The sequence below is a fragment of the Cupriavidus sp. GW823-FHT07B10 genome, from assembly GCF_058794355.1.
Map to the genome: position 1 here is coordinate 112,362 of NZ_JBXAGS010000011.1, position 55,772 is coordinate 168,133.

At 68.0% G+C, this 55,772-nt stretch carries 48 protein-coding genes and 1 pseudogene (2 of these 49 cut by a window edge); 25 read left to right on the forward strand and 24 right to left on the reverse strand.

Going from position 1 to position 55,772, the window contains the following annotated elements:
• From AC1Q6V_RS22255 to AC1Q6V_RS22265, 3 genes are all read right to left on the reverse strand, one after another.
• On the reverse strand, positions 1-96 hold the start of the coding sequence (locus AC1Q6V_RS22255) for a nuclear transport factor 2 family protein (protein ID WP_454749688.1). 309 nt of this gene lie to the left of the window's left edge; only the first 96 of its 405 coding nucleotides appear in the window; it begins with the start codon at positions 94-96; its stop codon lies beyond the left edge, outside the window.
• A gap of 140 nt (positions 97-236) precedes the next feature.
• Positions 237-1,799 carry a MocR-like pyridoxine biosynthesis transcription factor PdxR gene (pdxR, locus tag AC1Q6V_RS22260; RefSeq protein WP_011617530.1) on the reverse strand — a complete coding sequence of 521 codons (1,563 nt, stop codon included), beginning with the start codon at positions 1,797-1,799 and terminating at the stop codon, positions 237-239.
• 76 nt (positions 1,800-1,875) lie between these two features.
• Positions 1,876-3,312 carry an amino acid permease gene (locus AC1Q6V_RS22265; RefSeq protein ID WP_454749687.1) on the reverse strand — a complete coding sequence of 479 codons (1,437 nt, stop codon included), beginning with the start codon at positions 3,310-3,312 and terminating at the stop codon, positions 1,876-1,878.
• 334 nt (positions 3,313-3,646) lie between these two features.
• On the opposite strand from AC1Q6V_RS22265, the gene AC1Q6V_RS22270 reads away from it, so the two are divergent.
• From AC1Q6V_RS22270 to AC1Q6V_RS22280, 3 genes are read left to right on the forward strand one after another with little or no spacing between them, the layout of a single operon-like run.
• Positions 3,647-4,477 carry an IclR family transcriptional regulator gene (locus AC1Q6V_RS22270; RefSeq protein WP_011617529.1) on the forward strand — a complete coding sequence of 277 codons (831 nt, stop codon included), beginning with the start codon at positions 3,647-3,649 and terminating at the stop codon, positions 4,475-4,477.
• 48 nt (positions 4,478-4,525) lie between these two features.
• Positions 4,526-5,542 (forward strand): AAA family ATPase, encoded by a 1,017-nt coding sequence (locus AC1Q6V_RS22275; RefSeq protein WP_010812870.1) that lies wholly within the window; start codon positions 4,526-4,528, stop codon positions 5,540-5,542.
• The gene (locus AC1Q6V_RS22280; RefSeq protein ID WP_454749686.1) at positions 5,539-7,260 is read left to right on the forward strand and encodes a cobaltochelatase CobT-related protein; all 1,722 of its coding nucleotides are present in this window, start codon (positions 5,539-5,541) and stop codon (positions 7,258-7,260) included. The genes AC1Q6V_RS22275 and AC1Q6V_RS22280 overlap by 4 nt, the downstream gene beginning before the upstream one ends.
• An 87-nt stretch (positions 7,261-7,347) precedes the next feature.
• Here AC1Q6V_RS22280 and AC1Q6V_RS22285 read toward each other — a convergent pair whose 3' ends face one another.
• The 4 genes from AC1Q6V_RS22285 to AC1Q6V_RS22300 all read right to left on the reverse strand — a co-directional run bounded on the left by AC1Q6V_RS22285 (position 7,348) and on the right by AC1Q6V_RS22300 (position 9,964).
• Entirely contained in the window at positions 7,348-7,650 is a 303-nt protein-coding gene (locus AC1Q6V_RS22285) for a 2Fe-2S iron-sulfur cluster-binding protein (RefSeq protein WP_010810366.1), read from the reverse strand.
• Between the two features lie 26 nt (positions 7,651-7,676).
• Positions 7,677-8,000, reverse strand: coding sequence for a hypothetical protein (locus tag AC1Q6V_RS22290; RefSeq protein WP_011617526.1), 324 nt, complete (start codon positions 7,998-8,000; stop codon positions 7,677-7,679).
• A 1-nt stretch (position 8,001) separates the two neighbouring features.
• A complete protein-coding gene (locus tag AC1Q6V_RS22295) occupies positions 8,002-8,343 on the reverse strand; it encodes a 2Fe-2S iron-sulfur cluster-binding protein (protein WP_010810364.1) in 342 nt (113 codons plus the stop codon).
• Positions 8,344-8,425: 82 nt separating this feature from the next.
• Positions 8,426-9,964, reverse strand: coding sequence for a hypothetical protein (locus AC1Q6V_RS22300; protein WP_010810363.1), 1,539 nt, complete (start codon positions 9,962-9,964; stop codon positions 8,426-8,428).
• Positions 9,965-10,410: 446 nt separating this feature from the next.
• On the opposite strand from AC1Q6V_RS22300, the gene AC1Q6V_RS22305 reads away from it, so the two are divergent.
• The 10 genes from AC1Q6V_RS22305 (at position 10,411) to AC1Q6V_RS22350 (ending at position 20,179) form a co-directional block, all read left to right on the forward strand.
• A complete protein-coding gene (locus tag AC1Q6V_RS22305; protein WP_010810362.1) occupies positions 10,411-11,106 on the forward strand; it encodes a sulfite exporter TauE/SafE family protein in 696 nt (231 codons plus the stop codon).
• Between the two features lie 59 nt (positions 11,107-11,165).
• Positions 11,166-12,098 carry an ornithine cyclodeaminase family protein gene (locus tag AC1Q6V_RS22310; protein WP_010810361.1) on the forward strand — a complete coding sequence of 311 codons (933 nt, stop codon included), beginning with the start codon at positions 11,166-11,168 and terminating at the stop codon, positions 12,096-12,098.
• A gap of 176 nt (positions 12,099-12,274) precedes the next feature.
• Positions 12,275-13,006, forward strand: a complete 732-nt coding sequence (locus AC1Q6V_RS22315) for an iron-containing redox enzyme family protein (RefSeq protein ID WP_010810360.1) — start codon at positions 12,275-12,277, stop codon at positions 13,004-13,006.
• A gap of 36 nt (positions 13,007-13,042) precedes the next feature.
• On the forward strand, positions 13,043-14,488 hold the full coding sequence (locus tag AC1Q6V_RS22320) for an aldehyde dehydrogenase family protein (RefSeq protein ID WP_454749685.1): 1,446 nt from the start codon (positions 13,043-13,045) through the stop codon (positions 14,486-14,488).
• Between the two features lie 29 nt (positions 14,489-14,517).
• Positions 14,518-14,997, forward strand: coding sequence for a GlcG/HbpS family heme-binding protein (locus AC1Q6V_RS22325; protein ID WP_010810358.1), 480 nt, complete (start codon positions 14,518-14,520; stop codon positions 14,995-14,997).
• An 8-nt stretch (positions 14,998-15,005) separates the two neighbouring features.
• Positions 15,006-16,004 carry a 2Fe-2S iron-sulfur cluster-binding protein gene (locus AC1Q6V_RS22330; protein WP_454749684.1) on the forward strand — a complete coding sequence of 333 codons (999 nt, stop codon included), beginning with the start codon at positions 15,006-15,008 and terminating at the stop codon, positions 16,002-16,004.
• A gap of 66 nt (positions 16,005-16,070) precedes the next feature.
• Positions 16,071-16,778: a GntR family transcriptional regulator gene (locus AC1Q6V_RS22335; RefSeq protein WP_010810356.1), complete on the forward strand. Its 708-nt coding sequence runs from the start codon at positions 16,071-16,073 to the stop codon at positions 16,776-16,778.
• Between the two features lie 139 nt (positions 16,779-16,917).
• Positions 16,918-17,094 (forward strand): hypothetical protein, encoded by a 177-nt coding sequence (locus tag AC1Q6V_RS22340; RefSeq protein ID WP_010810355.1) that lies wholly within the window; start codon positions 16,918-16,920, stop codon positions 17,092-17,094.
• Positions 17,095-17,344: 250 nt separating this feature from the next.
• A complete protein-coding gene (locus AC1Q6V_RS22345) occupies positions 17,345-18,841 on the forward strand; it encodes an amidase (RefSeq protein WP_011617521.1) in 1,497 nt (498 codons plus the stop codon).
• A gap of 33 nt (positions 18,842-18,874) precedes the next feature.
• On the forward strand, positions 18,875-20,179 hold the full coding sequence (locus tag AC1Q6V_RS22350) for an MFS transporter (protein ID WP_454749683.1): 1,305 nt from the start codon (positions 18,875-18,877) through the stop codon (positions 20,177-20,179).
• A 32-nt stretch (positions 20,180-20,211) separates the two neighbouring features.
• Here AC1Q6V_RS22350 and AC1Q6V_RS22355 read toward each other — a convergent pair whose 3' ends face one another.
• From AC1Q6V_RS22355 to AC1Q6V_RS22390, 8 genes are all read right to left on the reverse strand, one after another.
• Positions 20,212-20,982 (reverse strand): sulfite exporter TauE/SafE family protein, encoded by a 771-nt coding sequence (locus tag AC1Q6V_RS22355; RefSeq protein WP_011617520.1) that lies wholly within the window; start codon positions 20,980-20,982, stop codon positions 20,212-20,214.
• Positions 20,979-22,013, reverse strand: coding sequence for a phosphate acetyltransferase (gene pta / locus AC1Q6V_RS22360; protein WP_011617519.1), 1,035 nt, complete (start codon positions 22,011-22,013; stop codon positions 20,979-20,981). Before pta ends, AC1Q6V_RS22355 begins: the two co-directional genes overlap by 4 nt.
• Before the next feature lie 122 nt (positions 22,014-22,135).
• Complete coding sequence (gene xsc, locus AC1Q6V_RS22365; RefSeq protein ID WP_454749713.1) at positions 22,136-23,902, reverse strand: sulfoacetaldehyde acetyltransferase; 1,767 nt, start codon at positions 23,900-23,902, stop codon at positions 22,136-22,138.
• 402 nt (positions 23,903-24,304) lie between these two features.
• The gene (locus AC1Q6V_RS22370) at positions 24,305-25,480 is read right to left on the reverse strand and encodes a c-type cytochrome (RefSeq protein ID WP_454749682.1); all 1,176 of its coding nucleotides are present in this window, start codon (positions 25,478-25,480) and stop codon (positions 24,305-24,307) included.
• A gap of 31 nt (positions 25,481-25,511) precedes the next feature.
• Positions 25,512-26,390, reverse strand: coding sequence for an ABC transporter ATP-binding protein (locus AC1Q6V_RS22375; protein WP_454749681.1), 879 nt, complete (start codon positions 26,388-26,390; stop codon positions 25,512-25,514).
• Positions 26,384-27,442: an ABC transporter permease gene (locus AC1Q6V_RS22380; protein ID WP_454749680.1), complete on the reverse strand. Its 1,059-nt coding sequence runs from the start codon at positions 27,440-27,442 to the stop codon at positions 26,384-26,386. The genes AC1Q6V_RS22375 and AC1Q6V_RS22380 overlap by 7 nt, the downstream gene beginning before the upstream one ends.
• 4 nt (positions 27,443-27,446) lie before the next feature.
• Complete coding sequence (locus tag AC1Q6V_RS22385) at positions 27,447-28,463, reverse strand: ABC transporter substrate-binding protein (RefSeq protein ID WP_153953390.1); 1,017 nt, start codon at positions 28,461-28,463, stop codon at positions 27,447-27,449.
• A 41-nt stretch (positions 28,464-28,504) separates the two neighbouring features.
• Positions 28,505-29,602 (reverse strand): LLM class flavin-dependent oxidoreductase, encoded by a 1,098-nt coding sequence (locus AC1Q6V_RS22390; RefSeq protein ID WP_010810345.1) that lies wholly within the window; start codon positions 29,600-29,602, stop codon positions 28,505-28,507.
• A gap of 228 nt (positions 29,603-29,830) precedes the next feature.
• Between AC1Q6V_RS22390 and AC1Q6V_RS22395 the strand changes: the two genes are divergently transcribed.
• The 3 genes from AC1Q6V_RS22395 (at position 29,831) to AC1Q6V_RS22405 (ending at position 33,392) form a co-directional block, all read left to right on the forward strand.
• On the forward strand, positions 29,831-31,042 hold the full coding sequence (locus AC1Q6V_RS22395) for an acyl-CoA dehydrogenase family protein (RefSeq protein ID WP_058696512.1): 1,212 nt from the start codon (positions 29,831-29,833) through the stop codon (positions 31,040-31,042).
• Between the two features lie 113 nt (positions 31,043-31,155).
• On the forward strand, positions 31,156-31,773 hold the full coding sequence (locus AC1Q6V_RS22400; protein WP_454749679.1) for a cysteine dioxygenase family protein: 618 nt from the start codon (positions 31,156-31,158) through the stop codon (positions 31,771-31,773).
• A complete protein-coding gene (locus tag AC1Q6V_RS22405; protein WP_454749678.1) occupies positions 31,770-33,392 on the forward strand; it encodes a rhodanese-related sulfurtransferase in 1,623 nt (540 codons plus the stop codon). Before AC1Q6V_RS22400 ends, AC1Q6V_RS22405 begins: the two co-directional genes overlap by 4 nt.
• Before the next feature lie 139 nt (positions 33,393-33,531).
• Here AC1Q6V_RS22405 and AC1Q6V_RS22410 read toward each other — a convergent pair.
• Positions 33,532-33,887: pseudogene (locus tag AC1Q6V_RS22410) on the reverse strand (type II toxin-antitoxin system PemK/MazF family toxin).
• Positions 33,888-34,265: 378 nt separating this feature from the next.
• Between AC1Q6V_RS22410 and AC1Q6V_RS22415 the strand changes: the two are divergent.
• The 4 genes from AC1Q6V_RS22415 to AC1Q6V_RS22430 all read left to right on the forward strand — a co-directional run bounded on the left by AC1Q6V_RS22415 (position 34,266) and on the right by AC1Q6V_RS22430 (position 40,626).
• Complete coding sequence (locus tag AC1Q6V_RS22415; protein ID WP_010810337.1) at positions 34,266-34,670, forward strand: hypothetical protein; 405 nt, start codon at positions 34,266-34,268, stop codon at positions 34,668-34,670.
• A 215-nt stretch (positions 34,671-34,885) separates the two neighbouring features.
• On the forward strand, positions 34,886-36,340 hold the full coding sequence (locus tag AC1Q6V_RS22420; protein ID WP_454749677.1) for a TolC family protein: 1,455 nt from the start codon (positions 34,886-34,888) through the stop codon (positions 36,338-36,340).
• 2 nt (positions 36,341-36,342) lie between these two features.
• Positions 36,343-37,503 carry an efflux RND transporter periplasmic adaptor subunit gene (locus tag AC1Q6V_RS22425; protein WP_058696508.1) on the forward strand — a complete coding sequence of 387 codons (1,161 nt, stop codon included), beginning with the start codon at positions 36,343-36,345 and terminating at the stop codon, positions 37,501-37,503.
• A gap of 6 nt (positions 37,504-37,509) precedes the next feature.
• On the forward strand, positions 37,510-40,626 hold the full coding sequence (locus tag AC1Q6V_RS22430) for an efflux RND transporter permease subunit (protein WP_454749676.1): 3,117 nt from the start codon (positions 37,510-37,512) through the stop codon (positions 40,624-40,626).
• A 161-nt stretch (positions 40,627-40,787) separates the two neighbouring features.
• Here AC1Q6V_RS22430 and AC1Q6V_RS22435 read toward each other — a convergent pair whose 3' ends face one another.
• Both AC1Q6V_RS22435 and AC1Q6V_RS22440 read right to left on the reverse strand, forming a co-directional pair.
• Positions 40,788-41,159, reverse strand: coding sequence for a mechanosensitive ion channel protein MscS (locus tag AC1Q6V_RS22435; protein WP_454749675.1), 372 nt, complete (start codon positions 41,157-41,159; stop codon positions 40,788-40,790).
• A 115-nt stretch (positions 41,160-41,274) separates the two neighbouring features.
• A complete protein-coding gene (locus AC1Q6V_RS22440; protein WP_011617509.1) occupies positions 41,275-43,728 on the reverse strand; it encodes a DUF3772 domain-containing protein in 2,454 nt (817 codons plus the stop codon).
• A gap of 446 nt (positions 43,729-44,174) precedes the next feature.
• Between AC1Q6V_RS22440 and AC1Q6V_RS22445 the strand changes: the two genes are divergently transcribed.
• Complete coding sequence (locus AC1Q6V_RS22445) at positions 44,175-44,843, forward strand: alpha/beta hydrolase (protein WP_011617508.1); 669 nt, start codon at positions 44,175-44,177, stop codon at positions 44,841-44,843.
• 20 nt (positions 44,844-44,863) lie between these two features.
• Here the strand turns inward: AC1Q6V_RS22445 and AC1Q6V_RS22450 are convergent, their stop codons facing one another.
• From AC1Q6V_RS22450 to AC1Q6V_RS22460, 3 genes are all read right to left on the reverse strand, one after another.
• Entirely contained in the window at positions 44,864-45,589 is a 726-nt protein-coding gene (locus AC1Q6V_RS22450; protein ID WP_454749674.1) for a GntR family transcriptional regulator, read from the reverse strand.
• A 68-nt stretch (positions 45,590-45,657) separates the two neighbouring features.
• Positions 45,658-46,986 (reverse strand): MFS transporter, encoded by a 1,329-nt coding sequence (locus AC1Q6V_RS22455; RefSeq protein WP_011617506.1) that lies wholly within the window; start codon positions 46,984-46,986, stop codon positions 45,658-45,660.
• A gap of 129 nt (positions 46,987-47,115) precedes the next feature.
• Positions 47,116-48,771, reverse strand: a complete 1,656-nt coding sequence (locus AC1Q6V_RS22460) for a GMC family oxidoreductase (protein WP_454749673.1) — start codon at positions 48,769-48,771, stop codon at positions 47,116-47,118.
• 130 nt (positions 48,772-48,901) lie between these two features.
• Here AC1Q6V_RS22460 and AC1Q6V_RS22465 point away from each other — a divergent pair, with 130 nt between their 5' ends.
• On the forward strand, positions 48,902-49,726 hold the full coding sequence (locus AC1Q6V_RS22465; RefSeq protein WP_439669236.1) for an IclR family transcriptional regulator: 825 nt from the start codon (positions 48,902-48,904) through the stop codon (positions 49,724-49,726).
• An 18-nt stretch (positions 49,727-49,744) separates the two neighbouring features.
• On the opposite strand, the gene AC1Q6V_RS22470 is transcribed toward AC1Q6V_RS22465, so the two are convergent.
• Positions 49,745-50,788: a LysR family transcriptional regulator gene (locus tag AC1Q6V_RS22470; RefSeq protein WP_234788061.1), complete on the reverse strand. Its 1,044-nt coding sequence runs from the start codon at positions 50,786-50,788 to the stop codon at positions 49,745-49,747.
• A gap of 135 nt (positions 50,789-50,923) precedes the next feature.
• Here AC1Q6V_RS22470 and AC1Q6V_RS22475 point away from each other — a divergent pair, with 135 nt between their 5' ends.
• Genes AC1Q6V_RS22475 through AC1Q6V_RS22485 form a run of 3 tightly spaced genes read left to right on the forward strand, consistent with a single transcriptional unit; the run spans position 50,924 to position 54,464 of the window.
• The gene (locus tag AC1Q6V_RS22475; protein ID WP_010810325.1) at positions 50,924-51,913 is read left to right on the forward strand and encodes a Bug family tripartite tricarboxylate transporter substrate binding protein; all 990 of its coding nucleotides are present in this window, start codon (positions 50,924-50,926) and stop codon (positions 51,911-51,913) included.
• Between the two features lie 26 nt (positions 51,914-51,939).
• A complete protein-coding gene (locus AC1Q6V_RS22480; RefSeq protein ID WP_454749672.1) occupies positions 51,940-53,439 on the forward strand; it encodes a M81 family metallopeptidase in 1,500 nt (499 codons plus the stop codon).
• A 32-nt stretch (positions 53,440-53,471) separates the two neighbouring features.
• Positions 53,472-54,464: a tripartite tricarboxylate transporter substrate-binding protein gene (locus tag AC1Q6V_RS22485; protein WP_454749671.1), complete on the forward strand. Its 993-nt coding sequence runs from the start codon at positions 53,472-53,474 to the stop codon at positions 54,462-54,464.
• Positions 54,465-54,507: 43 nt separating this feature from the next.
• Here AC1Q6V_RS22485 and AC1Q6V_RS22490 read toward each other — a convergent pair whose 3' ends face one another.
• Positions 54,508-55,125 carry a uracil-DNA glycosylase family protein gene (locus AC1Q6V_RS22490; RefSeq protein WP_439671994.1) on the reverse strand — a complete coding sequence of 206 codons (618 nt, stop codon included), beginning with the start codon at positions 55,123-55,125 and terminating at the stop codon, positions 54,508-54,510.
• Positions 55,126-55,138: 13 nt separating this feature from the next.
• A protein-coding gene (locus AC1Q6V_RS22495) for an IclR family transcriptional regulator (protein ID WP_010810321.1) crosses the window boundary here: on the reverse strand, positions 55,139-55,772 show its 3' portion. The gene runs 125 nt beyond the window's last position; only the last 634 of its 759 coding nucleotides appear in the window; the start codon falls outside the window, past its right edge — the gene reads right to left on this strand; the stop codon is at positions 55,139-55,141.

A 55,772-nucleotide genomic window follows, 5' to 3' on the forward strand; every position in this document is an offset into this window, starting at 1 on the left:
CATGAAGCCCATCAGGGCCTCGATGTCGTGGCGGTTCCAGGCGTCGTTGAAGGCCTGCAGCAGTTCGATGCCGGCGGCGGTGTTGTCCTTGGACATGGGTTGGTCTCCTGAGTGTTGTCTGCCGGTCCGTGGGGAACCGGCCATGACTCGAGGATAGGGAAGCCGCGCGCGGCGCTGTAGCGCCAGTTCGGGACAATCGCTTGGGCCAGCGGCGGCAGACACCGCCGCGGGCCGGCTCAGGCCGCGGGACGGACCCGGGAAGTGACGGCGGCGATGGTTGTGGCGCCGCTGGCGGTGGCCTGCAGCTCACGCGCCACGCCCGCCAGCACGCGGATGCCGGGCTCGATGCGGTCCAGCGAGATCGACGAGTATCCCAGCCGGAAGCCATTGCGCGGCGCGGGCTCGGCCATGAAGAAGACGCTGCCGGGCTCTATCAGCACGCCCTGCAGCTCGGCCAGCCGCGCCAGCGCATCGGCATCGAGCCAGGACGGCCCCTCGATCCAGCATGAGGCGCCGCCGGCGATCGGCACCGCGCGGAAGTCAGGCATATGCGTGGCCAGCGCCGCCAGCACGGCTTCGGCGCGCTCGCGGTGCGCGGCCGCCAGCCGGCGCAGGTGCGCGTCATAGTGGCCCAGCGACAGGAACAGCGAGAACGCGCGCTGGATATACGCCGACGGATGCCGCAGCATCAGCCGCCGCGCGCCGCGCAGCTCGGCGATCAGTGCCGCCGGCCCGACGATATAGCCGATGCGCAGCCCCGGCGCCAGGCTCTTGGACAGGCTGCCGACATAGATCACGCGGTTGCTGCGGTCCAGGCTCTTGAGCGTGGGGGTGGGGTCGCCTTCGAAGCGGCTTTCGCTTTCGTAGTCATCCTCGATCAGCACGAAGTCAGCTTCCTCGGCCTGGCGCAGCAGGGCCTGGCGGCGCGCCAGCGGCATGGTGACGGTGGTGGGGCACTGGTGGCCCGGGGTCACGTAGACGTAGTCGCAGGCGCGTTGCGCGTCAGACAGGGTCAGGCCGTCGCCGTCGACCGGCAGCGGCACCAGGTGGGAGGTGTGCGAGCCAAAGATATTGCGTGCGTCCGGATAGCCGGGGTCCTCGATCCCCACCGGCGTGTCGGGGCTGACCAGCAGGTCGGCCAGCAGGTACAGCGCCTGCTGCGCGCCCACGGTCACCACGATCTCGTCGGCGCCGGCCCACACGCCGCGGCGCGGCAGCACGCGGGTGCGGATCTGCTGCACCAGCGATTCGTCGTCGCGCAGGATCATGTCCTGGGCCCAGTCGTGGATGTCGAGCACGCTGAGCGCCTTCAGGCAGCATTCTCGCCAGTCCGCCGTGGGGAACAGCACCGGGTCGTACTGGCCGTAGATGAAGGGATAGGGGTAGTCGCGCCAGTTGGCGCGCTTGACGATATTGCGCTGCTGCGTGGGGCGGAACACAAAGCGCCGCTCCCAGTCCGGCTCGCCTGAGCGGGCGGGCACCGCCTCGCCGCGCAGCGAGGCCACGCCGCTCACGCGCGTGCCCAGGATCTCCGGGTTGACGAAGTAGCCGCTGCGCTCGCGCGCCACCAGGTAGCCTTCATCGACCAGCTGCTGGTAGGCCAGTACCACCGTGTTGCGCGCCACGCGCAGTTGCGCCGACAGCTCGCGGCTGCTGGGCAGCGGCTCGCCCTGCGGCAGCTGCTCGTCAAGGATGGCCGAGACCAGCATCTGGCGGATCTTGCCCTGCAGGCTCAGGCCCGAGTGGGCATGCTGCTGGAACAGCTGGGACCAGAGGGTGGTGGGAGACTTCAGGCTCATGGGGCAGGGGCGTTGCCTAGACGGCGAAGCGCGCCAGCATACCGCACCGGCGCGCCACGTCAGTCATGGTCAGTCATCAATACTCATGCAGGTCCGGGCGCGGCATCTCCGCCAGCGGCACTACCGGATCCACGCTACCGCGAAACAGTTGCCGCGCGGCGTAGGCCACCAGCAGGATGCCCAGGCTCACCACACCCAGCGCAAGCGGCGTGCGCTGGTCGGGGATGAAGGCCATCGCCACCACGATGCCGATCATGCCGACGATCGCCAGGTAGGTGAGGTACGGGTAGCACCACATGCGCACGCGCAGCTGGCCCGGCGCTTCGCGCTCCAGGCGGGAACGCAGGCGCAGCTGCGAGATCGCGATCAGGATGTAGACGAAGATCGCCACCGTGCCGTACGAGTTCACCAGGAAGGCAAACACCGTATCAGGCGAGACATAGGACATCACCACCGCACCGTAGCCGAACAGGGTCGCCACCAGGATGGCGCGCACCGGCACGCCGTTGCGGCTCACGCGGGCCAGCGACTTGGGGGCGTCGCCACGGCGGGTCAGCGCGAACAGCATGCGCGACGAGGCATAGAGGCCCGAGTTAAGCGCCGACAGCACCGCGGTCAGCACGATCGCGTTCATGATCTGCGCGGCCGCCGGCACGCCCATCACGTTCAGCGCGCTGACGTACGGCGTGGCGATGCTGTTGGAGTTCCACGGTACCAGGCAGACCACCAGCAGGATCGAACCCACATAGAACACCAGCACGCGCGTGATCACCGAGCTGGTGGCCTTGGCCACTGCCTTCTGCGGCTCGGCGGTCTCGGCGGCGGCGATGGTGACGATCTCGGCCCCGAAGTAGAAGCCCGTGGCGGCTACCGCTCCGGTCAGCACCGGTACGATGCCGTGCGGCATGAAGCCGCCGTTGGCGGTCAGGTTGGCCACCTGCATGCCATGGGCACCGGGCGCCAGGCCCAGCACATAGACGCCGGCGACGAACAGGAACACGATGATCGCGGCCACCTTGATCGACGCGAACCAGAACTCGAACTCGCCGAAGGACTTGACCGACACCAGGTTGGTCAGCGTCAGCATCACCAGCAGCACCAGGCTGATGATCCAGTTGGGCACGTCGGGCAGCCAGTAGCGCACCAGGTCGGCACCGGCCACGGCTTCCAGCGCCACCACGATGACCCAGAAGTACCAGTACATCCAGCCGGTCAGGAAGCCGGCCAGGTTGCCCACCGCCGGGCGGTCGCGCCAGGCTTCGCGCGCATACTCATAGAAACCGCCGGTGCCGGGCATGGCGCAGGCCATCTCGCCCAGCATGCGCATCACCAGCACCACCAGCAGGCCGGTGATCAGGAAGGAAAGGACCGCGGCCGGGCCGGCGGACTTGATGACGACGCCGCTGCCGACAAAGAGGCCTGCGCCGATCACGCCACCCAGCGCGATCATGGTCATGTGGCGTTGCTTCAGGCCGTGGGATAGCCCGTTGCCGGACTCTGGTTGTTGGATCATGTTGTGTCTCCTGTGCTGCGCTAGCTGTCGGTACTGCGTTGCAGCCAGTACAGCGTTTAAGGCAGGCGCCACGGCTTCTCTTCGGTATAGATGGCAGGGCAGTAATTGCCAGCCTGGGGCCGTGGTCGTTCAGTATTTGCAATCCCGGGGAGGGATGGCCTATCCGTACATGTCGACTTGTCTCCGGTGATCGCTTAAAAACTGGAACCAGAAGTTCCGAAAAATTGTTCTTTCACTGGAATGTAGGCCGTTCGCAGGGGAAGGTCAACCAGAAGTTTCGATAATTGATATGATTTGACTCTGAAAATGAAACTTACCTATGATGGAGCCAGGCATGAACGATATGCGCCTCGCCAAAAGTGACGCCAAGCCGGATGGAGACACGCCGGCACTGCGTTTGTTCGGCCTGCTCGAAGTCATCGCGGAGAAGGACCAGTCCTTCAACCTGCAGGCGCTGGTGGAAGAAACCGGACTGCCCAAGCCCACGCTGCACCGCATGCTGCAGCAGCTGGAGGCGGCGGGCCTGATCCAGCGCAACGGCGACGGGCGGCAATACGGCACCGGCCTGCGGCTGCGCCGGCTGGCGGAGAACCTGTTGCTCAACAGCACCTCGCACGGTGCGCGCCACATGGTGCTGCGCCGGCTGGTGGAAGAGGTGGGCGAGAGCTGCAACCTGACCGCGTTCTCCGGCGGCGAGGTGCTGTACCTGGACCGCGTGGAAACGGCGGCGCCGCTGCGCTTCTACCTGCATCCGGGCTCGCGCGTGCCCGCGCACTGCTCAGCCACGGGCAAGCTGTTCCTGGCGCAGCTGGCGCCGGCGCAGCGCCAGCGGCTGCTGGCCAACGTTGAGCTGGAACGCTACACGCAGAACACGCTGACCGACCACGCGCAGCTGGAAGCCGAACTGGAGCGCGTGAAGCGCGACGGCTACGCGATGGACGATGAAGAGTTCCTGCCGGGGCTGGTCTGCATCGGCGTGCTGGTGCCGGCCGTGGACGGCGGCAAGTCCAACCTTGGGCTGGCGCTGCAGGCCCCGGTGATGCGCGTGACGCGCGACAAGGTGCTGCAATTGCTGCCCGCGCTGCAGCGTGCGGCGGGCGCGCTGGCGGCGATCGAGGCCGACAGCGCCGGCAGCTGGCAGGGCGGCGCGGAAGAGGACGAATAGCGCGCACGGCGTCACGCGGATTGCTCCGCTTGCCGCAGTGCCGATGGCATGGCAGCAAGCAACAAGGAGCATGAGGTGACGCAAGACCAGTTTGGCAAGCCGGACCGGATGATTCCGGTGCGCAGCGCGTTCGGCATCGATTCCGGCCTGATGGTGCCGGCCTTCAGCCAGCGCGACGACCACGTGCCGGAGATCGATCCGGCCTACCGCTTCCAGCCCGAGGTGACGCTGGCAATCCTGTCCGGCTTCATGCGCGACCGGCGCGTGATGGTGCAGGGCCTGCACGGCAGCGGCAAGTCGACCCATATCGAGCAAGTCGCCGCGCGGCTGAACTGGCCTTGCGTGCGCGTCAACCTGGACGGGCATATCAGCCGGCTGGACCTGGTCGGCAAGGACGCCATCGTTATCCGCGACGGGCGCCAGGTCACCGAATTCCAGGAAGGCATCGTGCCGTGGGCGCTGCAGCGCCCGGTGGCGCTGATCTTCGACGAATACGACGCAGGCCGGCCTGATGTGATGTTCGTGATCCAGCGCATCCTGGAGCGCGACGGCAAGTTCACGCTGCTGGACCAGAACCGCGTGATCCGCCCGCATCCGTCTTTCCGTTTGTTTGCGACCTCCAATACCGTCGGCCTGGGCAACGTCAACGGCCTCTACCACGGCACCCAGCTGCTCAACCACGCGCAGATCGACCGCTGGAACGTGGTCGCCACGCTGGACTACCTGCCGCATGAAGAGGAGGCCGGCATCGTGCTGGCGCGCGTGCCGGAGCTGGACCACGACGCCGGGCGCGCGCTGGTCGATGCGATGGTGGCGCTGGCCGGGCTCACGCGCCGCGGGTTTGCCGCCGGCGATGTGTCGGCGCTGATGTCGCCGCGCACGGTGATCAGCTGGGCCGAGAACTGCCAGATCTTCCGCGACCCCGCGCTCGCCTTCCGGCTGACCTTCCTGAACAAGTGCGACGAAGCCGAGCGGCCGGTGGTGGCCGAGTACTACCAGCGTTGCTTTGGCCACCTGCCGGGCGAAGCCGCCGGCGTCAGCTCCGAGTCGGAGCCCGCGCGATGAGTGCGGCCACGGTCGCGCAGCAGTTGCGCCGGCGCCAGCGGCAGGATGAGCTGTCCGGTGCCGCGGTGCGCGCGATCACTGGCGATGCGGCGCTGCATTTCCGCGACGGCCAGCTCTGGCGCGCGATGCGCCCGGTGCCGCAGCATGCGCCGCACTTGCGCACGGACCTGGAAACTGACACGGCCACCTGCCTGCGCGGCGCGGCCGATGGTGCCGCCCTGCGCCAGGCGCATTCCGACGCCGCGCTGCATCGGCAGCTGTGCCCGGCAGATGCGGTCGAGCGCCTGGTCTTCGAACTGCTTGAGCAGCTGCGTTGCGAGACCCGCCTGCCGCGCGGCATGGCCGGCGTGGCGGCCAACCTGCGCCACCGCTTCATGGCGTGGTCGCGGGCCTTCCATCGCTCCGGGCTGACCGAGGGGCATCTCGGCATCCTGCTCTATACCGTGGCGCAGGTGTCGTGGTCGCGCCTGACGGGTGAGCCGGTGCTGGAAGAGACCGAAGACCTGATCGAAGCCACGCGCGCCGCCATCGTGCCGGTGCTCGGCACCGCGCTGGCCGGCCTGCGCGCGCAACGCCACGACCAGGCCGCCTACGCCGCGCACGCACTGGCGCTGGCGCGCGCGGTGGCGCAGATGATCCGTACCGAAGCCCCGCTTGCCGGCGAAGACGACGACAACGCAGCCTCGGCTGCGCGCGCCGGGTTTGCGCTGTGGCTGGATTTCGACGAACCGCCTGCGGAAGACTTTGCACTGGCCGACAGCGGCCACAGCCGCGTGCTGGCCGACGCCACCGACGGCTACCGCGTCTTCACCACCTGCTACGACCGCGAAGTGCGCGCCGCCACGCTGGTGCGCCGCGCCTTGCTGGACGAGTACCGCACGCGGCTTGACGCACGCATCGCGCGCGCTGGCGTGAACATCGCCCGGCTGGCGCGCCGGCTGCGCGCCGCGCTGTCGCAGCCGCGCGTGGACGGCTGGTCCTTCGGCGAGGAAAGCGGCCGTATCGACGGCCGCCGCCTGGCGCAGCTGGTCTGCTCCCCCTCCGAGCGCCGGCTCTTCCGCCTGGAAGCGCACAAGGCTCATGCCGACTGCGTGGTCGGCTTCCTGATCGACTGCTCCGGCTCGATGAAGGCGCAGGCCGAGCCGCTCACGCTGCTGATCGACATGCTCACGCGCGCACTCGACCAGGCCGGCGTGGCCACCGAGGTGCTCGGCTTCACCACCAACGCCTGGAACGGCGGCCGCGCCCGCGCCGACTGGCTCGCGCGCGGCCGCCCGCAGCACCCTGGCCGGCTCAACGAGACCTGCCATATGGTGTTCAAGGACGCGCAGCGAAGCTGGCGGCGCGCGCGCACCGACATCGCCGCACTGCTCAAGGCCGACCTGTTCCGCGAAGGCGTGGACGGCGAGGCGGTGGAGTGGGCCTGCGCGCGGCTGCACGCCAGCGGCAAGGCGCGCCGCATCCTGGTGGTGGTGTCCGACGGCAGTCCCATGGATACCGCGACCGGGCAGGCCAACGACGCCTGCTACCTCGACAACCACCTGAAGGCCGTGGTGGCGCGGCATGAGGCGCTGCGGGATGTGGAAGTGCTGGGGCTGGGGGTAGGGCTGGACTTGAGCCCCTACTACCGGCACACGCTGGCGCTGGACCTGTCGCAGCCGGTGGACATGGCGATGCTGGATGAGGTGGCGGGTCTGGTGGGGGCGAGGCGGCGGTAGCGGCAAGACTAGCGTTCGGAAACGCTGGCGCGAAGGCGCACCCGCCTGCCCCGCGCGGTATTCTTTCAGCCGCTCCTCAGCGCCCGCTCACCCGCGCATCGTCTCCCTGGGCTGCCATGACACCGCGATATCCCCATCGATAAAAGTCTGGCAGGCCAGCCGGAACCCCGTCGCCAGCTCCTCCTCGGTCAGCAGTTTCTTTTCCTTCGGCTTGACCGCGTCTGTATGCTCGTGGCCCTTTTCGATGCGGCATTTGCAGGTGCCGCACAGGCCGCCCCCGCACTTGAAAGGGATGCCGCCCTGCTCGCGCAGCGACACGCGCAGCAGATTGCTGTTGACGGGCGCGCTGACCGTCTTGCCGTGGTTGGTGAGGAAGGTGATCTGGATCATGGCGAAGATTGACTGAAGGTCAGGCGTTAGTAGTCAGGAGCGCCTGCCATGGCGACCGGGGCGGGCACCAGGGCGATGTCCATGCTGCCGAAGCTGGCCAGCTCGCGCAGCGCGACGCGGGCGGCTTCCAGCGTGGCGTACTTGTCGAGGAACTTGGTCGACACCAGGTTGACGATGCCGGGCGGCGTTTCTTCCATCACCCGCACCTTGGTGTCGGCGGCCAGTTCCGCGATGACAAAGCGCGCCGTGCGCTTGCCATAGAAGACGTAGTCGTATGCCTCGACCGCGGTCATGCCCGCGGTGGGCTCGGTGCGGAACTGACCGGGGCGGCTGGTGAGAAGGACGAACATGTCAGACATCCGCGCCGGCCGTGGCCACGATGGCAGGCGCCTGGGCGGGCAGGTCGTCCTGGGCCAGTTCGATGTCATGCTCGATCCAGAGCTGGCAGGCCAGCCGGTAGCCCTGTTCGAGCCGCTCGCCGAGTTGCTTTTTCTCTTTCCAGTTGGGCGGCGGCAGGTGTTCGGCGCCGGCGATCACGCGGCAGGCGCATTTGGAGCACTTGCCCATGCCGCACTCGTAGCGCAGGTTGGGGTAGGGGAACTGGCGGATCCCGGCGCGGACGACCAGGTTGGTCTGGGGTTTGACCTCGTCGACGAAGGTCTGGCCCTGCTTGTGGAAAGTGACTGTCGGCATGGCGCGGTTCCTGCCGGGCTGGCCGCCCGGCCTCATGAATTGTCGAAAAAATCGGAGGGGCCTGGCTGTTGCTTGCGGCCGCCTACGACCACAACACCATCGCGGCGACGGTGGAGCATGCCAGCCCGATCAGCACCGGGATCAGCAGCGCGCGCACCGCGTCCAGCACCGGCACGCGGGCGAAGCCCGCCACCGCGATCAGCGACGACCACGCCACCAGCGTGCCGCCGCCGGTCCAGACCGCGCCCATCTGGCCCACCGCGGCCAGCGTCGCGGGGTCGAAGCCGACCACCGGGCCGAGCGCGCCGGCCAGCGTGCCGGTCAGCGGCAGCCCTGCGAAACCGGAGCCGTCGATGCCGGTGATCATGCCGACCAGCAGCACCCCGAAGGCGACCAGCACGTGGTTGTCCGGGATCATGTGCTGGTAGGCCTGGATCAGCTCGAACAGCAGGCTCGGCGCCTTGCCCGGCGGCAGGCCCAGGATCTGCGCGGCGGTTTCGCCGGCGCCGACGAAGAAAAAGCCCGCGATCGGCAACACCGAGCCCATCGCCTTGAAGGCAAAGACAAAGCCGTCGGTGATGTGCTCCGGGCACACGTCGAGCATGCGGCGCGGGCCTTCCGCGGCCAGCGTCGCCAGCATCATCAGCACCGCCGCGACGCCGCCGACCAGCGCAGCCGCATCGCCGCCCTTGAGGTCCTGCACGCCGGTACCCAGCTTGGGCAGCACCATGACGGCGACCACTGCGAGGAAAGCAATCGGCGTTACGATCGCGAAGCATTTCGACCACTTCACCCGGCGCCGGGCCACCATCGCCAGGCTTGCCTCGATATTGCTGTCGCTGGCCAGCGGCTCGGCGTGGGCGGTGCCCCTGGCGATCTCGGCCTTGTCGAAGGTACCGCCGCCTTCCAGCGCCTCGGCGCTGCCGCTGGCGCGCGCCTGCCAGCGGTCGAGCAGGGTGCCGCAGGCGGGGACGATATGCTTGCGCATCGACAGATAGGCCAGGCACAGCGCAATCGTGCCGGTGATGATCGACAGCGCCAGCGCGCGATCGGCCACCACCGCGGCGCTCACCGCCGCGCCGGCCGCCTTGGCGCTGATGCCGGGCGCGACGCCGATCACATAGTCCGATGACAGCGCCATGCCCTGGCCGGCGATGGCGATGGCCATCGCGCCCGCCAGCGGCGGCAGCCCCGCCGCGATAGCGGCCGGCAGCAGGATCGCGGAGACCAGCGGCACGGCCGGGGTTGGCCAGAAGAACAGCGAGATGACGTAAGTGATGCCCGCCAGGATAAAGAACGCCGAATGCCCGTTCTTCATCACCACGCGGAAGGGCTCGACCATGCGGATGTCGGAGCGCAGCGTTTTGAGCGCATTGAGCAGCGCCGTCATGAACGCGATCACAAGGAAGATATTGAACAGCTCCTTGGCGGCAACCAGGCTCGCGGAAAACACCCCGCCCAGCGCCGAAACCGGGCTGCCGGTAAGCGCAAACACGACCAGGGCGGTGCCAACGATCGACGGCACGACAACATTGGCGCGCAGGATCATCGTCAGCACGATGACTGCTACCCCTGACAGATAGATCCAGTGCGCGGCACCGATCACGACTTGTTGTGACATGAAGACTCCCTTGGGGCGGAGGGGTTGTGGGGCCCGGATTCCCTCTCAGCTTCGGAATCCGGTGTTGGTATACTATATTCCGATGCAATCTCGCGACAACAGGTTTTTCATCCGGAATTACGCCTAGCCCAGACTGGTGCAAGTTGCCCGAACGTCGCACATTTATTGGGCCTGCGGCGGTATGTGGCGTCCTCCAAGTGGTGCGCGGACAGGTGAGTGATTTGCAAGGTCGCCGCCGCGACATGTAGACTGTATACCGTTAAGCGCAGCTTCCTCGCGAAGTGCGAGCAATATGAGCAGGAGGCATGCCCGCATAAGGCCGTCCCTCCAACCCGCTTCGTATGCCCTCCAAGCTGCTGTCCCGACTTGCTGCCATGACCTCTGCCTTGCCCGCCACGTTGTACTCCCTGCTCCCCACAGGCCTCTCCGTCTCCACTTATCTATGGATGGGTGCGCTCATCCTGGTGGGCGCTTGCCTGCAAGGCGTGGGCGGGATCGGCTTCGCGATGCTTTCGGCGCCGCTGGGCGCAATCTTCTTCCCGGACCTCGTGCCGGGACCGCTGCTGGCGATGGGCTGCTGTCTCTCTTTGATGGGCGCGCTGCGTGAGCGGGAGGCGATCGCGTGGCGCATCGCAGGCTTCGCCCTGATCGGGCGCGCGCTTGGCGGGGCGGCAGCGGTGCTGACCATGGCGTGGCTGGCGCCGGGGCCGCTGGGGGTGCTGTTCTCAGTGTCGATACTCGCCGCCGTGGCGCTGAGCCTGCTGGGCTGGCGCCTGCTGCCGACCTCGCCCAATGTGGTCATCGCCGGCACCGTGTCGGGCTTCATGGGAACGATCACCTCGGCCGGTGCGCCGCCGTTCGCGCTGGTCATGCAGCACATGGCGCCGGCGCCGATGCGCGCGACGATGGGTTGCATCCTGTCCGGCGGCGCGGTGCTGTCGCTCTCCATGCTGGCGCTGGCGGGGCGCTTCGGTTTGCCGCAGCTGGTGCTGGCGGCGGCCCTTGCGCCATTCCTGTTTGCGGGTTTCGCGCTCTCGAACCGGTTGCGCGGGTACGTCTCGCCCGGGGCGGTGCGCCGGCTGCTGCTGGGTCTTTGCGCTGCCGGGGCACTCGGTGTCCTCGGCCGCACTGCCTTTTCGTGACGCTCTGGCCCGCAGAGATCACTGTCTTTCCTGTCTCCATCCCAACCAGCGGAGTTCCCATGCAGCACATTACAGACGCGATGATCGATGCCCACGTCAGCCCGGACGATGCCCGGCAAGTCATGGAAGCCGCTTTTTCCAGCTTCGGTCGCGGCGACGCCGCGATGCAGGAGCGCATTCGCACCGAGGCGGGCGGCGTCAAGCTGTCCACGCTGGGTGCGGTGATCCCGCAGCAGGGCGTGGCGGGCGCGAAGGTCTACACCACCATCAACGGCCAGTTCTCCTTTGTCATCCTGATCTTCTCGACTGACGACGGCCGGCCGCTCGCGTCGTTCGACGCCGGCGCCATCACGCGCCTGCGCACGGCCGCCTGCACCACGCTCGCGGCGCAGCGGCTGGCCCGGCCCGGCGCGCGCACGCTGGCGCTGTTCGGCGCCGGCACGCAGGGTGTGCAGCACGCGCGCCAGCTCAGCGAGACGCTCGGGCTGGCGCGCATCCTGGTGTCCGATCCGCACGCCGATGCCGGCATGCCGGCGCGGCTGTCGGCGCTGTGCGGCATCCCGGTCACGCTGGCGGAGCCCGATGCTGCCGTGGCCGAGGCCGATATCGTCGTCACGGCGTCGCGCGCGACCACGCCGCTGTTCGCGGGCGTGTCGCTCCGGCCTGGCGCTTTCGTCGCCGCCATCGGCTCCAGCCTGCCGCATACGCGTGAGCTGGACGATACCGCGCTGCGCCGCGCCGCCGCCGTGGTGGTCGAGTGGCGCCCGCAGTCCGTGCGCGAGGCGGGCGACATCGTGCTGGCCGATTCGCAGGCTCTTCCGCGCGAGAAGATTGTCGAGCTGGGCGAGGTGGTCCTTGGCAAGGTGTCGCCGCGCCAGCGGGACGACGACATCGTGATCTACAAGTCAGTCGGCGTAGGGCTGGAGGACGTGGCGCTGGCGGGCTTCGCCTGGTCCCGCATCGCCGGCGCGGCGGAGCGTCGCGCGGCCTGAGCGCCATTGCCCGCGACACCGACGGGTAAACACTTACATGATTAGTCAACGAAGCCCTTGTCGTCGCTGCCTGGCTGTATATAGTATACAACCATGCAAGGGCTGATCGATTTGCGAAGCGACCCCGGCATCCAACCCACTTAATCGCCCCACCTCGCCAACCAGGAGCCTCCGCCATGGCCGAACTGATGAACCGCGAAGCATTCCGTGCCGCCCTCGAAGAAGCCATCAAAGGCAAGAGCGCCAACAAGGCGCCGTTCAGCGTGGCCTGGGCCAGCGGCAAGCTGACCCGCGCCCATCTCGCACGCTGGGCCGAGAACCACTATCACTACGTAGGCCCGTTCGCGGATTACCTGGGCTACATCTACGCCCGCACCCCGGACCGCTATACCGAAGCCAAGGATTTCCTGCTCGCCAATATGTATGAGGAAGAGATCGGCGGCGACCGCCATACCGACCTGCTGATCCGCTTCGCCGAAGCCTGCGGCACCACCCGCGAGCGCGTGATCGACCCGGACAATATGTCGCCCACCACCCGTGGCCTGCAGAGCTGGTGCTACGCCGTGGCCATGCGTGAAGACCCCATCGTCGCGGTAGCCGGGCTGGTGGTCGGGCTGGAGTCGCAGGTGCCGTCGATCTACCGCAAGCAGACCCCGACGCTGCGCGACAAGTACCAGTTCACTGACGAGGAAGTCGAATTCTTCGACCTGCATATCGTCTCGGACGAGATCCACGGCGAGCGCGGCTACCAGATCGTGCTGGAGCACGCCAACACGCCGGAGCTGCAGCAGCGCTGCCTGAAGATCTGCGAGATCGGCGCGCAGATGCGGCTGCTGTACACGACGGCGCTCTATCACGACTACGTCGAGAAAGAGCTGCCGCTGCCCGAGCTCGACATGGCCGCCTGAGCGCTGCCTCGTTTCCGCCTCCCTACCGGATCGACGATGACCGTGTTCCTCAACCATATCGACGGCGAATGGACGGCCTGCCAGTCGGGCCGCACCTTCGACAACGTCAACCCGGCCGATACCGCCGATATCGTGGGGCGCTTCCAGGCGTCTTCCGCGGTGGACGCGCAGGCGGCCGTCGCCGCCGCGGCGGCTGCGTTTACCGGCTGGAAGAAGACCCCGGTCGGCAAGCGCGCCGCCATCCTCAACCGCGCCGCCGAGCATCTCGAGGCCAACGCCGATAGCATCGCCGCCGAGCTGACCCGCGAGGAAGGCAAGGCGCTGGCGCTGGCCCGCGACGAGGTGCTGCGCTCGGCCCAGACGCTGCGCTTCTATGCAGTGGAAGGGCAGACCTTCACCGGCGAGGTGTTCCCGAACGACGACCCCGACCAACTCGTCTACAGCCAGCGCGAGCCGCTGGGCGTGGTGACCGTGATCGCGCCGTGGAACTTCCCGGTATCGATCCCGGCCCGCAAGATCGCCCCGGCGCTGGTGACCGGCAACACAGTAGTGTTCAAGCCGTCGTCCGAGGCGCCGCTGTCGGGCTACCGGCTGGCCGAGGCGCTGGTCAAGGCCGGCCTGCCCAAGGGCGTGCTGAATTTCATCACCGGCAGCGCGGCGGAAATCGGCGCTGCCATCACCGAGGCGCCGGCCGTGCGGGCGATCTCGTTCACCGGCTCGTCGCGCGCCGGCGAGCAGATCCACCGCGCCGTGCCGCTGACCACGCGCACGCAGATGGAGCTGGGCGGCAAGAACCCGCTGATCGTGATGGAAGACGCCGACCTCGACCGCGCCGTCGACCTGACCATCAAGGGCGGCTTCTCGCTGTCGGGGCAGGCGTGCACCGGGACCAGCCGCGTGCTGGTGGCCGAGTCCGTCAAGGCGGCATACACAGAGCGGTTGCTGGCGAAGGTCGCCACCCTCAAGGTCGGCAGCGGCATGACGGCCGGGATGGACCTCGGGCCGCTGGCGTCGCACAAGCAGCTGGAAACGGTGCTGCGTTACATCGATATCGGCAAGTCCGAGGCGACGTTGCTGTGCGGCGGCGCGCGCCTTGCCGGCGGCGACTTCGACAAGGGCTACTACGTGGCGCCGACCGTGTTTACCGACGTGACCCAGCAGATGCGGATCGCGCGCGAGGAGGTCTTCGGGCCGGTGATCGCCATCCTGGGCTTCACCGACTACGCCGACGCCATCGCCAAGGCGAACGACACCGAGTACGGCCTGGCGGCGGCCATCGTCACCAGCAACCCGCGCTACATCCACCACTTCGCCACGGACATCGAGGCGGGCACGGTCAAGGTCAACCGCACCACCACCGGCAACCTGGTCAACGCGCCCTTTGGCGGGGTAAAGCGGTCGAGCACCTCGACCTTCCGCGAGTCGGGCCGCACCGGCCTGGAGTTCTATACGCAGGTCAAGACGGTCTACCGCGGCGCCTGAGCCCGGCCGTCACAAGGAGTCATAGAGACATGAAAAAAGCCATCAAGCTGGAACTGCGCGAGGCGCGCCATATGGTTGCAGCCGCGATCCGGCGCTCGGAGGAAATCGGCGTGCTGGAGTCGATCTGCGTGGTCGACGAGGGCGGCTATCCGCTCGCGCTCGAGCGCATGGACGGCGCCCGCATCACCGGGCCGCAGATCGCATGGAACAAGGCCTTCACGGCCGCGGGCCACAAGCGCTCCACGCACCTGTTCACCACGCCGCCCAACGGGCCGGCACTGCCAGGCAACGAGGCATTCGGCATCCAGTGGAGCTTCGAGGGCAAGTTCGCCGCGTTCGTGGGCGGCTTCCCGATTGTCGTCAACGACGAGGTGATCGGCGGCATCGGCCTGTCCGGCGGCAATGGCGAGCAGGACACGCAGGCCGGGCTGGCCGCGCTGCTGGCGCTGGCCGAGCTGCTGGCGCCGCAGGACCTCAAGGTGTTGGTGCAGGCCGATATCAAGAAGTAGGAGGCGCCATGTCGTACCGCATCCAGATCGCCGAAACGCAGCAGGTCTTTTTTGTCGAACGCGGCGAGACCCTGCTGCAGGCCGCCGGGCGCGCCAGTATCGCCTTGCCGCGCGACTGCCAGCTGGGCGGCTGCGGCACCTGCCGTATCCGGCTGCTGGCCGGGCAGGTGCGGTATGACGAGGAACCGTTCGGTCTGGCCCCGGACGAGGCCGCCGCCGGCTACGCGCTGGCCTGCCAGGCGCAGCCGCTGGGCGACCTGGTCATCAGCACGGCGTGCGAGGACGAGGCCTGCGCCGAGCCGGCGCGTTATCGGGCGCTGGTGCAGGCCGTGCGCGCGTTGTCGGCTGACGTTTTGCATATCGAACTGGAAGTGCCGGACGCTGGTGCGCTCGACTATCGTCCCGGCCAGTACCTGAAGCTATTGAGCGAGGATGGGCGCGCGCGCAGCTTCTCGATGGCATCGGTGCCGCGCGACGGACGGGTCGACCTGCATGTGCGGCGCATCCCGGGCGGCGCCTTCACCGACGGCATCCTGCCGCAGATGAAAGCGGGCGACGCCGTTGACGTCGAACTGCCGCTCGGCAGCTTCTTCTACCGCGCCATGGATTACCGGCCACTGCTGATGGTGGCCACCGGCACCGGGCTGGCGCCGATCAAGGCCATCCTCGAATCGCTGATGGACGATCCCGACTGCCCACCGGTGTCGCTCTACTGGGGCATGCGGAAGCCGGAAGACCTGTACCTGCACTCCGATATCCCCGCCTGGGGCGAGCGGCTGTATGACTTCCAGTACGTACCGGTGCTGTCCCGTGCCGGCGCAGGATGGCAAGGACGGCGCGGTTACGTGCACGATGCGGCGCTGGCTGACCTGGGTGACCTGAGCGAGCACGCCATCTATTTGTGCGGTTCTCCCAATATGATCCGAGACGCGCGCACCGCTTTCCTGGCGAGCGGCGCCAGTACGGATCACATTTATGCGGACAGCTTCACCTTCCAGCATTGTTAAGACATGGTACAGGGAACGGCTGGTATACAATGATGCCAGCCTTTCCGCTTACGCCTTTGCCGACCCATGTCTCTCACTCCATCTCCTGCCGCGCCCGCCGAGCCGCTGAGCCTCGGTGCCAGCCACTCGCCGCTGTTCGCCCTTGTCACCGACAAGCTGCGTGAAGGCATCCTGAACGGGAAGTACGCGCCAGGTGAACGGCTGGTGGAAAACAAGCTGTCGGCCGAACTGGGCGTGTCGCGCATCCCGGTGCGCGAGGCGCTGCGCGCGCTGGCCAGCGAGGGCCTGGTGGTGATCGAGCCGCGCCGCGGCGCAACCGTTGCCAGCCTGTCGCCAGTGATCGCGCGCGAGATGGTGGAGGTGCGCGCGACGCTGGAAGGGCTCAACGCCAAGCTCGCCGCGCAGCGCCGCGACCCGGCGCTGGTTGCTGAGCTGGAGAGCGTGCTGCGCCAGGGCATGGATGCCGCCGCCCAGGGCCGCGCGGATGAGTTGCTCGCCCTCAATACCCGCTTCCATGAGGTGCTCGGCACCATAGCCGCCAACAGCGTGCTGCAGGAAATGATGCGTTCGCTGCGCGAGCGCACCGCGGTGCTGTTCGGCCCGGCCAACGTGGTTCGCGCCCGTCAGAACTGGGATGAACACGCCCAGATCCTGCAGGCAGTCATCGCCGGGGATGCCGACCTTGCCGCCTTGCTGGCCGCGCGCCATGTCTACAGTGCCGCCAAGGCGGCAGACTTGCCGGTGGACGGGCAGGGCAGGGCAGAGGCGGCCTGAGGGCGTTGGGCCCCGGTTTTTCCTCTCCCGTTTCCAGCATTTCGTTGCATGCCCGGCAACTGGGCATTGCATGCGCCACCATGGCGCGTTGCACCAATTTAGGTATACTGTAGGCATTCCAGATCAATAGGGATTTACCATGCAGTCGCCTGAGCAACGCTATCTTTCGCAACCCGTCGGCCAGCAACTGTTGCACCACTTTGCCGCGCGCAATGCCGTCCGCCATGCCACGCCGCTGCTGCCGCTGCGCCTGCGCGATATCGGCCGCTTCTTCCTGGCGCTGGGCGGCCGCGCCCCACGCCGTGGCCATTGCTGATCCAGCCTGACTGAGAGCCGGCGGCGTCAGCACGCCGCCGCTGCCTCCTGGCAGGCGTTCTGCCTGCCGACCATTCACCTTCTACGCTTTCCACTGCTGGCGTGCTTCAGCGCGCTCGCGCGTGACACTTTCGCTTGCGCTCCGTTCAATACGGAATATAGTATACCAACGCATTCGCAGCACTTCCCGAAGCTTGTCCTATACGCCCCCACCGCGCCGCTGCCGGCTCGGATAATGACAAGGAGTCGATGTGAACCTGTCCGACCGGGCTCCCGGCGGTTTTCCGCCGTTGTGGGAGGTGGCACAGCGGCTCGCCGCCGGCGAAGTCTCCGCGGTAGAACTGGTGGATGGCTGCGAAGCCGCGTGGCACGACTGGCACGGCATCATCAATGCGCTGGTGCTGTCAGATTTCGATGCCGCCCGCGCCGCGGCGCTGGAAAGCGACCGAAGGCGCCGGGCAGGGCAAGCGCGCGGGGTACTCGACGGCGTGCCGTTCTCGGTCAAGGAGTCGTTCGACGTCGCCGGCTGGCCGACCACTTGCGGCAATCCGGCCATGCAGGGCCGTGCGGCCCAGCACGACGCCGCGGTAGTGCAGCGCCTGCGCGATGCCGGCGCCGTCCTGCTCGGCAAGACCAACGTTCCGCTCGGCCTGCGTGACTGGCAAAGCTACAACGCCATCTACGGCACCACCCGCAATCCGCACGATCCGTCGCGCACGCCGGGCGGCTCGTCCGGCGGCAGCGCGGCGGCGGTGTGCGCCGGCCTGTCATATTTCGATGTGGGCTCCGATATCGGCTCCTCGCTGCGCAATCCGGCCCACTACTGCGGCATCTTCTCGCTCAAGCCCAGCCATGGCCTGGTGCCGCTGGCAGGCCACGGGGTGGGTCCGGCGCGCTTCGGCGAACAGGACATCAATGTCGCCGGCCCCTTGGCCCGCAGCGCGCGCGACCTGGAACCGGTGTTGCGCGCCATTGCCGGCCCGCACGGCGACGAGGCGCTGCCCTACCGCCTTGATCTGCCAGAGTGTCCGCACCGACGGCTGGCCGACTTCCGCGTCGCGGTGTTGCCCACCCATGCGCAGGCTGAATCCGACGGCGAGGTTGCCGCGCAGATCGAAAAACTGGGCTACTGGCTGGCCGGGCAGGGCGCGCGCGTGGACTGGCATGTGCGGCCGGATTTCGATGCGGCCGAACTGTGGCACGTCTACGTGACGCTGCTGCGCGCAACCACCGCGGTGCACATGGACGATGCGGCCTATGCCGACGCGTTGAACCGCACCGCCACAGCCGCCGCGGACGACCATGCCTACGCCACCCTCCAGTACACCGGCGCGACCCTGAGGCATCGCGACTGGCTGCGCCTGCAGGTGGCCCGCGAACGCTTTGCCACCGCGTGGCGGCGCTTCTTCTCCACCTATGACGTGCTGCTGTGCCCGGCCGCAGCCACCACGGCCTTCGCGCTGGACGAGGCCGGCCAGCCCTGGCAGCGCAGCCTCACCGTCAACGGCCGCGCGCAGCCGATGACCACGCAATTGTTCTGGGCCGGCCATTCCGGGCTGTGCGGGCTGCCTTCAGCGGTGGCGCCGATCGGGCCGGGCACCAGTAGCCTGCCGGTCGGCGTGCAGATCGTCGCCGGCCGCTACCGGGATCTCACCGCGCTGCGCTTTGCCAGCCTGCTGGAAGGCGCGGGCTACGCGTTCCGGCCCCCGCCGCGGCCGTCTGTCCTGCCGGCGGATCACAACAACTAAGCCACAACACCACACACACCACAGGGAGGGATCATGTTCGACTGGTTCCGTGATTTGTCGTGCATGGAGCGCAAGGGCTTCTATGGCGCGTTCCTTGGGCATGCGGTCGATGTCTTCGACTTCATGATCTATTCGTTCCTTATCTCCACGCTGCTGGGGCAGTGGAGCATGAGCAAGTCGACAGCGGGCGCCATCGTCACCTGGACGCTGGTGTCGTCGCTGGTTGGTGCGATCGGGGCCGGCATCCTGGCCGACCGCTACGGGCGCGTGCGGGTGCTGCGCTGGACCATCGTGGTGTTCGCGGGGGCCTGCTTCCTGTGCGGGCTGGCGCAGTCGCCGGAGCAGCTGATGCTGTTCCGCATGATCCAGGGCCTGGGGTTTGGCGGGGAGTCGTCGCTGTGCATGGTGCTGGTGACGGAGATGATCCGCAATCCGGTCCATCGCGGCAAATACTCGGGCTTTACCGCCAGCAGCTATTCCTTCGGCTGGGGCGCGGCGGCCATCGTGTACGCGATCGCATTCAGCGTGCTGCCGGCGGAGACGGCGTGGCGGGTCTGCTTCTTCCTCGGCATCCTGCCGGCGCTGGTGGTGGTCTACCTGCGCCGCAACCTGGAAGAGCCGGAAATCTTCCTGAAGAGCCGGGCGGCCGGCCGGCAGGGGGCGGCGCTGGCAGGCCTGGGCCGGCTGTTCCGTGGGCCGCTGCTGTCCAAGACCTTGTTGTGCAGCCTGCTGTCGGGCGGGATGCTGGGCGCGTACTATGCCATCGCCACGTGGTTGCCGACCTTCCTCAAGACCGAGCGCGGCCTGTCGGTGTTCGGCACCAGTTCTTACCTGGCGGTCACCATTATCGGCTCACTGATCGGCTACGTGGCGGGCGCCTACGCCACCGACCGCTGGGGCCGGCGGCTGACCTACATCGCCTTCGCGGTCGGGGCGTTCGTGGCCGCGCTGGTCTATATGGTGATCCCGGTGTCGAATACGTCGATGCTGTTCCTTGGCTTCCCGCTCGGCATCCTGATGCAGGGCGTGTTCGCGGGCATCGGCGCGACCATCTCCGAGTCTTATCCCAACGATATCCGGGCAACGGGGTATGGCGTTTCGTATAACGCCGGCCGGGTGATCGGTTCGCTGTTCCCGCTGTCGGTGGGGTGGCTGAGTACGGGGCGCACCTCGCTGCCGATCGCGATCGCCATCGTGGCGGGAGTCGGCTACGCGATGGTAGTGGTCGCCGCGGTGCTGCTGCCCGAGACTACCGGTATGGACCTGGGGCAGGCGGGCGGCGGCGGGGAGAAGGAAGAGACCGCGCCGCTGGCGCAGCCCGCAGGCTCAATCGCCTGAGGCCCGTCCCGGTTCTAAGGGCGCGCGCGCCCTTAGAGCACCCACGCCGAAATCGCCGGCAGCATCAGGCTGGCCCCGATCCCGATCAACACCCCGAACGCCACCCTGCGCGTCGTGGCCGGCGAGAACGGCGGCGGAAAACGCCGCCCCAGCAACGTGGCGATCACCACCACCGGCACGGCAATGGCGGCCTGCACGCACACGGCGGCATCGAGCTGCCCCTGCCAGGCCGAGAACAGCGTGCGCACGGTGGAGGTCACGGTAAAGACCAGGATCAGCGCGCAACGGATTTCAACCGGCTTCATCGGCTGGCGGTAGAACTGGAAAATCAGCGGCGGGCCGGAGACGCCGAACATGCCACTCAGCAGTCCGCCGAATACCCCGCTGACGAAGAAGGTGCCATCACCGGAGCGTTGCGCCAGCGGCGCGGGCTTGAGTGCGGCGCTGAGGCCGCCATACAGGATCACGGCGCCCAGCAGCAGTTGCAACAGGGTGGCTGCGCTGGAACTCAGGTACTCCAGCACCAGCACGCCGACCACTACCGACGGCAGGATGCCGATGGCTGCCGCGGCGACGGCGCGCCAGTCGATATGCTGCAGCTTGCCTGGCAGCGCGCAGGCGCTGTTGGCCAGCGTGACCAGGCTCACCACCGCGGCCACGGTGGCCACGGGCGCCAGCCCCAGTCCGCTGGTGACGCCCATCACGATCATGCCAAGGCCAAAGCCGGTCACCGTCTGGAAATAGGTGCCGGCACCGAGCAGGGCCTGCAGGCCCAGCAGCGGCAACAACAGTTCTGCCTTCATGCCGCCGCCTGCTCGCCCTTGCTGGCCTGTTCCGCGGTGGCTTGCGCCTGGACCACGGTGACGGCGATGACATGGAACACATCGTCCGCGCTGCAGCCGCGCGAGAGGTCGTTGGCGGGCTTGTTCAGCCCCTGCAGCATCGGCCCGATGGCCTTGGCGCCACCGACCCGCTCGGCCAGCTTGTAGCCGATATTGCCGGCTTCCAGGCTGGGAAACACCAGCACGTTGGCGTGGCCGTTCACCTGCGAATGCGCGACCTTGCGCGCGGCGATCTCGGCGACGATGGCGGCATCGAGCTGCACGTCGCCATCGATGGCCAGGTCCGGGCGTTGCGCGCGCACGCGCTCGGTGGCGGCCACCACCTTGTCCACTGCCGCATGGCTGGCGCTGCCGCTGGTCGAGAACGACAGCATGGCCACGCGCGGCTCTTCCATCAGCAGCGTGCGTGCGCTGTCGGCCGCGGCCATGGCGATATCGGCAAGCGCATCGGCATCCGGATCCACCACCAGCCCGCAGTCGGAGAAGATCAGCCCGCCCTTGAGCGTGTGGAAAGGCTCGCACAGCATCATCAGGAAGAAGCTCGACACCAGCCGGAAGCCGGGTGCCAGCCCGATCAGCTGGATCGCGTTGCGCACCACGTCGGCGGTGGTGTGGTCGGCGCCCGCCACCGAACCGTCGGCGTGGCCAAGGCGCACCATCAGGTTGGCGAAGCACAGCGGATCGAGCACGGCGCGCTTGGCTTCATCGAGCGTCATGCCCTTCTTCTGGCGCAGCGCAAAGAGTTGCTGCGCGAACGAGGGCGTGAGCGCCGAGGTCGATGGGTCGACCAGCGTCATGCCGTCCAGCCCGATGCCGTGGATGGCCGCGGCGGCGTTGATCTGGCGCGTGTTGCCGACCAGCACGATGCGCGCGATGCCTTCCTGCGACGCGCGCTGCGCGGCCTGCAGGATGCGCGGGTCTTCGGCCTCGCACAGCACGATGCGGCGAGGCGCGGCGCGGGCGCGGTCGATGATGCGGAGGATGGCTTTCATGGTGGTTGGCTCGGTAAAACTGAAAAAAGGGCCAGCGACCTGCGCTATGCCCTTGGTGTTCTCCCCTCTCCCGCAAGCGGGAGAGGGAGCACGCCGTCAGCTGGCGGTGTGCAGTACTTCGATCAGACGTAGTCCTTGTACTTGTCCAGGTAACGCACCGGCTTGGCCAGCGCATCGCGCCGGAACGGGTCGCCCAGTTCACGCGTGCACATGATCTCGATGATCGTGGTCTTGCCATGATTCATCTGCAGGTCGATGGCGCGCTTCAGGGCCGGGCCGACATCTTCCAGCCGATCCACCACGATGCCTTCCGCACCCATCGCCTTGGCGATGCCGGCAAAGCTCTGGTTGTCCAGCTCGCCCGCCACAAAGCGGCGGTTGTAGAAGTCCACCTGGTTCTTCTTCTCCGCGCCCCACTGGCGGTTGTGGAACACCACCGCGGTCACCGGGATGTTGTGGCGCACGCAGGTCATGGTTTCCATCAGGCTCATGCCCCAGGCGCCGTCACCGGCGTACGACACGGCCGGGCGGTGCGGTGCCGCGACCTTGGCGCCGATGATGGTCGGGAAGGCGTAACCGCAGTTGCCCCAGCTCATCGCCGCGAAGAAGCTGCGCGGCTTCTCGAAGCGCAGGTAGCTGTTGGCCACCGAGTTGATGTTGCCGATGTCGGTGGACACCATCACATCTTCCGGCATGGCCTTTTCCAGCTCGCGCAGCACCTGGCGCGGATGCAGGTAGTGGCCGCCAGTGGGCGTGCGCTCCTGCTTCTGCTCTTCGATCATGTCCAGGCTGTACGGGTCGCGCTCATGGGTCCAGTCGTCCAGCTCCTTCTCCCACGCGGCCTTTTCGTTGGCGATTTCGGTGGCGCGGGCCTCGCGGCTGGCGTCGCAGGCCAGCGTGCGGCCGGCCAGGCGCTGGCTCAGCGCGACCGCGGCGGCCTTGGCGTCGCCGCAGATGCCCACCGAGATCTTCTTCACCAGGCCCAGCATCTTGTGGTCGGCGTCGATCTGGATGATCTTGGCGTTCTTCGGCCAGTAGTCCATGCCGTGCTGCGGCAGCGTGCCGAACGGCCCCAGGCGCGAGCCCAGCGCGATCACCACGTCGGCGCGCGAGATCAGCTTCATCGCCGCCTTCGAACCCTGGTAGCCCAGCGGGCCGCACCACAGCGGGTGGCTGGCCGGGAACGAGTCGTTGTGCAGGTAGCTGTTGACCACCGGTGCGCCCAGGCGCTCGGCCAGGGCCTTGCACTCTTCGATCGCATCGGCCATCACCACGCCGCCGCCCGAGATGATCACCGGGAACTTGGCGTTGGCCAGCAGCTCGGCCGCATCGTTCAGGCTCTGCTCGCCGCCGGGGCCGCGGTCGAGGCGGCGCGGCTGCGGGATCTCGACGTTGACCTTGCCGTAGAAGTGGTCACGCGGGATGTTCAGCTGGGTCGGGCCCATTTCCGCGGTGGCGCGGTCGAAGCAGCGGGCGGTGAACTCGGCCATGCGGGCCGGGTTGGTGACGTGGCCCTGGTACTTGGTGAACTCCTGGAACATCGGCAGCTGGTTGGCTTCCTGGAAGCCGCCCAGGCCAATGCCCATGGTGCCGGCCTCGGGCGTGACGATCACCACCGGGCTGTGGGCCCAGTAGGCAGCGGCGATCGAGGTCACGCAGTTGGAGATGCCGGGGCCGTTCTGGCCGATCACCACACCGTGGCGGCCCGACACACGGGCGTAGCCGTCGGCCATGTGGCCGGCGCCTTGTTCGTGCACCACCGGGATCAGGCGGATGCCCGCCGGCGCGAAGATGTCCATCGCATCCATGAAGGCCGAGCCCATGATGCCGAACATGTCGGTCACGCCATTGGCGGCCAGCGTTTCAACGAAGGCTTCCGACGGGGTCATGGTCTGCGGGCCGGCCGGGACCTGGCTCTCCTTCGCGGCGGCCGAGCCACCGGAAACGGCGGGATTCGAGGTGGTATCGAGGTCGCGCATGGCGTTGTCTCCTGATGAGGGTCTTATAAAGTGGAACAGGACGTTCCGGAAAATTGCTTGTTGGAGGAAATGTAGGCGGAAGACTTCGGTTGGTCAATAGGAGGTTTTGTTTTACGGAATGAAATTGATGAAAAATTGAGACAAGATGCGGTTTTGAGTGCCTCATACGGCATTTATAGGGGTCCGTTGGCCGTTCCAGAGCGGCGACGGAAGGTGCGCCGCGGGCGAGGGCTCACCCGCGGTGGCGGAAACAAGGGGGAGGAGGGTCAGGCGTGCGGCACTCGGATGGCTGCGTGCCGGCCTGGGGGCGGTTCAGTGAATGAAGCCGCCCTTGACGAAGCGCACCGGCTCGGCGTCCATGCGCAGGAGCAGCGCAGTCAGCCCGTCAGCCGCGGGCGAAGGCGCGCGCTGTGCGCCGGCGTCCGGTCCCGAGACGCAGACCAGGTCTGCGTCGGACCATTGCCGCCCCGGCGTGCCGCGGGCGCGCAGCCAGCCGCCGCGGTCGGCCAGCAGCTGGGTGCCGGCCAGGCGCGAAGGCGATTGCCCGGCGATTGCCGCCACGGCCTGCCAGGCATGCGAGGAGACCGCGGCGCAGCCGGCACGGAAGCGCGGCACCTGCGCCGGCGGTTGCCCGTCAGGCGTGACCAGCACGGTCAGGAAGCGGGGATCCTCGAACGGCAGCGATGCCATCCCGTCCACCGCCACCAGCCGCACGCGCTGGTCGCCGCGCCATTGCGACAGCGCCAGCGGCGCGGCATCGGCGCAGCGGATTGCCATCTCCGGCAGCCGCAACGGCACCGGCCAGTTGCCCTCGGCACCACCGCCGGCCGACAGCGCTTTCATGTAGTCGATCACAGCCCAGGCCTCGCGGAGGCCGAGCACATTGCCGAAGGCCGGCATGGTGGGCTGGCCGTGACGGTCGCGCATGCCGGCCAGCACATGCCAGAACAGCTCGCCATCGACGCGGCGCGCCAGCAGCGGGCTGACCAGCGTGGGCGGCCACTGCGCCAGGCTGGCGGCCAGCGGCCCTTCTCCGCGCCCGTCCGCGCCGTGGCAGCTGGCGCAATGCTGCGCATAGACCCGGGCGCCGAGCGCGATGGCATCGACGGAGAAGCGGGTAGGGCTGGCGTGGAAGCTGGTCGGCGCAGCCGGCACCAACAGCAGCGCTGCGCTGGGCCAGGGGGCCGCCACCAGGGCGAGCGCACCGGCGGCCAGCAGCACGCCGCGATGGCGTCGCCAGGCCAGCGCGGCGGTAATGGCCAGCACGGCAAAGACAAGGGCGCACAGGCTCAGGCCGACCTGGCGCGCGAGGCCCAGGTCGATCAGCAGGGTTTCGCCCGCCACGCGCCGTGCCCACGGCCAGGCTGGCTGGCCGTGGCTGTCGCCGGTCAGGCCAAGGGCATGCCATAGCGACAACAGGGCCAGCTGGAATTTCTCGATCAGAACCAGCAGTGCATTGAGCCATGCCTGCGGCGGCGGGCCGTTCATCTGGCGGCCCGCGAGGTGAAGCGCAACGCCATTACCAGCTCGCGTCCAGCCCCAGGTGGCGCAGCGCTTCGTGCCGCAGCCCGGTCAGCCGCGGATCGCCGCGATGGCGCGGGTAGGGCAGGTCGACCCGGATCTCCGCCGTGATGCGTGCCGGACGCTGGCTGAAGATGATCACGCGCTGCGCCAGGAACAGCGCTTCCTCCACGTCGTGCGTGACCAGCAGCGCCGAGAAGCGCGAGCGTTGCCACAGTTCGACCAGGTCGCTCTGCATTGCCAGCCGCGTCAGCGAATCCAGCTTGCCCAGCGGCTCGTCCAGCACCAGCAGGCGCGGATCGTTGACCAGCGCGCGCGCCAGCGCCACGCGCTGCGCCATGCCGCCCGAGAGCTGGTGCGGGAAGGCGCGGGCGAAGGTCTCCAGCCCTACGCGCCGCAACGCATCATCCACGCGCGGGCGCTGGCTTGCCAGCACGCCGCGTGCCTGCAAGCCCAGCGCGACGTTGTCCCAAACGCGCCGCCACGGGTACAGCGTGGGGTCCTGGAACACCACGATGCGCGACGGGTCAGGCTCGGCGATCGAGGTGCCGTCCTGCAGGATCTCGCCGGAGGAGGGCTGGTCCAGCCCTGCCACCAGCCGCAGCAGCGTGGACTTGCCGCAACCGCTGGGCCCCAGCAGCGCGACGAATTCGCCCGGTGCGACGCTCAGGTCGACGTCGTCCAGCACCTGCAGCCCGTCGCTGCCGCTGCCGAACCAGTGGCTGACCTGATGGATGTCGATGCGGGCACCGGTCTGGGCTTCCGCGGTGTCGTCTGCCGCCGCGTTAACTCCCCTCTCCCGCGTGCGGGAGAGGGGAGCCTTCTTCACATGCGTGTAGGGTCTCGATGCTTTCAACCGCTCAACAACACTCACCATTTCACCGTCCCCTTCTGCCACGACAGCACCCGGTCACGCGCCACGAACAGCAGCGTGATCACGCCCGAGAACAGCAGCGCCATCACGATCAGCGCCGCATACATATTGACGTAAGAAGCCCAGCCCTGCGCCCACGTCAGGTACCAGCCCAGGCCCGACTTCACGCCCATCATCTCCGCCGTCACCAGCACCGAGAACGAAGCGCCCAGACCCATGAACAGGCCGACGAATACCTGCGGCAGCGCCGCCGGGATCGCCACGCGCAGCACCAGGAACCAGCCCGAGGCGCCCATGGTGCGCGCCACGTCGTAGTAGCTCTTGTTGACGCCGGCCACGCCTGACCAGGTCAGCACCGCCACCGGGAAGGCGGTGGCCAGCGCGATCAGGAACACCGCGGCGGAATAGCTCGACGGGAAGAAGTAGAAGGTCAGCGGCAGCAGCGCGGTCGACGGCAGCGGGCCCAGCACGCGCAGCACCGGATGCACCCAGTAGCCGATGCGGCGCGACCAGCCGATCGACACGCCCACCAGGAAGCCGGCCAGCCCGCCATAGGCCACGCCCAGCCCGAGCAGCCTGAGCGTGTTCAGCACGCTGTCGCCGAGGCGCCGCCAGTCGTCGGCATAGACCTCGATCAGCGCCTGTGGCGGCGCGAAGAAGGGCGTGGGCAGGATGGCGGTCTTGGCGGTCAGGATTTCCCACGCGGCCAGGGCCACGGGCAGCGCCACCAGCCACGGGCCGGCGGCGCGCAGCGTGGCCAGCGCGCGTTGCGCGGCCCGGACCCGCTGGCCGGCCAGCGCAACCAGTGCCAGCAACGCGGCGCCTGCCAGCGCCGCAATCCCCAGCTCTGTCGTATAGGCCCAGTCGCCGAAGCCCACCGCCTGGTTGGGCCACAGCCATGTCAGCGCGCCGAACGCGGCCCACGCCAGCGCGGCGAGGATGCCGGTGGCCCAGACCGGGCCGGACGCGCGCGCGCTTGCGGCGGCATGCGGCACGGGGGCCGCGGCTGGCTTGCGCGCAAGCCCGGCGTCGAATGCAGGTTGGCTTGTCGTCATGGCATCACCCCAGCACATTGGCGTAGACGTGCTGCGCCAGGCGTTTGGCATCGGTGGTCTTCTTCAGCACGCCGATGCGGCGGAAATCATCGGCGTAGAAGGCGATCTCGTCGCGCAGGTCGACGCCGGTCGGGTGGTGGGTATAGGTCAGCGTGGCGTAGAGCTTGCGCAGGTCTTCCGGATTGATCTTGGGCGAGTACCTGGCGAAGACCCTGGCGGCCTCGTTGGGGTTCTCGTTGACATAGTCGGTGGCCTGCACGATGGCGCGCGCCAGCGACGTGGCCGCGGGGCGGTCGTTGCGCACCAGTTCGCCGCGGGCGCCGACCACGCAGCAGACCTTGCGTGCGTACTCGCCGGTGAGGTTGGTGGCCAGTTCCACGTAGGCGCCGTTGGTGCGCTTTTCCAGCAGGTAGAGGTTGGGGTCGCCGTCGGCGATCGCCTGGATCTCGCCCTTGTCCACCGCCACGCCCAGCAGGTCGGCCGGGTACTGGCGCCAGGTGATGTCCTTGTCCGGGTCGATACCGTTCTTGGCCAGCAGGATGGTGAAGAAGTGTTTGCCCGGTGCCGCCAGGTCGCTGACGCCGACTGTCTTTCCCTTCAGCTGCTGCAGGCTGGTGACCCCCGCCGCTTTCGATCCCACCAGCCGCACGCAGCCGCCGTGCGAGCTGCCGATGATCTTGACGTCGAAGCCGGCTTCCAGCGGCTTGAGCCAGCGGTGGATCATGCCGACCGCGGCATCGGCCTTGCCGGTGGCGATCGATTCCAGCAACTGGTCGGTCGAGCCGCTGTAGTTGATCAGGTCGACCTGCAGGCCGTTCTTCTCGAAGAAGCCCTTCTCCTGCGCCACCACGATCGGCGTCAGGCAGAAGGAGTTCTGGTTCCACGCGAAGGTCAGCTTGCGCGGCGCCGACCAGGCCTGTCGGCCCAGGATCAGCGACGGCGCGGCGATGGCCGCGGCACCGGCCAGCCGCAGCACGCTGCGCCGGCGCGGGTCGGCGTGATTGTTGTTGTCCTGGCTCATGGCGAGACTCCCCGTCTTCGTTGTGTGGTGTGGCGAGGCCATCAGGCGGCCTTGCGCTCCGCCTGCTGCGTGGCGTCGTGCTGCGCCACCAGCTCGCGCACGCGCGGGATCAGCTCGCGGCCATAGTCGATGGCGTCTTCCAGCGGATCGAAGCCGCGGATCAGGAAGGTGGTGACGCCCAGTTCGTAGTACGCGAGCAGGGCCTGCGCCACCTGCTCCGGCGTGCCGATCAGCCCGGTGGAGTTGGAGCGCCCGCCGGTCTCGCGCGCGATCGCGGTCCACAGGCGCTGGTCGACCCGGTCGCCTTGGTCGGCTGCAGCGAGCAGGCGCCGTGCGCCTTCGCTCTGTTGCGGGCCGCCGCGGCTGTAGCCGGCCTGCACGCGCAGGGCGCGGGTGTGCTCCAGGATGCTGTCGGCGCGGGCCCAGGCTTTTTCTTCGGTCTCGGCCAGCACCGGGCGGAACGACACCGAGAAGCGCACCGTGCGGCCGTGCTGCGCGGCTTCGGCACGCACGCGGCCGGTCAGCTCGCGCACCTGCTCGAGCGACTCGCCCCACAGCGCGTAGACGTCGGCATGCTTGCCGGCGACGGCCAGCGCCGCTTCCGAGGCGCCGCCGAAATAGATCGGCACATGCGGCTGCTGCGCGGGCTTGACCTCCGAGAAGCCCTGGGTAAAGCGGTAGAACCGGCCTTCATGGTCGAACGGCGCGGGCTCGGTCCAGATGCGGCGCAGGATGTGCAGGTACTCGTCGGTGCGCGCATAACGCTGGTCATGGTCGAGGAAGTCGCCGTCGCGCTGCTGCTCGCTGTCCGAGCCGCCCGAGATGAAATGCACCCCGAGGCGGCCGCCGCTGAACTGGTCGAGCGTGGCAATCTGGCGCGCGGCCAGCGTCGGCGCGGTAAAGCCGGGGCGGTGCGCCAGCATGAAGTGGATGCGCTCGGTCACGCTGGCCGCGTAGGCGATGGTCAGCGTGGCCGACGGGCCGGTGGAATGGTGCGGCACCAGGATGCGGTCGAAGCCGGCCTGCTCGTGGGCCTGGGCAAACGCGCGCACATAGTCGCGATCGATCACCGGGCCTGACGGCGGATGGATCTCGGACTGCTTCTGGCTCTGGATCATGCCGATGAAATCGACGCTCATGCGCGTTCTCCTGTATTCGGTGAGGGCGGCAGCGTGACCGCCCGGATGGTGTTGGGCTGAGGCAGAAAGTACGACAGGCGCGCGCGCTCGCTAACGAATAAAAACGACGGTCCATATTCAATAAGCGTCGTTTTCGTAATGCGGTGCCGGCGCTACGCTAGGCGGCATTCGGTGCGGGCCGCGCGCCGGCAGCGCGCCTCGTCGTTGTCCTTCCCGGAGTCTTTTTCCATGTCATTAACGTCCACCCTGCGCAGGCTGCCCAGCAGCGAAGCGCGCCTTGGCGAGGTGCTGGCCGGGCTCTGCGCGCGCTTTGCCGCCAGTGCCGGCGCGCACGATGCCGCTGCCAGCTTTCCGCACGACAACTTTGCGCAGTTGCACGCCAATGGCCTGGTTGCGCAGGTGGTGCCGCACGCGCAGGGCGGCGGCGGGGCAGGCCTGGCGCAGGCGCGCCGCATCGTGGCCGCGGTGGCGGGCGGCGATGCCGCAACCGCGCTGGTGCTGACCATGACCTACCTGCAGCACCGCGCGATCGCCCGCGCCGATTCGCACTGGCCACAGACCGTGCGCGACCAGGTCTTTGCCAGTGCGGTGCAGGACGGTGCGCTGATCAACGCGCTGCGGGTGGAACCGGAACTGGGATCGCCGGCACGCGGTGGCCTGCCGGCCACGGTGGCCACGCGCGTGGCCGACGGCTGGCGCATCAGCGGGCGCAAGCTGTACAGCACCGGCATCCCGGCGCTGCGCTGGCTGGCGGTCTGGGCGCGCACCGATGAGCCTCAGCCGCGCGTGGGCGTGTTCCTGGTGCCCGGACCGGCGGCCGGCATCGCGGGCGTGCGCATCGTCGAAAACTGGAACCACCTTGGCCTGCGCGCTTCAGGCAGCCATGAGACCGTGCTCGACAACGTCTGGATCCCCCCTGACCACGCGGTCGATATCCGCCCGCCGTCAGCATGGGCGCCGACCGGTGCCAGCCAGGCCGACATCGACGCCAACGCCGACCAGCAGGGCTGGATGATCGTGCTGCTGGGCAGCCTCTATGACGCGGTGGCACGCGCTGCCGCCGCATGGATCGGCGATTTCGTTCGCGAGCGCGCGCCCGGCAGCCTGGGCGCACCGCTGGCCACGCTGCCGCGCGTTCAGGAAGCCATCGGCGAGATCGCCGCGTTGCTGCGGGCCAATCAGGTGTTGCTGGACGATGCCGCCGCGCGCACCGACGCGGGCGAGGCGCCCACGCCGGCCGACAGCGGGCTGCTCAAGTACACGGTGACCGGCAATGCGATCCGCGCGGTGGAACTGGCACTGCAGCTCTCCGGCAACCACGGCTTGAGCCGGAACAACCCGCTGGAGCGCCACTACCGCGACGTGCTGTGCAGCCGCATCCATACGCCGCAGAACGATTCCATCCTGGTCGCCGCCGGGCGGGCGCAGCTTGGCCTGTAAGCGCGGGCCTGCCTGGCCGTGCTATGTTTGCAGTAGCACCGCCCCGCGGAGGGCCGCAGCGCAGGCGCCCGCCGCGCCGGCAAACCAGAACGAGACACTCCGGAGTCATTCCCATGGGCAGCACCCCCACCCCCAACCCGCTCGCGCCGCTGCGCGACTTCATCACCGGCCTGGCCGCGCTGCTGGACCAGCAGCCGGACGAGCCCCGCATCCTGCGCGAAGGCGGGGCGCTGCTGGCAAGGCTGGTTGCGCGCGACAACTGGCTGCCCGATGCCTGGGCCCAGCCGCATCCCGAGTACTACCAGCAGCACCTGCTGCATTGCGATTCCGCCGAACGCTTCTCGGTCGTCAGCTTTGTCTGGGGACCGGGCCAGCGCACGCCCATCCACGACCACACCGTATGGGGCCTGATCGGCATGCTGCGCGGCGCGGAAGACTCGCAGCCATTCGTGCTCGACGCCGGCGGCCGGCCCGTGCCGCATGGCGACGCCGTGCGCCTGCTGCCCGGGCAGGTCGAGGCCGTGTCGCCCACGGTCGGCGATATCCACCGTGTCAACAACGTGCATGACGACCGCGTCTCGGTCAGCATCCACGTCTACGGCGCCAATATCGGCGCGGTGCGCCGTTCGGTCTATGCCGAGGATGGCACGCGCAAGCCCTTTATCTCCGGCTATTCCAACCAGACCCTGCCCAACCTGTGGGACCGCTCCCGCGAAGTTGCCCAGTCATGACCAAGATTACTGCTACGCAAGCTGCATCGGTTTTCCCGACCTATTCGCCCGAGGACGTGCGCAAGGCCCTGCTCAACCACGACGAAATCGCACTGATCGATGTGCGCGAGGAAGACCCCTTCGCGCAGGAACACCCGCTGTGGGCGGCCAACTTCCCGCTGTCGAAGCTTGAGATCGAAGCGTGGGCGCGTATCCCGCGCCGCGACACGCTGATCGTCGTCTACGGCGAATACGCTGGCACCGACCTGGCGCCGCGCGCCGCGGCCGTGCTGCGCGAGCTGGGCTATACGCGCGTGCATCTGCTGGAAGGCGGACTGCGCGCCTGGATCGACGGCGGCGGCGAGGTGTTCCGCGACGTCAACGTGCCGAGCAAGTCGTTCGGCGAAGTCGTCGAAGCCAGGCGCCACACGCCGTCGCTTGCCGCCGAGGAAGTGCAGGCATTGATCGACACCAAGGCCGATGTGGTGATCGTCGATGCGCGCCGCTTCGACGAGTACCAGACCATGAGCATTCCCACGGCGACCAGCGTGCCGGGCGCCGAACTGGTGCTGCGCGTGCGCGAGCTGGCGCCCGATCCGAACACGCGTGTGATCGTCAACTGCGCCGGGCGCACGCGCAGCATCATCGGCACCCAGTCGCTGGTCAACGCGGGCATTCCCAACCCGGTGGCGGCGCTGCGCAACGGCACCATCGGCTGGACCCTGGCTGGCCAGCAACTGGACCATGGCGCCAGCCGCCGCGCGCCCGCCGCGGTCAGCGATGCCAACCGCGACAGTGCCCGCCGTGGCGCGCGCGAGATCGCCGACCGGGCCGGCGTTCGCCGCATTGCGCTGGCCCAGATCGAAACGCTGCAGCAGCCCGGGCGCACTGTGTACCGCTTCGACGTGCGCACGCCTGAGGAATTCGCAGACAGCCACCTGCCGGGCTTTGTCAACGCGCCGGGTGGCCAGCTGGTGCAGGAGACCGATCATTCCGCTCCGGTGCGCGGTGCGCGCATCGTGCTGGCGGATGATGACGACGTGCGCGCCAGCATGACCGGCTCATGGCTGGCGCAGATGGGCTGGGACGTCTGGGTGGTGGAACCGGCGACAGCGGCGGAACGTAGCGAAACCGGCGCGGTCAGCGCACCGGTGCCGGCGTCAGCGCCGGTATCGACCGTCACTGCAGCCGAACTGGCCAAATGGATTGACGCAGGCGATGGCAGCACCGCCGTCCTCGACTTCACCACCAGCGCCAACTACGTCAAGCGCCATATTCCCGGCGCCTACTTCGTCATTCGCGCGCAGCTTGCGGACGCGCTGCCGCGCATCCCGCAGCCCAGGCGCTACGTGCTCACCTGCGGATCGAGCCTGCTGGCGCGCTTTGCCGCGGCCGACCTGCAGCGCCTGACGGATGCGGAAGTGCTGGTGCTGGAAGGCGGCACCCAGGTGTGGATTGCAGCGGGGCTGCCGCTGGAAAGCGGGGAAACGCGCCTGGCCTCGGAACGCACTGACCGCTACCGCCGGCCGTATGAGGGCACTGACAACCCGCGCGAGGCGATGCAGGGCTACCTGGACTGGGAGTTCGGCCTGATCGCGCAACTGGAGCGCGACGGGACGCATGGGTTCAGGGTGGCGTAGGGCGCGGTGGCAGGTCATGTCTTGAGCATGCCCGGGTAGTGCTCTTGCAGCCAGTTGTGCATGGCTGCCTCCCCATCCATCGCTGCATATCATGCACTGTCACTGCATGATATGCAGTGGTGCAGAGGCGAAAGGGAGTTCAAAGCTTAAGGAGGAGTCGCAATGCCTCCTCCACTTCACTCATGTAATCAGTCCCCAATCTCGCGACCGGCCGCCGATGAGCCGGCGATTGGACACCGCTCGGACCTGATCGATCAGCAGGTCCGTCTCATAGGCCAGGCCAGGCAGCTTGCCCAGCGCGACCCGCAACGGAAAGCAATCCTCGCGCTCGATTTGTGATGTGCCCGGCACGATGATCGTGGTCGGGTGGCCGGCGTCGTTGAGCAAATCCGTCTGGATGACCAGCGCCGGCCGGTTGCGCTTGGCCGGCTCTTCCCGATGGGTCTGTGGGTTGAGGTCGACCTCCCAGATCTGCCCGCGCTTCAGCTCAGTCAAGCCCGTCTCCGGCCGATGCGTCATTTCCTCGCTGGCGGCCAGGTGCTTTGCCGAGAGCTTGCGGGAAAGCACGGCGATACGGGAGGCCATTTCCCGTTCGTTCTTCTCGCGCACGGCGTCGCGGATGTAGTCGGAGGCTTTTTGTCCCGATGCCTTTGCCAGCGCGCGAGTCTGGTCGGCCAGTTCTTCGCCGGCGCGGAAGGACAAGGTCGTTCCTTGCAAGCCCTTTCAGGCGCCCGATCTCTCTACAGCAAGGGAACGAACGTAACGATTCCCTGTCAATCGTAATCGTTCAGTTACAATGCTGTCCTGCAGCATCCTGCCGGCCAGGCCCCCGACTGGGGACGGCCGGCGGATGCCGTCAATGCCCCCGATTCAATGCGACTGTTGTTCCTGCTGCTGACTGCCATGTGCCTGTCGCTGCTCTCCTTCGGAGCAGTGGCGGACGCGCGCGCGGCGCTGCAGGCGCAGGCCAGCGTTGACCTGGTGGACCTGGCGGCGGCACAGCCTGTCGACGACCTGGGCCGCATCATCGTGCCCGGCGACGACGGCTTGCATGACGACGATATCTGCGACGACCCGCCCCCCGGGTATTGCAATATCTGGTCGGCGGACCTGCTCGACCCCCTCGACCTGCTCGACGAGATCGAGGAATCCAGTGCCCTGATTGCCTTGCCGCCAGTGAAGCTGCTGCTGCCCTCCGGCGATGTCGCCCAGCATCCGCCTGGCCGCGCCGAGCCGCCGCCTTCGGCCTTCTTCCGGCCACCCATTTCCCGCGCCTGAGCGTTTCCTGCGCCCGCACCGCACGCGCTGCAGCATGCCGCCTCCGTGCCGCGGGCCGCGCCCCCTTGCCTGATATCGCCAGCCTGCCTGTTGCCTGACCGCGCGGGCAAGCCGCTGCCGTTGTGCGTCCTGCCGTGATCGCGTCCAAGCGACCGCTCGCCCGGGGCGGGCGGCAGCATGGCGACAGGCAGCCGTATTGCTTGCTTTCCCGACTCATGACAACAACCAAGCTGACCCTGATCGCGTCGCTTTCGCTGATCGCGCTCGCCGCTGCACCGACCCATGCCGGCGCACAAGGCGGGGTGTCCCCGAAGCCAACGGACGCGGCCGGTGCCGCGCCAGCCGCCCCCGCGCCCCTGACCAGACCTGCTGCCGCACCCATGCCGGGCTCCGCCATCCTGGCGGCTGCGGCGGTGCCGAAGCCCGCATCCGCCGCAGCGGCCGGCGCCCAGGCGGGACCCGCCTACTCGCTGCCCCAACTGCTCGAGCTGGCCCAGTCCACCAACAAGGGCGTGGCCGCCGCCGAGGCCGGTGTCGATGCCGCCAGCGCGGCAATCAGCAGCGCACGTGCCTATCCCAACCCGCAGGTGGAAGTGATGTACGGCCGCTTGTCCGGCAAGCAGCCGGGCGTGACCAGCGGCAATGCGCCCAGCTACGCCGTGGTGCAGAAGCTGGACTACCCGCACCAGCGCAGTCTGCGCGAGGCCATGGCCACCCGCGGGCTGGAGTCGTCGCAGGCCATGCGGCAAGGCTTCCGGGCCGACCTGGCCGCCCGCGTGAAGACTGCCTACTACGACGTGCTGCGCCGCGAGAGCGAGCTGCATGCCGCCGAGGAAGACCTGGCGATGATGCGCCAGATCCATTCGCGGGCGCGCCTGCGCGTGGAGGTGGGCGAGGCGCCGCGCTATGAACTGATCAAGGCCGAGACCGAACTGCTGGCCTCGCAGAAGAGCCAGCAGACTGCCGGGCTGCGTGTCAACCAGGCCAAGGCAGCGCTGCGCCAGCAGGTGGGCGGTGCCATGCCGGGCCAGTTTGCGCTGGCCGGCACCCTGGGCCAGTCGCCCGACGTGCCGCCGCTGCCGGTGCTGCGCGACACCATGACCGCCAGCAATGCCGAGCTGGTCCAGCGCCGCATGGAGCTGGAGCGCGCGCAGCTGGGCGTGAACTACCAGAAGTCGCTGCGCTGGCCCGAGGTGGCGGTGCGCGCCAGCACCGACCGCCAGCCTGACAACAACGTCTCGCAGATCGGGCTGGTCCTGACCATCCCGCTGTGGGACCGCCGCAGCGGCCCGGTGGGCGAGGCCACGGCGCAGGCCACGCAGGCGCGCAGCGCCCTGGAAGCGCGCGAGTTCGAGCTGACGCAGGAGCTGGAAGCCGCCTACCGCCAGTACGAGATCAACCAGGCCCAGGTGACGGCGCTCGAGTCCGGCATCGTGCGCGAGGCCGAGTCGGCGCTGGGCGTGGCCGAGTCCGCCTACCGCTTCGGCGAGCGCGGCATCCTGGACTACCTCGATGCCCAGCGCGTGCTGCGCGGCGCGCGCAATGACCTGATTGCCGCCCAGTACGACCTCCAGGTGGCCGCCATCCAGATCGAAAAGCTCATGTCGACCGCCCCGGGCGCTACCGCAGCGCCGGGCCTGCAGCCGACCTCCACCATCGAACAGAAATAACCATGCGCCCCAATTTCCTGCTTTCTCTGACGGCCGCTGCCGTCCTGACGTTCAGCCTGGCGGCCTGCTCCGACAAACCTGAACCCGTCGCCGAAGCGCCCAAGCTGCCGCCTGGCGTGATCCAGCCCGAGGGCAACCTGCAGAAGGGGCTGAAGGTGGCGCCGGTGGCTACTTCCCCGTTCAGCGAGATGCTGCGCGTGGCCGGCCGCGTCGACTTCGACGAGCAACGCGTGGCCCGCATCGGCGCCAGCGTGACCGGCCGCGTGACCGACCTCTATGCCACCCTGGGCCAGGAAGTGAAGGCCGGCCAGGTGCTGGCGCGCCTGCACAGCAGCGAGCTGGGCGCGGCGCAGATGGCCTTCCTGAAGAGCGAGGCCCAGACCGAGCTGCAGGGGCGCAACGCCGAGCGCGCGCGCCAGCTGTTTGCCGCCGACGTGATCGGCCGCGGCGAGCTGCAGCGCCGCGAGAGCGAACTGGCGATTGCCTCGGCCGAGATGCGCGCCTACCGCGACCAGTTGCGCGTGCTGGGCATGTCGCAGGCATCGATCGCCGAGCTGGCCAGGAGCGGCAGCATCAACTCGCATTCGCCGGTGTTTTCCAGCATCAGCGGCACCGTGGTCGAGCGCAACGTGGCGCAAGGACAGGTGGTGCAGCCGGCCGATGCGCTCTACACCGTGGCCGACCTGTCGCGCGTGTGGGTGGTGGCCGAGGTACCCGAGCAGCAGGCCGCCCAGGTGGCCGAAGGGCAGAGCGTCGACATCGAGGTGCCTTCGCTTGGCAACGGTGCGGGCAGCAAGAGCATCACCGGCAAGCTGATCTACGTCGGCCGCACGGTCAACCCGCAGTCGCGCACGGTGCTGGTCCGCACCGAGCTGGAGAACCGCGAAGGCCGCCTCAAGCCTGCCATGCTGGCCAGCATGCTGATCGCCGGCAAGCCGGTCGACCAGCTGGTGATCCCGGCCGCCTCGGTGGTTCGCGACGGCAACGACGAGCTGGTCTATGTCGAGATGCCGGGCAACAAGTACCGCCTCACCAAGGTCAAGCTGGGCGCCGAGAGCGACGGCATGCGCGTGGTGCAGAACGGTGTGAAGGCCGGCGACCGCATCGTGGTCGATGGTGCCTTCCATCTCGACAACGAGCGCAAGCGCCTCGAGCAAGGGTAATCGGCCATGATGAAATCCCTAGTCGAAGCCGCCATCAAGCAGCGGCTGGTGGTGTGCGTGATTGCCGTGGTGCTGTTCTTCTTCGGCCTGCGCGCTGCCACCAGGCTGTCGGTGGATGCTTTCCCCGATGTCACCAACGTGCAGGTGCAGATCGCCACCGAAGCCGCGGGCCGCTCGCCCGAGGAAGTCGAGCGTTTTGTCACCGTGCCGGTGGAAATGGCCATGACCGGCCTGCCCGGCCTGGAAGAGATGCGCTCGCTGAACAAGGCGGGCCTGTCGCTGATCACGCTGGTGTTTACCGACGCCACTGACGTGTACTTTGCCCGCCAGCTGGTGATGGAGCGCCTGATCGAAGTGGGCGGGCGCATGCCGGAAGGCGTGTCGCCGGTGCTGGGCCCGGTTTCCACCGGCCTGGGCGAGGTCTACCAGTACACGCTGGACCGTGCCGACGACGGCAACCGCGAACTGACGCAGGAAGAGCTGGCCGAGCGCCGCATCGCCCAGGACTGGGTGGTGCGCCCGCTGCTGCGCTCGATTCCGGGCGTGGCCGAGATCAACTCGCAGGGCGGCTACGTGCGCCAGTACCAGGCGCTGGTCAACCCGGAACGCATGCGCCACTACCAGATCTCGACCCAGCAGGTGTATGAGGCGCTGGCGCGCAACAACGCCAACTCCGGCGGCGGCGTGCTGCCGCATTATGCCGAGCAGTACCTGATCCGCGGCGTGGGCCTGGCCCGCGGCGTGGATGACCTGGGCAGCATCGTGCTCAAGGAGATCAACGGCACGCCGGTGTACCTGCGCGACGTGGCCAACGTCACCATCGGGCATGAGGTGCGCCAGGGCGCGCTGGTCAAGAACGGCCAGACCGAGGCGGTCGGCGGCATCGTCATGATGATGCGCGGCGGCAATGCCAAGGAGGTGGTCAGCCGCGTGAAGGCGCGCGTGGCCGAGATCAACGAGCGCGGCATGCTGCCGGGCAAGCTGCAGATCGTGCCGTACTACGACCGCAGCGAACTGGTCGACTCCGCACTGTGGACCGTGACCAAGGTGCTGCTGGAAGGCGTGGTGCTGGTGGTGATCGTGCTGTTCCTGTTCCTGGGCGACGTGCGCTCGTCGGTGATCGTGCTGGCCACGCTGGTATTGACGCCCTTGCTGACCTTCATGGTGATGAACGAGGTGGGCCTGTCGGCCAACCTGATGTCGCTGGGGGGGCTGGCCATCGCCATCGGCCTGATGGTGGACGGCTCGGTGGTGGTGGTCGAGAACGCGTTCGAGCGGCTCGGCCACAAGGAGCCGGGCCTCACCAAGACCGAGATCCTGGTCAAGGCCGTGCAGGAGGTGGCCACGCCGGTGATCGTGGGCGTGGGCATCATCATCCTGGTGTTCCTGCCGCTGATGACGCTGTCGGGCATGGAAGGCAAGATGTTCGCGCCGCTGGCGTTCACCATCTCGATCGCGCTGGCGATCTCGCTGTTCCTCTCGCTGACGCTGTCGCCGGTGCTGTCGTCGTACCTGCTCAAGGGCGGCGCCGAGCACGACACGCATGTGATCGCCTTCATGAAGCGCCACTACCTGCGCCTGCTGCACTGGGCGCTGGGCAACAGCCGCAAGACGGTGATCTGCGCGGTGGCGGCCTTCGTTGCCACGGTGGCGATCGTGCCGCTGCTGGGCACCTCGTTCATTCCGGAGATGAAGGAAGGCTCGATCGTGCCCGCGCTGGACCGCGTGCCCAACATCTCGCTGGAAGAGTCGATCAAGCTGGAGAAGGAAGCCAACAAGCTGGTGCTGAGCGTGCCGGGCGTGAAGTCGGTGGTGTCCGGCGTGGGCCGCGGCGAAAGTCCGGCCGACCCGCAGGGCCAGAACGAGTCGACTCCGATCGCCAGCCTTAAGGACCGCGGCGAGTGGCCCGACGGCTGGACCCAGGACGATATCGCCAACGCCATCCGCGAAAAGCTCAAGGCCATTCCCGGCGTGCAGATCGTGATGGCGCAGCCGATCTCGGACCGTGTCGACGAAATGGTCAGCGGCGTGCGTTCTGACGTGGCGGTGAAGGTGTTCGGCGACGACCTGGACAAGCTGCGCGAGCTGGCGGGCGAGATTTCGCGCGTGGCCGGCGGCATCCAGGGCTCGCAGGATATCCGCATCGAGCGCGTGTCGGGGCAGCAGTACCTGTCGATCGAGATCGACCGCCAGGCGATTGCGCGCTACGGGCTGAACGTGTCCGACATCCATGACGTGATCGAGATTGCCATCGGCGGCAAGCGTGCCACGGACATCTTCGAAGGCGAGCGCCGCTTTGCCGCGGCGGTGCGCCTGCCGGAGGAGTTCCGCAACAACGAGCAGGCCATCCGCCAGCTGCTGGTGTCCACCCCCAACGGCACCCAGGTGCCGCTGCAGAGCGTGGCCAAGATCGAGGTCAACGACGGTCCGGCCCAGATCAGCCGCGAAATGGCCAAGCGCCGCGTGGTGGTGATGATCAACGTGAAGGACCGCGACCTCGGCGGCTTCGTGGCCGAGCTGCAGCAGGCCACCGACGCCAAGGTGAAGTTGCCCGAAGGCTACTACCTGGAGTGGGGCGGCCAGTTCCAGAACATGGAACGCGCCATGGGCCACCTGAAGATCATCGTGCCGGTGACCATCGCCGCGATCTTCTTCCTGCTGTTCCTGCTGTTCAACTCGCTGCGCTTTGCCACGCTGATCATCACGGTGCTGCCGTTTGCCTCCATCGGCGGCATCATCGGGCTGTTCGTCACCGGCGAATACCTGTCGGTGCCGGCCTCGGTGGGCTTTATCGCGCTGTGGGGCATGGCGGTGCTGAACGGGGTGGTGCTGGTGTCGTATATCCGCACGCTGCGCGACTCGGGTTTGTCGCTCGATGAAGCGGTGGTGCAGGGCGCGACCCAGCGTTTCCGCCCGGTGATGATGACCGCGACCATTGCGATGCTGGGCCTGGTGCCGTTCCTGTTCTCGACGGGGCCGGGCTCGGAAGTGCAGCGTCCGCTGGCGGTGGTGGTGATCGGCGGGCTGATTACGTCGACGCTGCTGACGCTGGTGATGGTGCCTACGCTGTATCGCTGGTTTGACGATCGCAAGCCGGATCCGACCAGGGATGTGCCGGTGTAAGGCAGCACAGACCTTCAAGTCCCGCTGGTTTGCTCCCTCTCCCGCAAGCGGGAGAGGGAGCACGCAAGTGGTCATTCAGAACCCTGCGCGCTTGCCAGCCGTTACAAGACAAACGCCCCATGCTTGGCATGGGGCGTTTCTTTTTTGCACAGCCGCCTTATTCAATAGCCGTAATACGGCTGCTGCTGTTCGTAATACCCCGACGGCTGCGGGCCGCAAGGCACATAGGCACGGTCGTAGTCGCGGTAGCAATACCCCGGCGGCGCTGCCGGCGGTGCGTATGAGACGGGAGCCGGCGCGTAGGTCACCGGAGCCGGTGCGTACGTGACGGGGGGCGGTGCCGCCATGACCGGCGTCGAGGCCAGGGCCGCGCCAAAGGCCAGGCCGACCAGCGCGCCGACAGCCAGCACCGCTCCGGCATTCGAGCCGCCGTGGTGGTGGTGGTGGTGGCGGCCGCGCGCGGACGCCGGGCCGGCTGCCACCAGCGCCACGCTCAGGGCAACCGCTGCAACGATTCGGGTGGAGGGGCGCATATCGGACTCCTTCTGATGCAGCTTGTGTGCATTCATGATGCACGCAAAGCGCCCCTCAAGGTGTTTCTGCGCGGCCGGCGACTTGTTAGGGTTGTAACGGCTGCTTTAATGCCGGTCAGCCGGCGGCCAGCGCGCGCTCGGGCTCCTGCCCGAATGGCGGCATGTTTTCCAGCCGCAGCGATTGCGGCACCGACAGCGAGATGTCCGCGGCGCGCAGGCGCTTGAGGATTTCGAACAACAGGTCGCTGCGCGTGTTGGCGGCGATGCGCGGGCTGCCGACATAGCCCGTCACCGACAGCGTGATGCCGTTGGGCGCCAGCTGGCTGAACATGACCGAGGGTGCCGGCACGTCCAGGATGCTCTCGTTCTCGCGGTAGACGTCCAGCAGCAGGTCGCGCAGCTGTTCGGGGTCGGTATTCAGGGGGAAGGTAAGTTGCAGCGACGCCACTCCCTGGGTGCTGTTGCTCATGGTCACGTTGCGCAGGTTCTGCGAGATCAGCTGCGAGTTGGGCACGATCACGGTGGAGCGGTCGCCCAGCTGGATTTCGGTAGCGCGCACGTTGATGCGGCGGATATCGCCCTCCACGCCGGCAATGCTGACCATGTCGCCCACCTTGACCGGACGCTCGGTCAGCAGGATCAGGCCGGAGACGAAGTTCTTCACGATCTCCTGCAGGCCGAAGCCGATACCCACCGACAGCGCGCTGACGATCCACGCCAGGTTGTCCCAGCGCACGCCCAGCAGCGACAGCACCAGCAGCACCAGCAACACGTAGCCGACATTGCTGTACAGCGTAATCAGCGAGGCGCGCAGGCCCGGCTCCTTGCAGACCTTGGGCAGCAGTTCTCCATCGAGCCAGCGCCGCACCGAGCGCAGCAGCCAGATGCCGACCCCGAGAGCGACCAGCGCATTCAGGATGCGGTCGGGCATGATGTTGAGGCTGTGCAGCTTCTCGCCGCCCAGCACCATTACCAGGCTGTTGAGCAGGTCCGCGGGTGTGGTGCCGAAGCCGCCGGTCAGCAGCGCCAGCACCGCCACCAGCAGCAGCACGCTGGCGCCGATGCCTGACAGGATGGTGGAGGCCTGCTCCAGGTGCGAATCGTCCACGCCGAACAGCTGCTTGATGACACGGCCGCTGGCGTAGTTGGTCGAGAGCAGGCTTTCGCAGACGTCGCGCGTGACCTGGGTCAGCAGGTACAGGCTGCACAGCACGATGTCGAACCAGACCAGCTCGTAGGTCAGGAAGCGCGCAAAGCTGATGTAGCCGGCCAGCAGCGCCACCACCGACACCAGCACGATGACCGACACGCCGGCGTGGATCATGCCCGCCAGCGTGGCGCGCGCCTCGGGCCGCTCGCCGGCGGCCGCCAGCAGGTTGCGCACGCGGTTGGCGCGCAGCAGCGCGGCGCCGATGGTCAGCACCACCACCAGCGAGACCAGCCCGCGTCCCAGCAGCGTGACCTGCACGCTGGTATCGGCAATGCGGTTCAGCTGCTCGAGCGTGCCGGCCAGCAGCAACAGGCCGGCCAGCACGGCGGGGAACGGCTTCATCGCCAGCGCCACCGGATCGGCCAGCGCCGGCAGGCGCCAGGAGGGATGGCGCGTGCACAGCAGCGCGCGCCCCAGGCCCGCGATCAGCGCGCTGGTCAGCGTCAGCTTGAGCAGCTGGCCGTACAGCTCGACCAGGTCCGGCGGCAGTTCATAGCTGCGCGTGAAGGCGTTGTAGACCAGCTGCACCGCCAGCCCGGTGGTGCACACGGTGGCCAGCGTGGTGGACAGTGCCAGGGCGCTGCGGCGCAGGCGCGTCTCCGGCAGCTTGTGCAGGCAGAACCACGCCAGTGCCCGTTCCGCCAGGCGCCGGCCCAGGGTCCATACCGCCAGGGCCAGCAACAGCAAGGCGATGGTGGCGGCGCGCTGTGACGGCTGCCAGGCCAGTTGCGCCATCGGCACCACCTGGTCGGTAAAGGTGGCCAGGCGCGCCTGGTCTTCCTGTGTCGGGCTGACCAGCGGCTTCCAGAACTGCGGGTTCAGGATGCTCTCGGAGCGCAGCGCGAGCTGGTCCTTCATCTGGCCGCGCTGCAGCCGCGCCAGCTGGTCGCTCAGGTTGGCGATGTTCGCCTTGCTCTCTCCTGCCTGCTTGAGTTGTGCGTCAAGCTGGGCACGGCGCGCATTCAGATCGGCGCGCTGCCTGACCACCGCCGGCGCTTCCTTGGTGGTGGCGGCCGCCGGTGGCGGGCCCAGCACGTCCAGCTGCGCCTGCAGCTGCGCCCGCTGCGGCGTCAGCGCCGAAGACAGCTTGTCGACGTCGGCATCGAGCTTCTGCAGCGTTTCTTCGAGTTCATGCAGCCTGGTGTTGCCTTCCGGGTCGGAGGCCTGCTGCTTGATGCGGTCCTGCTCGGTCTGCAGGCGCTTGAGTTCGGCGGCGGCCTCGCCGTGGCTGATGGCGGGCGCCTGCTGGGCGCCGGCCTCGGAAGCCGCTTCTGATGCCGGGGCGGCCAGTGCGGCCGGCGTCAGGTGGCATAGCGCAGCGAGCGCAAGGCCCAGTGCGAGCCGTGAAACTTTGCTCATGGCGGAATCTCGTCGGATGGTGACTTGCGGCGGCCCCGGCATCGGCAACGGCATCGCGCTGGCACGCGTCGGGTGCGGCGGCGATGGGATGCGGGAACGGCCGGAGCACCGGCAATGAACACGGGAAGGGAGCCGCTCGCTGGCGCTCCCTTCAGCGAAGTCTGGTCAGGGCACGAAGCGCGGCGGGCTGCCTGGCAGGCCGGTGTGCGGGACACGGGACGTGCTGACCGATGGCGGCGGGACCAGAGGACACGAAAAACGGCCTTGCCGCGGTTCGCGAAATTATACGAAAGCGGATACGCCACCCAGCCGTTCCTTGTGTCGGATAGCGCACGGGGTGACATTTTGATACGGATACGCGCGCGGTGGCGCGTGGTCTGCGGGAATCGCATTACCATCACGGTCTTTCGGGCCGCAGGCGGCCCATTTCATTACCAGGAGATGGCATGGCTGTTCCGTCAGGCACGGAAAAGGCGCAGCTCGGCGGCGAGGCCGGGCAGATCGAAATGTTGGTGGACCGTCCCGCCGGCGCGCCGCGAGGCATCGCCGTGGTCGCGCATCCGCATCCGCTGCTGGGCGGCTCGGCCACGCACAAGGTGCCGCACCAGTTGGCCAAGGCGCTGGTGGCACGCGGCTTCCTGACCGTGCGGCCGAATTTCCGCGGGGTCGAGGGGTCCGCGGGGCAGCATGACCAGGGCAGCGGCGAGGCGCAGGACATGCTCGCCGTGGTCGCCCATCTGCGCGAGGCCCATCCCGGCCTGCCGCTGGCACTGGCCGGCTTTTCCTTTGGTGCGTTCGTCATGGCCAATGCCGCCGCCACGCTGGCGGCGCGGTCCGTGCCGATCCGCCACCTGGTGCTTGCCGGCACGCCTTACGGCACCGTCAAGGCGCACCGCAGCTATGACACGCCGGCCGTTCCCGCCGATTGCCTGGTGGTCCACGGCGAGCGTGACGAGCGCGCGGAACTCGGCGCGCTGTTCGACTGGGCGCGCCCGCAGGGGCTGCCCGTGGTAGTGGTGCCGGGGGCGGACCACTTCTTTACCGGCAAGCTGCCGCTGCTGGTCCGTATCGTCGGCGGCTACCTGGATCGTCCCGAGGCCGGGGCGGCCGCCTGACGGCTTAAGGGCGCCAGGCCTCAGGCGTTCGGCATCGCCGGTGCGCCGCCGATCGGGTCGGGATGGATCTGCATCAGCGCGGCGCGCTTCTCCAGCAAGTGCTGGCGCAGGATGGCCGCCAGCCGCTTGCCGTCGCGGGCTTCCAGCGCGTGGATCATCTCTTCGTGATCGTGCACGGCGCGGTCCCATTTGTCGGTCTGGTGGTTGGAGCGGAAACGCATCGCCTTGAGCCGCCGGTTGAGCGTCAGGTAGGTCTGCTGCAGCGTCTGGTTGCGCGCGGCACCGGCGATGCGGTCGTGGATCTCCTGGTTGCGGGCGTAGTAGCCGGGCAGGTCGTTCTGCGCGCGGCAGGCCAGCATGGCGTAGTGCAGCGCCTTGATCTCGGCCAGCTCCGGCGGCGTGATGCGCTCGCACGCCAGCTCCCCGGCAAACGCCTCCAGGCCGCTCATCAGCTCGAAGGCTTCCCGGGCCTCGGCCTCGCTCATCCGTGACACGCTCGCGCCGCGGTTGGGCGAGATCTCGATCAGCCCCTCGGCGGCCAGCACCTTCAGCGCCTCGCGCAGCGGCGTGCGCGAGATGCCCAGCGTTTCACACAGCTCGCGCTCATTGAGCTTCATGCCCGGCGGCAGCACCCCCTCGACGATAAAGTTGCGCAGGTGGTCGACCACGGTGTCGTGCAGCCGCTGGCGCACGACCCTGGGCAGGAGCGGGGCGGCGGCTGCACCGGTGCCGTCCGGAGTTTGCATGCAATGTCCCTGTCATTGGCGTTGCGCCATTCTAAGACATTGCCGGCGGGCGGCGGCCCGCTGCGCGCCTAGCGTGCCGGACCGCGCAGCGGCATGCCGTTTTCGCGCGGTGCCTGGGAGCCTTCGCCCCGTCCGATCAGCGCCACCGACAACGCCGACACCACCCCCGCAAAGGCAACGTAGGCGCAGATCTGCCAGGGCTTGCCGCCGCCCGACTTGAGCAGTGCCGTGGCGATGATGGGCGTGATGCCGGAGGCGAAGATTCCCGAGAACTGGTAGACGAACGAGATCCCGGTGTATCGCACCCTGGCATCGAACAGCTCGCAGAACAGCGCAGCTTCCGGGCCATAGACCGCGGCGTAGAGGATGCCGAACGGCACCACGATGGACAGCCACAGCAGCATGGTGTTGCCGCCGCTGTTCAGCATCAGCCAGAACGCCGGGAAGGCGGACAGCGCCGTGATCAGCGAGCCCCAGAAATACACGCGGGTGCGGCCGATGCGGTCGGACAGGTGGCCGAAGAACGGAATGAAGAAGCACATCGCAATGGCCGCCGCCATTACGCCGACCAGCGCTTCAGTCCGGCTGATATTGATGGTCTGGGTCAGGTAGGTGATCGAGAACACGCCGAAGATGTTGAAGAAGACCCCGTCGATATAGCGTGCGCCCATGCCCTTGAGGATATTGCCCGGGTAGCGCCGCATCATGTCGACAAAGGGAATCTGGGTCTCGGCATTGCGCTGCTTGATCACGGCGAATTCAGGTGTCTCCTTGACGTTGAGGCGGATATACATGCCCACGAACACCATCCCCGCCGAGATCAGGAAGGCCACGCGCCAGCCCCACGCCAGAAACTGCGTATCGGTCAGGGTCAGCGACAGCAGCGCCACCACGCCGGATGCCAGGCACAGTCCGATCGCCAGCCCGATCTGCGGCAGCGACGCATAGAAGCCCCGTTTGCCCGGCGGTGCGTACTCATAGGCCATCAGCACCGCGCCGCCCCATTCGCCACCCAGGCCGATGCCCTGCAGCACGCGCAACAGCAGCAACAGGATCGGCGCCAGGATGCCGATGCTGTCATAGGTCGGCACCAGCCCGATCAGGAAGGTGGACACGCCCATGATCATCAGCGTGATCACCAGCATGCTCTTGCGGCCGACCTTGTCGCCAAAGTGCCCGAAGATCACGCCGCCCAGCGGCCGCGTGACAAAGCCCACCGCAAAGGTGGTGTAGGCCAGCATGGTGGCCACCAGCGGGTCATTGCCGGGGAAGTACAGCTTGTTGAAGACCAGGCCGGCGACCACGCCGTACAGGAAGAAGTCATACCATTCGATGGTGGCGCCGATCACGGACGCCAGCGCGACCTTGCGGATCGCCTGTTCGTTGGGGCTTGTCATGCTTGTCTCCTCTGGTGATGGGCGGCGTCCTCTGGAAGGATGGTTATGGACGCCGGATGCACTGCAGGGTTTGGCCTTGTTATGGATGCCTGGCCTTGGTTGTTCGCAATCAGGATTGGCGCAGGCCGCTCAGGCGGCTGCTGCCATCTTGGTTGCCACGTCGACGGGATGCACTTCCCGCCGTGCGTCTTCGCGGATGAAGTCGGCCGCGCGCTCGGCCATCATCACCACCGGCACGTTGGTGTTGCCCGAGACCAGCGTAGGCATCACCGAGCAGTCCACCACGCGCAGCCCGCCCACGCCATGCACGCGCAGGCGCGCATCGACCACTGCCAATGGATCGGCGGCGGGCCCCATTTTCGCGGTGCCCGACGGATGGAAGATGGTGGCACCGTACTCGCGGCAGAAATGCAGGATCTCGTCGTCGCTGCGCACCTCGTCGCCCGGCCGGAACTCGCGCTTCATCAGGCCGCGCATCGGTTCGGCCTGCGCCACGCGCCGGGCGTAGCGCACCGCTGCCACGGTGCAGCGCCGGTCCAGCTCGGCCGACAGGTAGTTGGGCTGCATCGACGGCGGCTCATACGGATCGGTCGAGCGGATCCGCACCGTGCCGCGCGACTCGGGCCGCAACTGGCATACCGAATAGGTGCAGCCGGAGAAGGGATGCACCGTGCCGCCCGCCATGTCGGCGGACAGGGTCGAGAAATGGAACTGCGTGTCCGGCGTGGCGCTTTCCTGCGGCAGTGCGCGGCAGAACATCGCGCCCTGGTTGATGCCGATCGCCAGCGGCCCCTTGCGCATCAGCAGCCATTCCAGGCCCATGCGCGCCTTGCCCGTCAGCGAGCGCAGCTGGTCGTTGGTGGTGATCGGCTTGGCCACCTCGTAGATCAGTCGCACCTGCAGATGGTCCTGCAGGTTCTCGCCCACGCCCGGCAGGGCATGCACCACCGGTACGCCCAGGTCCTGCAGCAACGGCGCCGGGCCGATGCCCGACAGCTGCAGCAACTGCGGCGACTGCAGCGCGCCCGCGCACAGGATCACCTCGCGCCGCGCCCGCAGGATATAGGGCTGGCCATGCTGGGTGTAGCGCACGCCCACGGCACGCTTGCCTTCGAACAGGATCCCGGTGGTGTGGGCATCGGTCTCGACGCGCAGCTTCGTGCGCCCGCGCGCCGGGCGCAGGTAGGCCACCGCGGTGGAGCAGCGCCAGCCGTTGCGGGTGGTGAGCTGGTAATAGCCCACGCCCTCCTGGTCGCCACCGTTGAAGTCGGTCTTGCGGGGCAGGCCCAGCGCCTGGCCGGCGCCGATGAAGGCATCGACCAGCGGATGCTGCCGGTCGATCGAGGTCGCGTTCAGCGGGCCGTCGGTGCCGCGCGTGGGGCCGGCGCCAAGGTCGTTGTTCTCGAGCTTGCGGAAGTAGGGCAGGCAGTTGTCCCAGCTCCAGCCCGGATTGCCCAGCGTTTCCCAGTGGTCATAGTCCTCGCGCTGGCCGCGTACGTAGATCAGGCCGTTGATGGCGCTGCTGCCGCCCAGCGTGCGGCCGCGCGGCCAGTAGATGCGGCGATCGAGCATGTTGGGATCGGGATCCGTATAGAAGCCCCAGTTCACTTGCTTGTGGAACATGGTCTTGCCATAGCCGATCGGGATATGGATCCACGGGTAGCGGTCGGGCGGGCCGGCCTCCAGCAGGCAGACCGAATAGCGGCCGTCTTCGCTGAGCCGGTTGGCCAGCACGCACCCGGCCGAGCCGGCGCCTACCACGATGTAGTCAACGGTTTGCGACATCGTCGCTGTCTCCTTTTTTGGCCGGCAGGCACGTAACCACCCGGCTTGGATCTATAATCTGAAACATTCTGTTCCGGATTTTATTTTTCAAAGCCGGAATGGAAAGCTCAATCGCGAGGAGACGCCGGTTGTGAAACAGAACGTGCAATTCCCGTTTCAGAATCGCACTGCAGCAGAAGACGGGGCGGTGGAGGACGATGCACGCAGCCTGCGCGTGCTGATGGTGCTGTCCAGCCTGGCCAGGGCGCAGCACCCACAGACGTTGTCCCAGCTTTCGCAGCGGTTGCATGTGCCCAAGGCGACACTGATGCGCCTGCTGGCCGCCATGGAGCGCACCGGCTTCGTGGTCCGCATGCCCGCCGAGCGCGGCTATGTGCCCGGCCCGGGCGCCGCGTCGCTGGCACTGCAGACCCTCAGGAGCCCGCCGATGCTGCGCGAGTGCCGCGCCATCCTGGCCAGGCTGGTGGCGAGCCTGGGCGAGACCTGCAACCTCACCGCGCTCGACGGCGACCGGGTCCTCTATGTGGAGCGGGTCGAGACGCACGAGCCACTGCGCCTGCAGCTGTCGCCCGGCATCCACGTGCCGCTGCACTGCACCGCCAGCGGCAAGCTGTTCCTGTCAGTGATGAACCGGCTGGAGCGCCAGCACATGCTCAGGCGGCTGGACCTGGCCCCGCACACGCCGCGCACGCTGTCCGATGTGCCGGGACTCAACACCGAGCTGGACCGGCTGGGCGCGCGCGGCATCGGCGTGGACCACGAGGAATTCGTGCGCGGCATGTGCGCGGTGGCAGTGCCGGTGCGCGAGCCGGATGGAGAGGGTTCAGGCCGGGTGGTGGCCGCGATTGCCTGTCATGCGCCGACTGCGCGGGCTTCGCTTGAGGCGCTGCTGCAGGCGGTGCCGACGCTGCAGGGCGCGGCGAGGGAGATGGCTGCGGTGCTGTGCGCGCACTGAGCCGGGCCGGCTTCCCGTTCAGCGCTTGCGAACGCCGGCCGCCGCCACCGCGCGCGCGGCCAGCAACGGCACTGGCTCGGCCACGAGGGTCTCGCCGGCGCGACGCATGACGAGCTCGCGAAACAGGCGCGCCGGCGTGCGTGGCGTGAGTTCGTCGTTCCAGACCGCGACCACCGGCTCCACGCGGCTGCCGAGTTCGAAGCGAAGCACTCGCGCCACCTTGGCCAGGGTGAGCTGCGCGGCAATGCGCTCGGGGAACACCGCGAGGAAATGACCCGCCTGCAACAAGCTGGCCGTGGCGGCCACATCGCTGGTGCGGATGCCCAGCGAGGGCGCCGGCGCCCCTAGGGTATGAAACGCCGTGTGCAGCAGGTGAAGCATGCGCGAGCCGGCCACCGGAATGCACCATTGCTGCCCGGACAGTTCCCGCGCCGCCAGCTTGCGGCGCGTGAGCAGCGGATGGTCCAGGCTGGCGACAATCACCACCTTCTGCGCCGGGACTACCGGTGCCGTGCGCAGCGCGGGTAGCGACAGGCGCGGATCGTCATAGGCGAACAGCAGGTCCAGCGAGCCATCCACCAGTTGATCCGCCAGTTCGCCGATGCCGCCTTCGATCACGCTGATCTCCACGCGCGGATGGTCACGGTAGAAGTCGCTCATCGCCCGCGCCAGGAAGGGCTGCACCGACATCGTCCGGAACGCGATGCGCAACGCCCCCTGGCTGCCGGCACGCACTGCCTGCAGCGATTCGGCGAGCCGTTCGAGCTGCGCCAGCAAGACCGCCGCATGGGCTGCCATCTCCCGTCCGGGCTCGGTCAGGTGCAGGCCGCGGCGGCTGCGCTCGAACAGCGGCATGCCCACGATGTCTTCGATCTCGGCCAGGGTCTTGGACACCGCGGCGGGGCTGACATGAAAGCGCGCGGCGACGGCTGCGGCGGTTGGCATCTCGCTCAGCGCCAGCATGATGCGCAGGTGGCGCAGCTTGAGGCGGCCAAGCAGGGTATGGGCGAAGGCTTCGGCGGGCATGGGGCAGGCGACGATCGGCGGGGCCGGGTGGCTCATTCTACAAGTTAACCATTTGCTCAACAAACAGCGATTTTTATTCGCTTTTGGTATCGGAACCGATCCCATATAGTCGGCGCATCACCTGATTCATTCCAAGCCATCACGAGGCAATCAGACCTCAGGAGGAGACCCATGGAAACCATGAGCCATTTGCGCTCGATCATGCGCGGCATGCTTGCCGGCGCAGCCTTGCTCGCAGCCACTTGCGCAACTGCCGCACCCGCGTGGCCCGACCGGCCGCTGCGCCTGGTGGTGCCGTTCCCGGCCGGTGGTTCCTACGACATCATCGGCCGCACACTCGCGCGCAAGCTGGAACAGCGGCTGGGGCAGCCGGTGATGGTGGAGAACATCGCCGGTGGCGCGACCGTGCCGGGTGTGTCGTCGGTGCTCAAGGAGAAGGCCGACGGCAACACGCTGCTGCTGGCCAGCGACGGCACGCTCAGTATCAATCCGTTCACGATCAAGGGCCTGCGCTATCGCCCCGAGACCGACCTGACGCCGGTGACCATCGTCAGCACCGTGCCGCACTGGATCATCACGCGCGCCGACCGCAAGGAGATGACGCTGGGCGAGCTGAAGACGCATATCCAGCGCAATCCCGGCAAGGTGTCGATCAGCATCAACGTCGTCGCGGGGGCTGCGCACCTCGGCCTGGCCGACTGGAAGCGCCGCAATGGCCTGGATTTCACCATCGTTCCATACCGCGGCTCGCCGCCGGCCATGGCGGACCTGATCGGCGGCCAGACCTATGCGCATGTCGATGTGATCGGCTCTTCGGTCAATTACGTCCAGGATGGCAAGGCCAGGCCCCTGGCCACGCTGCAGGCGGAGCCCGTCACGCAGTTTCCCAGCCTCGAAACGCAGAAGGCGGGCGGCACGGATGTGCTGCAGGTACGCGGCAACCTGGCGCTGGTGGTCAAGGCGGGTACGCCGGCCCCGGTCATCGACCGGCTCTACAGGGAAGTGAAGGCCAGCGTGCAGGAAGCGGACTTTGCCGCGCGCCTGCAGACGCTTGCCTATGAGCCGGTCCTTTCCACCCCCGAGCAGGCCCGCCGCTTCCTGCAAGCGGAAACGATCCGCTACGGCGCCATTGCGCGCGCAGTCGATCTCGAATCCAACTGAACCCTTCACGCTGTCGGAGCCAGTCCATGCGTTTTGTCATTGCCCTGATGCGGCATGAAACCAATACCTTTTCGCCGATTGCCACGCCATTGAGCGCGTTCAACCGCGGCAGCACCGCTGGCCCGCTCTACGGCGACGACGCGGTGCGTGCGTGCCAGGGCACCAACAGCGCCGCGGCCGCGTTCATCGACCTGGTACGCCGCCAGGGCGACGAGTTCGTGATGCCCCTGATGGCGAACGCGGTGCCCAGTGGCATGGTGACCGCACAGGCATTCGAGTCGATGGCGGCCAGCATTGTCGAGGCGGTGGGCGCGGGCTGCGATGCCGTGATGCTGGACCTGCACGGCGCCATGGTGGCCGAGGGCTATCCGGATGCCGAAGGCGAACTGCTGGCACGCATCCGTGCCGCCGCGCCCGAGGTGCCGATCGCGGTATCGCTGGATTTCCACGCCAACTTCAGCGCTGCGCTGGTTGACAATGCGACCGTGATCGCCGGCTACTGCACCTATCCCCACGTGGACGTGTACGAGACCGGCGCACGCGCCGCCCGTACCCTGATGGCGGCGCTGCGAGGCGAGGCCCGCCCGGTCCTGTTGTGGCGCACGCTGCCGATGCTCACCCACATGCTGCGCCAGACCCCGCGCGCGCAACCCATGAAGGACATCATGGAGCGTGCGATGGCGGCCGAGCGCGATGGCGAGGTGCTCAACGCCTCGGTGTTTGGTGGTTTTCCGCTTGCCGATATCCCGCATACCGGCCTGGCCGTGGTGATCGTGGCGGATGCCGCCAGGGTCGACGCAGGGCGGCGCCTGCTCGACGAGCTCTGCGGCATGGCGTGGGAACGCCGGGCTGATTTTGTTTTTCCGATCGAGCCGATGGAGGAATCCATCGCGCGCGCCAAGACGCTCACGCAGGGCCCGGTCGTGCTGGTCGACCATGGCGATAACTGCGGCGCTGGCGGGCCGACGGATGAAATGACGGTGCTGGGCGAAGTCCTGCGCCAGGGGCTCGAAGGCGTGGTCGCCGGGCCGTTCTGGGACCCGGGCGCGGTGGCGGAACTGATTGCCGCCGGCGTCGGGCAGTCCGTCACACTGGATGTGGGCGGCAAGACCGACATGCCCGCGCTGGACCTGAAGGGCCGTCCGCTGCGGCTGAGCGGCCGGGTGCAGTGCATTACCGACGGCAACTACCAGGTCACCGGCCCGATGTTCACAGGCATGAAGCTGAGCCTGGGCCGCACCGTGGTGCTGGATGTCGCCGGCACGCTGGTCGTGATCTGCGAGAAGCCGCAGGAGCCGTTCGATACCGGCGTGTTCACGCATGCGGGCATCGACCTGTCGCGCCGCAGGTACATCCTGATCAAGTCGCGCCAGCACTTCCGCGCAGGGTTCGAGCCGATCGCCAGCGAGATCGTGCTGGTGGCCGGCCCCGGCGTCTGCAGCTCTGACTACAGCCAGTTTCCGTTCCGCAACCTGCGCCGCCCGATCTATCCGCTGGAAGCGCATACCGTGCTCGAGGCTGCCTGAGCGCATCCGCCGCCGTCAACCGGAGTGACCGCATGACCTATTCGACCCCCTTGCGACGGCTGGCCGCCGCGCTGGCATTGGCCCTGGGTGCCAGTGCCGTTCCTGCCATGGCTGCCCCCGCCAGCGGCGACGCGCCCGTGCGCATCGTCGTCGGCTTCGCGGCCGGTGGCGCGCTGGACATCTTCGCGCGCGCGCTTGCTGAAAAGCTGCGTGTTTCGCTCGACACGCCTGTCCTGGTCGAGAACCGCCCCGGCGCATCGGCGCGGCTGGCGCTGGAGAACGTCAAACGCGCGCCGCCAGACGGCAAGACGGTGCTGATCTCGCCCGCGCCGCCGTTCACCATCTTTCCGCTGACCTACAAGCGCCTGGCCTATGACCCCGACAAGGATCTGGTTCCGGTCGCCTACCTGGCCGATGTGCCGCTGGTGGCGTCCGCCAGCGTCAACCAGCCCTATCGGACCATGCCGGAATACCTGGCATGGGTGAAGCGCAACCCGGACAAGGGCGGTGTCGGGCTGGTCACGCTCGGCGGCAGCATTCATTTCGGGGTGCTGTCGCTCAGCAAGTCGATTGGCGTGCCGTTGCTGCCCACTGCCTATCGCGGCGCCGTCATGATGCTGACCGATGAGATCGGCGGCACGCTGCCGCTGGGTATCGATGCGGTGGGGGGCCAGATGGAGCTGTACCGGGCGGGCAAGATCCGTTTCCTCGGCGTCACCGGGACCCGCCGGTCGGCGCTGCTGCCTGATGTGCCAACGCTGGCGGAGGCGGGCGCGCCGGGTTTCGAGGCGGCGTCAGGCTGGTACTCGGCTTTTGTGCCGGCGGGGACGCCGCCGGCTGCGGTGGCGAAGATCGAGAAGGCGCTGCTGGACGCCGTCAAGGATCCCGTGGTGCGCGACAAGATGTCGGCGCTGGGCATGGAGATGAACGGCAAGCCGGGGGATGCCCTGCGCAAGCTCATCCAGGCGCAGCGCACGCAGTGGGGCCCGGTGGTCGCGGCTTCGGGCTTTACGGCCAGCGAATGAGGCGAGCGGGCCAGGCGACGGTGGCGCGGGTATCGCTTGCTGCCTACCCTGATTGCGCAGGGCCGTGCCGCAACAGCCGGCCAACCCGCTCACGCAACATCGGCAGCACCTCGTCCTCAAACCAGGGATGCTGCTTGAACCACGGCTGGTTGCGCGGTGACGGATGCGGCAACGGCACGAAGCCGGGCGCGTAGTCCTTCCATGCCCTGACGGTCTCGGTCAGCGTTGGCTTGCGGCGCGCCCCGAGGAAATGGCGCTGTGCGTACTGGCCGACCAGCAAGGTCAGCTCGATCGACGGCAGTTGCGCCAGCAGCCGGTCGAGCCACAATGGCGCGCATTCGCGGCGCGGCGGGTTGTCGCCGCTCTTGCCGCGTCCGGGATAGCAGAACCCCATCGGGATGATCGCGAACTGCGATTCGTCGAGGAAGGTGGCGGCATCGACCCCGAGCCACTGCCGCAGGCGGTCGCCGCTTGCATCGTTCCAGGGAATGCCGGTTTCATGCACGCGTATCCCCGGCGCCTGGCCGACGATCAGGATGCGCGCGTCGGCCCCGACGCGCACGATCGGGCGCGGGCCCAGCGGCAGGTGTGGCGCACAGGCGCGGCAAGCCCGCACTTCGGTCAGCAGGGCATCGAGCGAGGCGTAGCGGGGCCGGCTCATCGTCACTGCGCCATCACGCGTGGTTGCCTGCCACCTGCCGCGACAGGAAGCTGCAGGTGGCCACCAGCACTTTCGCGCACTCAGGGATGCACGTCTCCATCCGGTTCTTCGGCCCTGCCACGGCAATGGCCAGGGTCTCATTGTTCAACGTGAGGAAGGTCGCGACGGCCCAGACGTCGCTGACGTTCTCGCCGCGCGTGACGAAGTAGCCGGCGCGCCGGCTTTCCTGGATGTCGCGCACGAGGGCCTCCGGGTCGGTCTTGGTGGCCATGGTGATGGCGGGCAGTTCCCGGCCGGCCAGCCAGCCGCGCAGCTCCTGCTCCTTCAGGCCGCCCAGGATGGCCTTGCCGATGGAGCTCGAGTGCAGCGGCTTGAACTCCCCCGGCTTGGCCGTGTAGCGGATCGCGTGCACGCCTTCGATGACCTGCAGGTAGATCACGGATTCACCCTGCCGCTTGCCAAGGATCACGGTTTCCCGCGTGGCGTCGCGCAGCCGCTCCAGCACCGGCGTGGCGCGTTCCACGAACGGGTCTTTCTCGGTGATGTCGCGCGCCACGTCATAGATGCGCCGGGTGGGATAGAGCGCGCGCGGACGGGTGAGGGAATAGAGGTAGCCGCGTGCCATCAGGGTCGAGACGATGGCGTGG

What these genes read in the sequence shown, in the direction of transcription:
- pta (WP_011617519.1), bottom strand. Translation starts at nt 22,013, where the DNA reads ATGAAAGCCATCCTCCGCATCATCGACCGCGCCCGCGCCGCGCCTCGC.
- AC1Q6V_RS22295 (WP_010810364.1), bottom strand. Translation starts at nt 8,343, where the DNA reads ATGCCGACAGTCACTTTCCACAAGCAGGGCCAGACCTTCGTCGACGAG.
- AC1Q6V_RS22455 (WP_011617506.1), bottom strand. Translation starts at nt 46,986, where the DNA reads ATGACAAGCCCCAACGAACAGGCGATCCGCAAGGTCGCGCTGGCGTCC.
- AC1Q6V_RS22280 (WP_454749686.1), top strand. Translation starts at nt 5,539, where the DNA reads ATGAGTGCGGCCACGGTCGCGCAGCAGTTGCGCCGGCGCCAGCGGCAG.
- AC1Q6V_RS22385 (WP_153953390.1), bottom strand. Translation starts at nt 28,463, where the DNA reads ATGAGCCAGGACAACAACAATCACGCCGACCCGCGCCGGCGCAGCGTG.
- AC1Q6V_RS22335 (WP_010810356.1), top strand. Translation starts at nt 16,071, where the DNA reads ATGTCTCTCACTCCATCTCCTGCCGCGCCCGCCGAGCCGCTGAGCCTC.
- AC1Q6V_RS22425 (WP_058696508.1), top strand. Translation starts at nt 36,343, where the DNA reads ATGCGCCCCAATTTCCTGCTTTCTCTGACGGCCGCTGCCGTCCTGACG.
- AC1Q6V_RS22470 (WP_234788061.1), bottom strand. Translation starts at nt 50,788, where the DNA reads ATGAGCCACCCGGCCCCGCCGATCGTCGCCTGCCCCATGCCCGCCGAA.
- AC1Q6V_RS22395 (WP_058696512.1), top strand. Translation starts at nt 29,831, where the DNA reads ATGTCATTAACGTCCACCCTGCGCAGGCTGCCCAGCAGCGAAGCGCGC.
- AC1Q6V_RS22490 (WP_439671994.1), bottom strand. Translation starts at nt 55,125, where the DNA reads ATGAGCCGGCCCCGCTACGCCTCGCTCGATGCCCTGCTGACCGAAGTG.
- AC1Q6V_RS22440 (WP_011617509.1), bottom strand. Translation starts at nt 43,728, where the DNA reads ATGAGCAAAGTTTCACGGCTCGCACTGGGCCTTGCGCTCGCTGCGCTA.
- pdxR (WP_011617530.1), bottom strand. Translation starts at nt 1,799, where the DNA reads ATGAGCCTGAAGTCTCCCACCACCCTCTGGTCCCAGCTGTTCCAGCAG.
- AC1Q6V_RS22380 (WP_454749680.1), bottom strand. Translation starts at nt 27,442, where the DNA reads ATGACGACAAGCCAACCTGCATTCGACGCCGGGCTTGCGCGCAAGCCA.
- AC1Q6V_RS22375 (WP_454749681.1), bottom strand. Translation starts at nt 26,390, where the DNA reads ATGGTGAGTGTTGTTGAGCGGTTGAAAGCATCGAGACCCTACACGCAT.
- AC1Q6V_RS22400 (WP_454749679.1), top strand. Translation starts at nt 31,156, where the DNA reads ATGGGCAGCACCCCCACCCCCAACCCGCTCGCGCCGCTGCGCGACTTC.
- AC1Q6V_RS22430 (WP_454749676.1), top strand. Translation starts at nt 37,510, where the DNA reads ATGATGAAATCCCTAGTCGAAGCCGCCATCAAGCAGCGGCTGGTGGTG.
- AC1Q6V_RS22305 (WP_010810362.1), top strand. Translation starts at nt 10,411, where the DNA reads ATGGGTGCGCTCATCCTGGTGGGCGCTTGCCTGCAAGGCGTGGGCGGG.
- AC1Q6V_RS22275 (WP_010812870.1), top strand. Translation starts at nt 4,526, where the DNA reads ATGGCAGCAAGCAACAAGGAGCATGAGGTGACGCAAGACCAGTTTGGC.
- AC1Q6V_RS22270 (WP_011617529.1), top strand. Translation starts at nt 3,647, where the DNA reads ATGAACGATATGCGCCTCGCCAAAAGTGACGCCAAGCCGGATGGAGAC.
- AC1Q6V_RS22480 (WP_454749672.1), top strand. Translation starts at nt 51,940, where the DNA reads ATGCGTTTTGTCATTGCCCTGATGCGGCATGAAACCAATACCTTTTCG.
- AC1Q6V_RS22330 (WP_454749684.1), top strand. Translation starts at nt 15,006, where the DNA reads ATGTCGTACCGCATCCAGATCGCCGAAACGCAGCAGGTCTTTTTTGTC.
- AC1Q6V_RS22405 (WP_454749678.1), top strand. Translation starts at nt 31,770, where the DNA reads ATGACCAAGATTACTGCTACGCAAGCTGCATCGGTTTTCCCGACCTAT.
- AC1Q6V_RS22450 (WP_454749674.1), bottom strand. Translation starts at nt 45,589, where the DNA reads ATGCAAACTCCGGACGGCACCGGTGCAGCCGCCGCCCCGCTCCTGCCC.
- AC1Q6V_RS22445 (WP_011617508.1), top strand. Translation starts at nt 44,175, where the DNA reads ATGGCTGTTCCGTCAGGCACGGAAAAGGCGCAGCTCGGCGGCGAGGCC.
- AC1Q6V_RS22370 (WP_454749682.1), bottom strand. Translation starts at nt 25,480, where the DNA reads ATGAACGGCCCGCCGCCGCAGGCATGGCTCAATGCACTGCTGGTTCTG.
- AC1Q6V_RS22300 (WP_010810363.1), bottom strand. Translation starts at nt 9,964, where the DNA reads ATGTCACAACAAGTCGTGATCGGTGCCGCGCACTGGATCTATCTGTCA.
- AC1Q6V_RS22310 (WP_010810361.1), top strand. Translation starts at nt 11,166, where the DNA reads ATGCAGCACATTACAGACGCGATGATCGATGCCCACGTCAGCCCGGAC.
- xsc (WP_454749713.1), bottom strand. Translation starts at nt 23,902, where the DNA reads ATGACCCCGTCGGAAGCCTTCGTTGAAACGCTGGCCGCCAATGGCGTG.
- AC1Q6V_RS22320 (WP_454749685.1), top strand. Translation starts at nt 13,043, where the DNA reads ATGACCGTGTTCCTCAACCATATCGACGGCGAATGGACGGCCTGCCAG.
- AC1Q6V_RS22355 (WP_011617520.1), bottom strand. Translation starts at nt 20,982, where the DNA reads ATGAAGGCAGAACTGTTGTTGCCGCTGCTGGGCCTGCAGGCCCTGCTC.
- AC1Q6V_RS22435 (WP_454749675.1), bottom strand. Translation starts at nt 41,159, where the DNA reads ATGCGCCCCTCCACCCGAATCGTTGCAGCGGTTGCCCTGAGCGTGGCG.
- AC1Q6V_RS22485 (WP_454749671.1), top strand. Translation starts at nt 53,472, where the DNA reads ATGACCTATTCGACCCCCTTGCGACGGCTGGCCGCCGCGCTGGCATTG.
- AC1Q6V_RS22285 (WP_010810366.1), bottom strand. Translation starts at nt 7,650, where the DNA reads ATGATCCAGATCACCTTCCTCACCAACCACGGCAAGACGGTCAGCGCG.
- AC1Q6V_RS22315 (WP_010810360.1), top strand. Translation starts at nt 12,275, where the DNA reads ATGGCCGAACTGATGAACCGCGAAGCATTCCGTGCCGCCCTCGAAGAA.
- AC1Q6V_RS22265 (WP_454749687.1), bottom strand. Translation starts at nt 3,312, where the DNA reads ATGATCCAACAACCAGAGTCCGGCAACGGGCTATCCCACGGCCTGAAG.
- AC1Q6V_RS22475 (WP_010810325.1), top strand. Translation starts at nt 50,924, where the DNA reads ATGGAAACCATGAGCCATTTGCGCTCGATCATGCGCGGCATGCTTGCC.
- AC1Q6V_RS22340 (WP_010810355.1), top strand. Translation starts at nt 16,918, where the DNA reads ATGCAGTCGCCTGAGCAACGCTATCTTTCGCAACCCGTCGGCCAGCAA.
- AC1Q6V_RS22460 (WP_454749673.1), bottom strand. Translation starts at nt 48,771, where the DNA reads ATGTCGCAAACCGTTGACTACATCGTGGTAGGCGCCGGCTCGGCCGGG.
- AC1Q6V_RS22325 (WP_010810358.1), top strand. Translation starts at nt 14,518, where the DNA reads ATGAAAAAAGCCATCAAGCTGGAACTGCGCGAGGCGCGCCATATGGTT.
- AC1Q6V_RS22390 (WP_010810345.1), bottom strand. Translation starts at nt 29,602, where the DNA reads ATGAGCGTCGATTTCATCGGCATGATCCAGAGCCAGAAGCAGTCCGAG.
- AC1Q6V_RS22415 (WP_010810337.1), top strand. Translation starts at nt 34,266, where the DNA reads ATGCGACTGTTGTTCCTGCTGCTGACTGCCATGTGCCTGTCGCTGCTC.
- AC1Q6V_RS22420 (WP_454749677.1), top strand. Translation starts at nt 34,886, where the DNA reads ATGACAACAACCAAGCTGACCCTGATCGCGTCGCTTTCGCTGATCGCG.
- AC1Q6V_RS22350 (WP_454749683.1), top strand. Translation starts at nt 18,875, where the DNA reads ATGTTCGACTGGTTCCGTGATTTGTCGTGCATGGAGCGCAAGGGCTTC.
- AC1Q6V_RS22290 (WP_011617526.1), bottom strand. Translation starts at nt 8,000, where the DNA reads ATGTTCGTCCTTCTCACCAGCCGCCCCGGTCAGTTCCGCACCGAGCCC.